At 50.4% G+C, this 40,805-nt stretch carries 60 protein-coding genes; 42 read left to right on the forward strand and 18 right to left on the reverse strand.

Annotated features, from left to right (window positions below; genetic code table 11):
* Positions 1 to 306: 306 nt before the first annotated feature.
* The 3 genes from ACS603_RS21960 to bfr all read left to right on the forward strand — a co-directional run bounded on the left by ACS603_RS21960 (position 307) and on the right by bfr (position 3,664).
* Entirely contained in the window at positions 307 to 2,730 is a 2,424-nt protein-coding gene (locus tag ACS603_RS21960) for a carbohydrate-binding protein (RefSeq protein ID WP_474944930.1), read from the forward strand.
* A gap of 190 nt (positions 2,731 to 2,920) precedes the next feature.
* Complete coding sequence (gene bfd, locus ACS603_RS21965; protein WP_182062763.1) at positions 2,921 to 3,115, forward strand: bacterioferritin-associated ferredoxin; 195 nt, start codon at positions 2,921 to 2,923, stop codon at positions 3,113 to 3,115.
* A 72-nt stretch (positions 3,116 to 3,187) separates the two neighbouring features.
* Positions 3,188 to 3,664: a bacterioferritin gene (bfr, locus tag ACS603_RS21970; RefSeq protein ID WP_182062762.1), complete on the forward strand. Its 477-nt coding sequence runs from the start codon at positions 3,188 to 3,190 to the stop codon at positions 3,662 to 3,664.
* Between the two features lie 2 nt (positions 3,665 to 3,666).
* On the opposite strand, the gene ACS603_RS21975 is transcribed toward bfr, so the two are convergent.
* The 12 genes from ACS603_RS21975 to gspC are packed head-to-tail and all read right to left on the reverse strand — an operon-like array spanning position 3,667 to position 14,242.
* Positions 3,667 to 4,446 carry a prepilin peptidase gene (locus tag ACS603_RS21975; protein WP_446491626.1) on the reverse strand — a complete coding sequence of 260 codons (780 nt, stop codon included), beginning with the start codon at positions 4,444 to 4,446 and terminating at the stop codon, positions 3,667 to 3,669.
* Positions 4,439 to 4,921 (reverse strand): type II secretion system protein GspM, encoded by a 483-nt coding sequence (gene gspM, locus ACS603_RS21980; protein ID WP_315687044.1) that lies wholly within the window; start codon positions 4,919 to 4,921, stop codon positions 4,439 to 4,441. Before gspM ends, ACS603_RS21975 begins: the two co-directional genes overlap by 8 nt.
* Positions 4,914 to 6,065 (reverse strand): type II secretion system protein GspL, encoded by a 1,152-nt coding sequence (gspL, locus tag ACS603_RS21985; protein WP_474944931.1) that lies wholly within the window; start codon positions 6,063 to 6,065, stop codon positions 4,914 to 4,916. The genes gspM and gspL overlap by 8 nt, the downstream gene beginning before the upstream one ends.
* Positions 6,055 to 7,014: a type II secretion system minor pseudopilin GspK gene (gene gspK, locus ACS603_RS21990; RefSeq protein ID WP_474944932.1), complete on the reverse strand. Its 960-nt coding sequence runs from the start codon at positions 7,012 to 7,014 to the stop codon at positions 6,055 to 6,057. Before gspK ends, gspL begins: the two co-directional genes overlap by 11 nt.
* Positions 7,011 to 7,589, reverse strand: coding sequence for a PulJ/GspJ family protein (locus ACS603_RS21995; protein ID WP_182062757.1), 579 nt, complete (start codon positions 7,587 to 7,589; stop codon positions 7,011 to 7,013). Before ACS603_RS21995 ends, gspK begins: the two co-directional genes overlap by 4 nt.
* Entirely contained in the window at positions 7,582 to 7,950 is a 369-nt protein-coding gene (gspI, locus tag ACS603_RS22000; protein WP_474944933.1) for a type II secretion system minor pseudopilin GspI, read from the reverse strand. The genes ACS603_RS21995 and gspI overlap by 8 nt, the downstream gene beginning before the upstream one ends.
* Positions 7,947 to 8,447 (reverse strand): GspH/FimT family protein, encoded by a 501-nt coding sequence (locus tag ACS603_RS22005; RefSeq protein WP_315687040.1) that lies wholly within the window; start codon positions 8,445 to 8,447, stop codon positions 7,947 to 7,949. Before ACS603_RS22005 ends, gspI begins: the two co-directional genes overlap by 4 nt.
* A gap of 2 nt (positions 8,448 to 8,449) precedes the next feature.
* On the reverse strand, positions 8,450 to 8,893 hold the full coding sequence (gene gspG / locus ACS603_RS22010) for a type II secretion system major pseudopilin GspG (RefSeq protein ID WP_182062754.1): 444 nt from the start codon (positions 8,891 to 8,893) through the stop codon (positions 8,450 to 8,452).
* A 9-nt stretch (positions 8,894 to 8,902) separates the two neighbouring features.
* The gene (gspF, locus tag ACS603_RS22015; protein WP_446491624.1) at positions 8,903 to 10,090 is read right to left on the reverse strand and encodes a type II secretion system inner membrane protein GspF; all 1,188 of its coding nucleotides are present in this window, start codon (positions 10,088 to 10,090) and stop codon (positions 8,903 to 8,905) included.
* Complete coding sequence (gene gspE, locus ACS603_RS22020) at positions 10,087 to 11,562, reverse strand: type II secretion system ATPase GspE (RefSeq protein ID WP_182062752.1); 1,476 nt, start codon at positions 11,560 to 11,562, stop codon at positions 10,087 to 10,089. Before gspE ends, gspF begins: the two co-directional genes overlap by 4 nt.
* The gene (gene gspD, locus ACS603_RS22025; RefSeq protein ID WP_182062751.1) at positions 11,559 to 13,547 is read right to left on the reverse strand and encodes a type II secretion system secretin GspD; all 1,989 of its coding nucleotides are present in this window, start codon (positions 13,545 to 13,547) and stop codon (positions 11,559 to 11,561) included. Before gspD ends, gspE begins: the two co-directional genes overlap by 4 nt.
* Complete coding sequence (gene gspC / locus ACS603_RS22030) at positions 13,544 to 14,242, reverse strand: type II secretion system protein GspC (protein ID WP_315687035.1); 699 nt, start codon at positions 14,240 to 14,242, stop codon at positions 13,544 to 13,546. Before gspC ends, gspD begins: the two co-directional genes overlap by 4 nt.
* A gap of 259 nt (positions 14,243 to 14,501) precedes the next feature.
* On the opposite strand from gspC, the gene ACS603_RS22035 reads away from it, so the two are divergent.
* From ACS603_RS22035 to ACS603_RS22195, 33 genes are all read left to right on the forward strand, one after another.
* Positions 14,502 to 15,968: a peptidoglycan-binding domain-containing protein gene (locus ACS603_RS22035; RefSeq protein ID WP_474944934.1), complete on the forward strand. Its 1,467-nt coding sequence runs from the start codon at positions 14,502 to 14,504 to the stop codon at positions 15,966 to 15,968.
* 201 nt (positions 15,969 to 16,169) lie between these two features.
* On the forward strand, positions 16,170 to 16,340 hold the full coding sequence (locus ACS603_RS22040) for a hypothetical protein (protein WP_474944935.1): 171 nt from the start codon (positions 16,170 to 16,172) through the stop codon (positions 16,338 to 16,340).
* A gap of 244 nt (positions 16,341 to 16,584) precedes the next feature.
* The gene (gene rpsJ / locus ACS603_RS22045) at positions 16,585 to 16,896 is read left to right on the forward strand and encodes a 30S ribosomal protein S10 (protein ID WP_001181005.1); all 312 of its coding nucleotides are present in this window, start codon (positions 16,585 to 16,587) and stop codon (positions 16,894 to 16,896) included.
* 32 nt (positions 16,897 to 16,928) lie between these two features.
* Positions 16,929 to 17,558 carry a 50S ribosomal protein L3 gene (gene rplC, locus ACS603_RS22050; protein ID WP_006178923.1) on the forward strand — a complete coding sequence of 210 codons (630 nt, stop codon included), beginning with the start codon at positions 16,929 to 16,931 and terminating at the stop codon, positions 17,556 to 17,558.
* A 10-nt stretch (positions 17,559 to 17,568) separates the two neighbouring features.
* On the forward strand, positions 17,569 to 18,174 hold the full coding sequence (gene rplD, locus ACS603_RS22055) for a 50S ribosomal protein L4 (protein WP_003031119.1): 606 nt from the start codon (positions 17,569 to 17,571) through the stop codon (positions 18,172 to 18,174).
* Complete coding sequence (rplW, locus tag ACS603_RS22060; RefSeq protein WP_180244417.1) at positions 18,171 to 18,473, forward strand: 50S ribosomal protein L23; 303 nt, start codon at positions 18,171 to 18,173, stop codon at positions 18,471 to 18,473. Before rplD ends, rplW begins: the two co-directional genes overlap by 4 nt.
* A gap of 17 nt (positions 18,474 to 18,490) precedes the next feature.
* Positions 18,491 to 19,312 carry a 50S ribosomal protein L2 gene (gene rplB, locus ACS603_RS22065; RefSeq protein WP_000301859.1) on the forward strand — a complete coding sequence of 274 codons (822 nt, stop codon included), beginning with the start codon at positions 18,491 to 18,493 and terminating at the stop codon, positions 19,310 to 19,312.
* 16 nt (positions 19,313 to 19,328) lie between these two features.
* Complete coding sequence (gene rpsS, locus ACS603_RS22070) at positions 19,329 to 19,607, forward strand: 30S ribosomal protein S19 (RefSeq protein WP_001138115.1); 279 nt, start codon at positions 19,329 to 19,331, stop codon at positions 19,605 to 19,607.
* Positions 19,608 to 19,621: 14 nt separating this feature from the next.
* Positions 19,622 to 19,954, forward strand: a complete 333-nt coding sequence (gene rplV, locus ACS603_RS22075; protein WP_002919773.1) for a 50S ribosomal protein L22 — start codon at positions 19,622 to 19,624, stop codon at positions 19,952 to 19,954.
* Between the two features lie 17 nt (positions 19,955 to 19,971).
* Positions 19,972 to 20,673 (forward strand): 30S ribosomal protein S3, encoded by a 702-nt coding sequence (gene rpsC, locus ACS603_RS22080; RefSeq protein WP_000529945.1) that lies wholly within the window; start codon positions 19,972 to 19,974, stop codon positions 20,671 to 20,673.
* A gap of 12 nt (positions 20,674 to 20,685) precedes the next feature.
* A complete protein-coding gene (gene rplP, locus ACS603_RS22085; RefSeq protein ID WP_002919759.1) occupies positions 20,686 to 21,096 on the forward strand; it encodes a 50S ribosomal protein L16 in 411 nt (136 codons plus the stop codon).
* Complete coding sequence (rpmC, locus tag ACS603_RS22090) at positions 21,096 to 21,287, forward strand: 50S ribosomal protein L29 (RefSeq protein ID WP_006817276.1); 192 nt, start codon at positions 21,096 to 21,098, stop codon at positions 21,285 to 21,287. The genes rplP and rpmC overlap by 1 nt, the downstream gene beginning before the upstream one ends.
* The gene (gene rpsQ / locus ACS603_RS22095) at positions 21,287 to 21,541 is read left to right on the forward strand and encodes a 30S ribosomal protein S17 (RefSeq protein ID WP_008503489.1); all 255 of its coding nucleotides are present in this window, start codon (positions 21,287 to 21,289) and stop codon (positions 21,539 to 21,541) included. The genes rpmC and rpsQ overlap by 1 nt, the downstream gene beginning before the upstream one ends.
* 166 nt (positions 21,542 to 21,707) lie before the next feature.
* The gene (gene rplN / locus ACS603_RS22100; protein ID WP_002919748.1) at positions 21,708 to 22,079 is read left to right on the forward strand and encodes a 50S ribosomal protein L14; all 372 of its coding nucleotides are present in this window, start codon (positions 21,708 to 21,710) and stop codon (positions 22,077 to 22,079) included.
* A gap of 10 nt (positions 22,080 to 22,089) precedes the next feature.
* A complete protein-coding gene (gene rplX, locus ACS603_RS22105; protein WP_003863287.1) occupies positions 22,090 to 22,404 on the forward strand; it encodes a 50S ribosomal protein L24 in 315 nt (104 codons plus the stop codon).
* 14 nt (positions 22,405 to 22,418) lie between these two features.
* Positions 22,419 to 22,958 (forward strand): 50S ribosomal protein L5, encoded by a 540-nt coding sequence (rplE, locus tag ACS603_RS22110; RefSeq protein WP_103780723.1) that lies wholly within the window; start codon positions 22,419 to 22,421, stop codon positions 22,956 to 22,958.
* A 14-nt stretch (positions 22,959 to 22,972) separates the two neighbouring features.
* Positions 22,973 to 23,278: a 30S ribosomal protein S14 gene (gene rpsN / locus ACS603_RS22115; RefSeq protein WP_003863291.1), complete on the forward strand. Its 306-nt coding sequence runs from the start codon at positions 22,973 to 22,975 to the stop codon at positions 23,276 to 23,278.
* A 30-nt stretch (positions 23,279 to 23,308) separates the two neighbouring features.
* Positions 23,309 to 23,701, forward strand: coding sequence for a 30S ribosomal protein S8 (rpsH, locus tag ACS603_RS22120; protein ID WP_006178918.1), 393 nt, complete (start codon positions 23,309 to 23,311; stop codon positions 23,699 to 23,701).
* Between the two features lie 12 nt (positions 23,702 to 23,713).
* Positions 23,714 to 24,247 (forward strand): 50S ribosomal protein L6, encoded by a 534-nt coding sequence (rplF, locus tag ACS603_RS22125; RefSeq protein ID WP_006178917.1) that lies wholly within the window; start codon positions 23,714 to 23,716, stop codon positions 24,245 to 24,247.
* Positions 24,248 to 24,256: 9 nt separating this feature from the next.
* Positions 24,257 to 24,610 (forward strand): 50S ribosomal protein L18, encoded by a 354-nt coding sequence (gene rplR / locus ACS603_RS22130; RefSeq protein WP_013099023.1) that lies wholly within the window; start codon positions 24,257 to 24,259, stop codon positions 24,608 to 24,610.
* A gap of 14 nt (positions 24,611 to 24,624) precedes the next feature.
* Positions 24,625 to 25,125 (forward strand): 30S ribosomal protein S5, encoded by a 501-nt coding sequence (gene rpsE, locus ACS603_RS22135; protein WP_002438697.1) that lies wholly within the window; start codon positions 24,625 to 24,627, stop codon positions 25,123 to 25,125.
* A 6-nt stretch (positions 25,126 to 25,131) separates the two neighbouring features.
* Positions 25,132 to 25,311 carry a 50S ribosomal protein L30 gene (gene rpmD / locus ACS603_RS22140; protein ID WP_003863301.1) on the forward strand — a complete coding sequence of 60 codons (180 nt, stop codon included), beginning with the start codon at positions 25,132 to 25,134 and terminating at the stop codon, positions 25,309 to 25,311.
* 3 nt (positions 25,312 to 25,314) lie between these two features.
* Positions 25,315 to 25,749 carry a 50S ribosomal protein L15 gene (rplO, locus tag ACS603_RS22145; RefSeq protein WP_003863304.1) on the forward strand — a complete coding sequence of 145 codons (435 nt, stop codon included), beginning with the start codon at positions 25,315 to 25,317 and terminating at the stop codon, positions 25,747 to 25,749.
* A gap of 7 nt (positions 25,750 to 25,756) precedes the next feature.
* Positions 25,757 to 27,088: a preprotein translocase subunit SecY gene (gene secY / locus ACS603_RS22150; RefSeq protein ID WP_061706985.1), complete on the forward strand. Its 1,332-nt coding sequence runs from the start codon at positions 25,757 to 25,759 to the stop codon at positions 27,086 to 27,088.
* A 31-nt stretch (positions 27,089 to 27,119) separates the two neighbouring features.
* A complete protein-coding gene (gene rpmJ, locus ACS603_RS22155) occupies positions 27,120 to 27,236 on the forward strand; it encodes a 50S ribosomal protein L36 (protein WP_000868187.1) in 117 nt (38 codons plus the stop codon).
* Positions 27,237 to 27,382: 146 nt separating this feature from the next.
* Positions 27,383 to 27,739: a 30S ribosomal protein S13 gene (gene rpsM, locus ACS603_RS22160; RefSeq protein WP_003031135.1), complete on the forward strand. Its 357-nt coding sequence runs from the start codon at positions 27,383 to 27,385 to the stop codon at positions 27,737 to 27,739.
* Positions 27,740 to 27,755: 16 nt separating this feature from the next.
* Positions 27,756 to 28,145 (forward strand): 30S ribosomal protein S11, encoded by a 390-nt coding sequence (gene rpsK / locus ACS603_RS22165; protein WP_003863312.1) that lies wholly within the window; start codon positions 27,756 to 27,758, stop codon positions 28,143 to 28,145.
* Positions 28,146 to 28,177: 32 nt separating this feature from the next.
* On the forward strand, positions 28,178 to 28,798 hold the full coding sequence (gene rpsD, locus ACS603_RS22170) for a 30S ribosomal protein S4 (RefSeq protein WP_004868345.1): 621 nt from the start codon (positions 28,178 to 28,180) through the stop codon (positions 28,796 to 28,798).
* A 25-nt stretch (positions 28,799 to 28,823) separates the two neighbouring features.
* Complete coding sequence (locus tag ACS603_RS22175; RefSeq protein ID WP_002919219.1) at positions 28,824 to 29,813, forward strand: DNA-directed RNA polymerase subunit alpha; 990 nt, start codon at positions 28,824 to 28,826, stop codon at positions 29,811 to 29,813.
* Between the two features lie 40 nt (positions 29,814 to 29,853).
* Positions 29,854 to 30,240, forward strand: coding sequence for a 50S ribosomal protein L17 (gene rplQ / locus ACS603_RS22180; RefSeq protein WP_001216372.1), 387 nt, complete (start codon positions 29,854 to 29,856; stop codon positions 30,238 to 30,240).
* A 107-nt stretch (positions 30,241 to 30,347) separates the two neighbouring features.
* Positions 30,348 to 30,716 (forward strand): DnaJ family domain-containing protein, encoded by a 369-nt coding sequence (locus ACS603_RS22185; RefSeq protein WP_182062747.1) that lies wholly within the window; start codon positions 30,348 to 30,350, stop codon positions 30,714 to 30,716.
* Positions 30,717 to 30,718: 2 nt separating this feature from the next.
* Positions 30,719 to 31,144: a Zn(2+)-responsive transcriptional regulator gene (zntR, locus tag ACS603_RS22190; protein ID WP_182062745.1), complete on the forward strand. Its 426-nt coding sequence runs from the start codon at positions 30,719 to 30,721 to the stop codon at positions 31,142 to 31,144.
* 57 nt (positions 31,145 to 31,201) lie between these two features.
* Positions 31,202 to 31,417 (forward strand): alternative ribosome-rescue factor A, encoded by a 216-nt coding sequence (locus ACS603_RS22195; RefSeq protein ID WP_182062744.1) that lies wholly within the window; start codon positions 31,202 to 31,204, stop codon positions 31,415 to 31,417.
* Here the strand turns inward: ACS603_RS22195 and mscL are convergent, their stop codons facing one another.
* From mscL to def, 5 genes are all read right to left on the reverse strand, one after another.
* Positions 31,418 to 31,828 (reverse strand): large-conductance mechanosensitive channel protein MscL, encoded by a 411-nt coding sequence (gene mscL / locus ACS603_RS22200; protein WP_014072054.1) that lies wholly within the window; start codon positions 31,826 to 31,828, stop codon positions 31,418 to 31,420.
* Between the two features lie 146 nt (positions 31,829 to 31,974).
* Positions 31,975 to 33,351 (reverse strand): Trk system potassium transporter TrkA, encoded by a 1,377-nt coding sequence (gene trkA / locus ACS603_RS22205; protein ID WP_013099016.1) that lies wholly within the window; start codon positions 33,349 to 33,351, stop codon positions 31,975 to 31,977.
* A gap of 21 nt (positions 33,352 to 33,372) precedes the next feature.
* The gene (gene rsmB, locus ACS603_RS22210) at positions 33,373 to 34,659 is read right to left on the reverse strand and encodes a 16S rRNA (cytosine(967)-C(5))-methyltransferase RsmB (protein WP_474944936.1); all 1,287 of its coding nucleotides are present in this window, start codon (positions 34,657 to 34,659) and stop codon (positions 33,373 to 33,375) included.
* Between the two features lie 52 nt (positions 34,660 to 34,711).
* On the reverse strand, positions 34,712 to 35,659 hold the full coding sequence (fmt, locus tag ACS603_RS22215) for a methionyl-tRNA formyltransferase (RefSeq protein ID WP_182062741.1): 948 nt from the start codon (positions 35,657 to 35,659) through the stop codon (positions 34,712 to 34,714).
* 23 nt (positions 35,660 to 35,682) lie between these two features.
* Positions 35,683 to 36,192 carry a peptide deformylase gene (def, locus tag ACS603_RS22220; protein WP_014072050.1) on the reverse strand — a complete coding sequence of 170 codons (510 nt, stop codon included), beginning with the start codon at positions 36,190 to 36,192 and terminating at the stop codon, positions 35,683 to 35,685.
* Between the two features lie 127 nt (positions 36,193 to 36,319).
* On the opposite strand from def, the gene dprA reads away from it, so the two are divergent.
* The 6 genes from dprA to ACS603_RS22250 are packed head-to-tail and all read left to right on the forward strand — an operon-like array spanning position 36,320 to position 40,104.
* The gene (gene dprA, locus ACS603_RS22225) at positions 36,320 to 37,444 is read left to right on the forward strand and encodes a DNA-protecting protein DprA (RefSeq protein ID WP_315687006.1); all 1,125 of its coding nucleotides are present in this window, start codon (positions 36,320 to 36,322) and stop codon (positions 37,442 to 37,444) included.
* A complete protein-coding gene (gene smg, locus ACS603_RS22230) occupies positions 37,416 to 37,889 on the forward strand; it encodes a DUF494 family protein Smg (protein ID WP_014072048.1) in 474 nt (157 codons plus the stop codon). Before dprA ends, smg begins: the two co-directional genes overlap by 29 nt.
* A 27-nt stretch (positions 37,890 to 37,916) precedes the next feature.
* Positions 37,917 to 38,471 (forward strand): DNA topoisomerase family protein, encoded by a 555-nt coding sequence (locus tag ACS603_RS22235; protein WP_182062738.1) that lies wholly within the window; start codon positions 37,917 to 37,919, stop codon positions 38,469 to 38,471.
* On the forward strand, positions 38,464 to 39,036 hold the full coding sequence (tsaC, locus tag ACS603_RS22240) for an L-threonylcarbamoyladenylate synthase type 1 TsaC (RefSeq protein ID WP_315687004.1): 573 nt from the start codon (positions 38,464 to 38,466) through the stop codon (positions 39,034 to 39,036). The genes ACS603_RS22235 and tsaC overlap by 8 nt, the downstream gene beginning before the upstream one ends.
* A 4-nt stretch (positions 39,037 to 39,040) precedes the next feature.
* Positions 39,041 to 39,859, forward strand: a complete 819-nt coding sequence (gene aroE, locus ACS603_RS22245; RefSeq protein WP_182063483.1) for a shikimate dehydrogenase — start codon at positions 39,041 to 39,043, stop codon at positions 39,857 to 39,859.
* The gene (locus ACS603_RS22250; protein ID WP_182062735.1) at positions 39,856 to 40,104 is read left to right on the forward strand and encodes a DUF1488 family protein; all 249 of its coding nucleotides are present in this window, start codon (positions 39,856 to 39,858) and stop codon (positions 40,102 to 40,104) included. Before aroE ends, ACS603_RS22250 begins: the two co-directional genes overlap by 4 nt.
* Here the strand turns inward: ACS603_RS22250 and ACS603_RS22255 are convergent.
* On the reverse strand, positions 40,080 to 40,634 hold the full coding sequence (locus ACS603_RS22255) for a gamma carbonic anhydrase family protein (protein WP_182062733.1): 555 nt from the start codon (positions 40,632 to 40,634) through the stop codon (positions 40,080 to 40,082). The two genes, ACS603_RS22250 and ACS603_RS22255, sit on opposite strands and share 25 nt — an antisense overlap.
* Between the last annotated feature and the right edge of the window lie 171 nt (positions 40,635 to 40,805).

Raw genomic sequence — 40,805 nt, forward strand, 5'->3', positions numbered from 1 at the left:
TACCGTTGGCGCGGGCGTTGTTGCTAAAGTTCTGGGCTAATTATACGTTTTAATTAACGTTTTAGTCTTAAAAACCCCGAATTTATTCGGGGTTTTTTTATTTTTACTTAATAATAAAATTAATATAAATAAAATAAGCCTGGATTAATTTGATATTAAGTTGACTGATCGGATGAGCTTTCTTATTTCTTAAAACAATTCAGGGTCAATGTTAATAATTGAACTCACTGTTTGTTGGTTCTATCTTACGGCTTATTACATGTCAATGTAATAACCTAATGAATTAACACAAAAGGATTGTTGATTATGAAATTGAATTTCGCGACAAAAACACTATTTTGCCTGGGGCTGACATGCACAGCCTTACCAGCATTTGCTCTGGAAGCCTGGAGCGGTCAGGAAGGTGGCAGTACGATTGAAGTTATTTTTGATGGTGGCGTTTATAATAATGCCTGGTGGGTTAGCGCTTCTGATTGCCCGGGCAATGCCGCTGACGATCAGGCGAGTAACCCATGGCGTTATGAGCGTGCTGCTACGGCAGCGGAAATGAGCCAGTATGGTAACCCTACTACCTGTGAAACCAGTGGCGGCACTGTAACCTATCCGGCATATGATAATAACGCTGAATATAAAGCAGGAGATATAGTCTCTTATAATAATGCGACCTATAAAACTGCCTCTTCACAGAGTGCCTATGGTTTTGTCCCAGGACAAGACAATCCGTGGGAAACATATTCCGCCGTTGCACAGTGGTCCTCTTCGACCACTTATAATAAAGGCGATAAAGTTCAGAAAAATGGTCAGGAATATGAAGCTCTGTTTTATACCCAGGGCGACGATCCTTCTATTGCAGCAAACCAAAACCCAACTGGCACGAATGGCCGTCCATGGAAACCGCTGGGTGCTGTAATCTCTTATACTCAGGACCAGCTTAATAAAGCTCCGCAGTACAGTGCTTCGACCGTGTACGAAAGCGGCACGCTGATTCGTTATAACGGTGGTAACTACGTCTCGCAGTCCAAAGTACAGAAAGTGTCTCCTTCAGATACTAACCCATGGCACGTATTTATCGACTGGACGGGCACCAAAGAAAAAGTTGGCACGCCGAAATCAGGCTGGCCTGCACATGTTTATGCCCCATATGTTGATTTTACCCTGAACTCACAGCCAGATCTGGCAAGCCTGGCGCAGAACCAGGGGGTAACCCATTTCACCATGGCGTTTGTGGTCAGCAAAGATGCCGAAACCTGTCTCCCGACCTGGGGGACGGCGTATAACATCAACGACTACGCGCAATACAGCAAAATCAAAGCACTGCGTGATGCTGGCGGCGACGTGATGGTGTCCATTGGTGGTGCGAATAACTCACCGCTGGCGGCATCCTGTAAGAATATCGACGATCTGAAACAGCATTACTACGATATTGTCGAGAACCTGAATCTGAACGTACTGGACTTCGATATCGAAGGCACCTGGGTTGCGGATCATGAATCCATCAACCGCCGTAACGAAGCGGTGAAAGCCGTTCAGGATACCTGGAAGTCAGAAGGCCGCAGCGTGGGTATCTGGTACACCCTGCCTATTCTGCCAACCGGTCTGACAGCTGAAGGTATTTACGTGCTGGAAGACGCGAAAGCTAAAGGTGTCGAGCTGGCGGGCGTGAACGTGATGGCAATGGACTACGGCAACAGTATCTGTCAGTCCGATGGTACTGAAGGCCAGAACATTCACGGTAAGTGCGCAACCTCTGCAATTGAAAACCTGTTCAGCCAGCTGAAGCAGATCTTTACCGATAAGACCGATGCTGAAATCAACGCGATGATGGGTACTACCCCGATGATCGGTTACAACGATGTTCAGGGTGAAGTGTTCTATCTGTCGGATGCAAATCTGGTGATGAAGGATGCCACCGATCGTGGTCTGGGTATGATTGGCGCCTGGTCTATGATGCGTGACCAGCCGGGTGTGGCTGGGCAGGTATCGCCAGAGCACAGCGGCTTAACCGCACAGCAGGCGCCGCAGTATGCGTTTAGTGAAGTATTTGCACCGTTTACAAAAGGCGATACTGGCGGAGATTTAGTTGGGGATGTGAAAGCCGTTTACTTAGATGTCCAGGACGGTCATCAATATGTGAACGTGAACTTTGATAGTAGCAAGTTAAGTGGTTCTAATAACTACCGCGTAGAAATTGACGGGAATTATAATTTCTCCACAGAGGGTCGTCAGAACTATTATAGCTTCCGCTGGGATTATGGCGAACAGTCAGCTTTACGCACCTACCCAGTGGACAATATCGTCCATGTTGGATCTGTTATTACGGTTAAACGGACAAACCCAAACCCTGAAGTATTGGCCACGCTGACCGTTACCGATGACATGTTGAAGGGTAGCAATCCGCTAGTAAGTAGTACCGATGTAACGTCTCTGGCGGTGAAAAAAGAAAATGGTAAGCCAATTACGTATGTCGGCTTTTTGGCAGATAAAGTTGCTGTAGGAACGAATAGCGCTTATGTCATTAAGGCGCAAGGTGGAGAAGTAAACGGCCGCTATCTGTTTAGCTGTGACAACGGATTATGCCACTATGCGTCATCATCGACGAAAGATGGAGTTACTACCGCAAGGCGCGAGGGGCCAACTCTTTCAGTGGGCGAAACGGTGATTGTACAGCGTATCACACCAAATCCTGCCACAATTGCGAAAATGCTTGTAACGGAAGATATGCTCAAGTAATACCAGAGCTAAGTTACTAATCTAAATAAGACCACCTACTATACTTGGATAGAGTAGGTGGTTTTTTTTAGATATAAAATAAAAAGTTATGCTTACACTACGTGCTTGAGCTTCGTCTTATTTATAGATTGAATTGTAATGATAACCATAATCATTTAATATCTAAGGTGTAAAGTATTCAGGAGCACTTATGTACATTTGTTTATGTAACGGTATCAGCGATAAAAAGATACGTCAGGCCGTACGCCAGTTTCATCCGCAGTCTTTTCAGCAATTGCGCAAGTTTATTCCCGTTGGAAATCAATGTGGTAAATGCACGCGTGCGGCACGAGAAGTTATGCAGGACGAGTTAATGCAAATGCCGGAATTTAAAGAAATCGCCTGAGTCACACTCTTTTTTTTGACATCCCTGTAGCCCGATCTACGCTTCAATGAGTGGAAGCGGAGGGACTATATAATGAAAGGTGATGTTAAGATCATAAATTATCTCAATAAATTATTGGGAAATGAGCTTGTCGCAATCAACCAGTATTTTCTCCATGCGAGAATGTTCAAAAACTGGGGCCTGAAACGCCTTAATGACGTTGAATATCATGAATCTATCGACGAGATGAAGCACGCTGATAAGTATATTGAGCGTATTCTCTTTCTCGAAGGTATCCCTAATCTTCAGGATCTTGGCAAACTTCGCATCGGCGAAGATGTTGAGGAAATGCTGCGTTCCGATCTGGCGCTTGAGTTAGAAGGGGCGAAAAACCTGCGTGAAGCTATCGCCTATGCCGACAGCGTCTTTGATTATGTTAGTCGTGACATGATGATTGAGATCCTGACAGATGAAGAGGGCCATATCGACTGGCTAGAGACCGAGCTGGATCTCATCGATAAACTCGGTATCCAGAACTATCTTCAGGCGCAGATCCGCGAAGAAGGATAGCCTTACAAAGTATGCCAGCAGAAGTAACCCCAGCCACATAATGCCAGCGCCGGACCGAAAGGTAGGGCGCCGGTGTAGCGCCCTTTCCGACGCCACAACAGTAGTCCATAGACAATCCCGACTAAGGATGCGGTGTAAAGTATTACCGGAAGACTTTGCCACCCGGTCCAGGCACCGGTTGCAGCAAGCAGTTTAAAATCCCCAAATCCCATCCCTTCTTTATGCCATATAAGCCAGATTATCCAGTAAATCATCCACAGCAGAAGATATCCGGCTACGGCTCCCAGGATGGCATCTTCGCAAGATACGATCCCCGACAAGACATTAAATAACAGCCCGAGCCAAAGCAAGGGCAGGGTCAGTAGGTCAGGCAGTAATAAATGCCGGAAATCAATGACACTAAGGGCCAGAGCGAACCAGAAATAGAGAAAGAGCCCCAGCGCCAACACCAGTGCGTCAGGGTGAAGGATGTAGCAAAGCACCGCCATGATTGCACTACTGATTTCGAGAACAGGATATCGCCACGAAACGTGCAGGCCGCAATAGCGACACTTCCCTTTCAGGCGCAACCAGCTAAACACAGGGATATTGTCATACCAGGCCAGCGGGGTTTTGCAGTGACAGCAGTGTGAAGGCGGTAGCCATAAATTACAGCGGAAGGACGTATCATCAGGCTGATATTGCTGTAAAACCATTAATGGGAGCCGCCAGGTGACCATTCCCATCGTACTTCCCGCCGCCAGACCGATGATGAGAAACAGTACGACTAATTCGTTATCCATTCTTTTTCACCCCAATAGTCAGGCGTGTCAGTGTGATAATCCCGGAGGATTGTTTGCTGGCATGAAACTCCACGGCTACAACGCGCAGCCCGTGTTTTAATTGCGCCTCTTCCAGCCACTGCATAAAGCGTTCTATGCTGACGTTGCTGGCGGTGATCTCCAGTTCACTGGCATTGACCTGCTGGATCGTTGCGAATACGCCGGCTTTTTTCAGGCTGCCCCTGATGAGCTCATCCGGTTTTCCCGACAGTTTTTTGTCGGGCAGGAGGCCCGCAGCACTAACCTGTTCGCTGAGCCACACCGTCTCTCTTTGTAATCTTTCACACCGGGTCTGAAGTGTCGCAATGGCCTGCCCGAGTGGATGGTAAAGACCAAACCAGAAAAAAAGGCTCAGGGTACATGCGCACAAGACGATGATGAATCGTTGCTCATGAAGGCTTTTTTGCCGGAATTTGTCCCGCGTGTGTTTAATCATTGCTGAGTGTCCACAGTCCCTGTTCGTGTTTGCCGATCTTCAATGAAAAGCCTGCTATGCCCTGTTTTATAAACTGCTGTACCTGGCTCTCATCGCTGGCATAGAGATACAGCTGTAATGATTTTTTCTGTGAGTTATAGCTCACCCCTTCCAGCGCCAGGCCTGGGAAAGAGGCAAGACCTGACTGTATTTGTAGCAGGAGAGCGAAAGGCGCCGGAGAGTGTTGTTGCAATTGCTTTGGCAGCCAGACGCGCACGTTACTGCTGTGTCGGTTTTCCGGAATATAGCGTTGCCATTGCTGTGCCAGAGTATTCCTGAGTTGTTTTTCCAGTCCAAGAAGTTGCCAGTAGCAGGCCCCCTGGATAAGTAGCGCGATACCTGCGGCCAGGGCAATACTGCAAAGTGAGACGGACTTTAGTCGCCCAGTCCACGGGGAAAGCTGTGCGGGAGGACAAATGCCATCGTGCAACAGATTGGGCAACTCTGTATCCGCAAAATGCGCCATGATGTGGCATTCTGATTTTACCAATGTGCCCTGGTGTGGTCCCGGCAGCGCGCCATAATGGGTTAACTGCTGGGGAGGGAAGTGCGTCAATAGGTGGAGAAGCCACGTTTCTGTCAGACGAGATACAACTCCCTCCTGTGTTCTGACAAGCCAGGCGTCATCGTCTTTCAACACTGTCCAACCGTTCTCTGATGCCGGTAAGCAGAGGGCGTCAATGGTCGCGTGTACAATGTTCAGGCCCGCTGAACTGAGCATCTTCAGCTCTGCATCTAGCCATGCCTTTTCTATGCCTGCGACAACGAGGCGTGTTCCCTGGCGAGACAGCAACGTCCAGTGAAGGGTGGGGGCATCCTCATCGAGTGTGTCATCGGCAAGCCAGTGCAACTTCTGATCGGTCAGTTCGTAGTTTTCATCAGGGATCACCAGGGTTCTGCACGTTGCTTTTTCAACCGGAACAAGGAGTTGGGTTTGCCGGGCTGCGGGCAGGGCAGCCAGTTCAGTGAGATTTTCACGTGGCAACCTTTGAACGTCTTTGCAGCAATCGTCTTGATATATGGCCCATTCCACAGGATCCTCTGTCTGTTTATGCAGGCGAACGATCAGTCTGGGCGCGGGCAGAGAGGTTGTTTTACTCTTCATGTTCGCCATCCGTGAGTTGGCGTAAATAGAGCCCAATTGTTTTCTTCTTGTCGTCATAATAGAAAAATGTTCGCATACCCGAAGTCAGCTCACCTTCATGAGCGGTGGATGTGACCAAAAAATAGTGGCTATTGGTCGTCAGATACTTTTTCAGCTGATCCACTCGTGGTTTAACCGCGCTGTAATCCTGCTGGGCCTGATAGAGAAAGGCATCGACTGTTTTCCACCCCTTTTCGGGGCGCTTTTTGAGCAATGCCCTGGCATCTGACGTACTGATATCGTTAAGAAAAATAGCGGCAAGAAGCGGTGCCTGCGCCGCGGTGAGACTATTGATATTGATGGATAAATCGTTGCTGAATGCGGTACAAATTAACGGGGCGAGTTTCTCGTAAATCGTGTGGGTCATGCCTTTTAATGTGCGGATCTCTGTGGGCAAAAAGAGCATCTGATTTGCGGTCAGATGCTGAATGCCGTCTCGTTGGTAATACTCATCTTCTGCCCCTTTGCTCCGTGGAGAGGTATCGATGTCTATGTCATCCGCCACAGACTGGATAATCTCTTCTGCGCGACCTTTATCGACACCGAGTTTATCGAGCAGAGCTGCAAATACGCTGATCTCATAGGGCATAGAGGCCAGAGGTGCGGCTGGCGTGTTTTCCAGCGCATTCAGATTAAAGCAGTTTTGCATATCGTCAGTGCGCCAGCGTACCCTTGTGTTGTCACCCAGTTCCGCCATCCCTGCCAGGCGTTCATCATCATGTTTTACTACGCCGGAGGTGGCTTCACTTTCGGCATACAGCAGGGCGTATTTTGCCTGCAATGTGTCGCTGGTACGTCTGCTGCGCTGGAGCTGAGTCTGAAAACTCAGGGTCATTTCGGCCGCCAGTGCAGCCATCAACGCCAGAATCATCAGCACGATAAGCAGCGCTGCCCCTCTCTGTGTTTTCATTTGCTGGCCCCATCAGTGCGGGGCGTTTGTTTCTCTGGGATCCACCCGGGCAGAATAAACAGACGATGAATGGTCTGCTGGTTTTCCTGCTCCAGGGTTATGGAAACGGTGGTGGATAGATTGTTGCCCTCTGCGAGCGCCAGTGCGGCATTAAAATGAGTAATGCCGGATAACAGCGGGCGTGGCGTCTTATCCTCCTTGTCATCTGGCGCGTATTTCACCGCGCGATAGAGCGTTCCGTCCTGAACATACCAGTGGACCGTTGCCAGTACCGTTGCGGTGTCGAAAGGCAGCGCGGCATCTCGTGTCTGGGTGGTGAAAACCACATCATCCGAACTGCTTGTAAATGTCTGGTTAGTCTGACGATTTTTTCTGGGAACGAATTGCGTCAGGTCATTTTCAAGCAGCAACAGGGAGTATTGTAAGGCATGGAAATCGTTGGCAATTTTTTGCGCGCGCTGGTGCTGTTCTGATGCCTGGGAAAAGACAATCGTCGCCATAAAACTGAGCGCTGAGAAAATCGCGACCGCCAGCATCACTTCAAGAAGGGTAAAACCGTGCTGCCTGTTAATCATGCTTTTCCCCTTGCTCCCCGGATACCGAAGCCCAGTCGTTGAGGATTAGTGAACGCCCTCCCGGGGATACTACGGTGATGCTGCTGCGCGTAAACAATCCCGGGGTTTGCGAGCGCCCGGAGAATTGCCAGGCAAAGGTCATGTTTAACTGTGATGACTGCCCGGTCTTCAATGCGTCCTGGCCACAATGCGCTTTAATCAGCTGATTATCCGCAACCCACCGTGCAAGCATCTCTTGTTTCAGGGTATCCAGCGCTGAGAGCTGCCATTGCATACTGCTGGCTAACCCCGTAACCGCCGTGGCAAAAATGGCCAGTGCCAGCAATACCTCCAACAGGAGCATTCCACTCTGATTTTTCATTGCGGCTCCTTTACTGGCCTAATGTCCAGCGGCAGCGAACCGGCGCTGTGTATAAGCAGGATTTTTTCGCCATCATCTTTCCTGAACAGCAGGGTGAATGGCGTCATCTGGCCATCAGGCATAATAATAATTTGCGGTGAAGTGCCTTTCGTTGATGGGGTAATGTCCGGTGACTTCGCTCTTTCCCATTCACCGTGAAGCGGTAAGTTGTCGTGATTTGTGGCGGCTACCCATTGCCAGCCGGTACGTGTATCTATCTGCGGAAGGTAGAGTGCCCAACCCTCTTCAGACAGCCGTAAGGCAACGGCATGTTTTTCCAGCAGCGCAAGATCCACTGCGTATTCAACTGATTGCCTGAATGCATCGGCGCGCTGGCGTAGCTTTCCGCTCGTGCTCAGCCGATCGCTTTGCATGGCGGTTACCCCCGCAACCGCAGCTGCGAGAATGACCACCACCAGAAGCACTTCCAGCAAAGTGAATCCTTTTTGATGTGCCATGATTAGCGAGCTTTTTTGTCGTTATCCCAGTTGTTTACGTCGTCCGTTGTCCCCGCTTCACCGTCGGGCCCGACTGAGCTTAAGTCGATAGCACTGTGTTCGCCTGGGCTTACCAGAATGTAGTCATTACCCCACGGATCCGCGGGCAGGCGACGGATATAGCCACCGGGATTATAATTTTCAGCCAGCGGTGACAGCACAGGAGCTTCAACGAGAGCCTCCATTCCCTGTTCGGTCGTGGGGTAGCGATGGTTATCCAGCTTGTACATATCGAGCGCGTTTTCGAGAGCGGTAATGTCGCTGATGGCTTTTTGTCGATCCGCACGATCTTTGTTACCCATCAGGTTGGGTACCACCAGGCTGGCAAGAATGCCCAGAATCACAATGACCACCATAAGCTCCATCAAGGTAAAACCACGCTGTGTTCTTAATGTCTGTCGTTCCATAACCTTTCCTTAGTTCATCAATGAGTTAAGTTGTAATATCGGTTGCATGACCGCCACGACAATAAACAGCACGATGGCGGCCATGAGGACAATCAGTGCAGGTTCAAATATCGCCAGCGCCATCGTGATACGGTTTTGCAAATGAATTTCCTGGTTATCCGTCGCGCGCTGCATGAGCTCCCCCAACTGGCCACTTTTTTCCCCGGAGGCGATCATGTACAGCATCATGGGCGGGAAAATATGCGTCTTCCCAAGTGACTGGCTGACACTATTTCCCTGACGTACGCTTTCCGCGGCGTTGCACAGACGCTGGCGTATCTCTTGGTTCATCACCCCTTCAGCCGAAAGAGCCATTGCCTGAAGTAGTGGTACGCCGCTCACGTTGAGAATGCTGAGGGCGCGTAAATAGCGAGCGCTGTCGATGGCGCAAACCAGCCGAAAGCGAGTCAACAGACGATGAAAACGAAGCCGGTTTCCTTCTCGCTTTAGCCAGCAGGAAAACAGGCCACCTAAGGTGATGAATAACAGCAACAGCCAGGGCCCCTGCGCTGACAGAAAGTGGCTAATGGCGAGCAGCAGGCGGGTTGTGAGCGGGAGCTCGTGCCGGAGATGAATAAACTGTGCGGCAACTTTTGGCACAACAGCGGTGAGCAGGATAACCACCACCAGAATGGCAACCGTGGTGAGCAGGGAGGGGTAAATTAACGCCTGCGTGAGTTTGCTGCGCATACGCTGCCGGGCTTCATTAAAGTCAGCCAGTCTTTCCAGAACCGCGCCAGCCTGACCTACGGTTTCTCCGGCCTTAACAAGCGTGCAATAGACGGTATCAAACAGTCGAGGATGCAGTTGCATCGCGGCGGAAAGGGATTGCCCTTCCAGCACTGCCTGACGAAGTGCTCCGATAATACTGACAAGATTTTTACTCTCTTTTTGCTGCTGGATAGCGGCGAGCGCCTCATCCAGCGGCAGTGCAGCAGCCATCAGGGTAGCGAGCTGGCGCGTAAAAAGCGTGAGTTCTGCATGACTGACCCGTGCAGAAAACCGCCATAGTGTTGTCCTGTGGCGCTGCTGCTTTATGGACTGCGGCAGCAGTGACTGGCTTCGCAGCCGGGCTACCATCTCCCGCTCGCTTTCGGCCTCGCTCACGCCAGTGTGACGGTCGCCGTTATCATCGGTCGCTACCCAGCGAAATTTCATCCTTTGTGCTCCGTTGAAGCGTGCCCTTCGGCAGTGACGCGCAGTACCTCTTCCAGTGAGGTCAACCCTTGTGCGGCTACGCGCAGGCCATTTGCCAGTAAGCTGAAGTGATTACGGCGCTGAAGCTGCTCAAGCTGTTGTTCATTGATCTCTGCGTGTACGGCTTCGCGTATCTCTGGTGTCATCACTAACAGCTCATGAATGGCCAGACGTCCCTGATAGCCACTTTGTCGACAGGCGCTACATCCGCTGGCCTGCCAAAGTTGCGAAGCATCAATTCCTTGCGCCAGCAATAACTGCTGCTGTTGAAGCGTAACGGGATGAGCGGATTTGCACTGGTTACAGAGGCGTCTTAGCAGACGCTGTGCGATCACCCCGACCAGCGATGATGAGAGCAGGAATGATTCCGTACCCATATCACGCAGGCGAGTCACTGCGCCGCTGGCGCTGTTTGTATGCAGGGTGGAGAGGACAAGATGCCCGGTTAATGAGGCCTGTACGGCAATCCGCGCAGTTTCAGCATCGCGTATTTCCCCTACCATCACCACATCAGGATCCTGACGCAAAATGGCGCGTAACCCGCGGGCAAAGGACATATCCACGCGGCTATTAACCTGCGTCTGGCCGATCCCCTCCAGCTCATATTCGATGGGGTCTTCAACCGTGAGGACATTACGTTCCGGGCTATTGAGCGCGGAAAGGAGTGCGTAAAGAGTGGTACTTTTCCCTGAGCCGGTGGGACCCGTGACCAGAATAATGCCGTGGGGTAGGGCGATAAGATGTTTCAGATTGCGGATGTCATCGGCTGACATATCCAGCCTGTCGAGCGACAGGCGCAGGCTGGTTTTATCCAGCAGGCGTAAAACAACCCGTTCTCCGTGCTGTGAGGGCAGCGTGGAGACGCGCACATCGACGTTTCGATTGCCTATCTTTAGGGTTATCCGCCCATCCTGCGGCAGCCTTTTCTCTGCAATATCCAGCCGGGCCATAATTTTGATGCGCGAGACGAGTAGCGCGGCCAGCTTTTTATTTGGCTGAACCACTGGTCGCAATACCCCATCCACACGAAAGCGGATGCTCATCGTCTTTTCAAACACCTCAATATGAATGTCCGAGGCGTGTTCCTTAAGCGCTTCACTGAGTACGGCATTTATGAGTCTGATCACCGGCGCGTCTGACTGCTCGTTGAGCAGATCTTCATTCACGGGGATCTCATCGGAAAGGACGCTGAGGTCGTCCGAGTTGTTAATATCTTCAGCAATGAGCTGGGCTGACTCGCTATTTTGCTGGTAGAGAATCTCAAGCTTTTCTGTAAATTGCGCAGGGGTAAGCCGCGTAAAGTGAGTGCAGTGGGGGGCAGCAGAGGCTACTTCAAGCAGATGCTCAAGCGTGGCATTTTCTGCATAGAACAACTCCTGCTGCTGGAAGGCAACACCGACACGCTGCGCTTTTTTCCAGGAATAGGGTGTCATTTTGCGCGGTTTTCCCTGAACGGATTTTTGGCAGCAGGCGCCGCAGGGGCGTTATCAAATGCGCGGTCATCCAGTTCATCAATGTTGTCGACATTAATGAGCTTGTCATGCTGCTTATCACTGCGCTCCCTTTGCATATCCTTGAAACTGGTATATTTTTCCCGTGAGAGCGAGTGATATACGTCGTCGTCCCGAATGATGGTTGGGCGGATAAAGACCATCAGGTTACGTTTACTCTTTTCATTCGAGGTGTAGCGGAACAGCTGTCCAATCAACGGGATATCACCTAACAGAGGAACTTTCGAGACTTCCTGCTTACTGGCATCATCCATCAATCCGCCAAGCACAACGGTTTCCCCACTTTTTACCAGCACCGCATTCTGGATGGTGCGGGTGTTGAATGTGGGTCCCAGCGTGGAGGACGTTGTCGAAGAGTCGACGCTGGAAACCTCTTGCTCTATCTCCATTAAAACGGAGTCGCCCTCGTTGATTTGAGGGGTGACTTTCAGCTTCGTGCCGACGGTTTTACGCTCGACAGTGCTGTAAATGTTATCGGCTGCGGTGGTTTGGGAACCTGAGAGCACGGGAACGTCCTGGCCAACGTTGAACGCGGCTTCTTTGTTATCCAGCGTCACAATACTGGGCGTGGAGAGGATATCGTTTTTATTGTCAGTATTGAGAGCGGTCAGCAGTACTCCCCAGTCACCGTTGAAGAAGCCCGCCGCAAGACCGGTATAGCCACTGAAGAGATCGTACGCCGGGTTGTCGCTGGTGATACCACCCTGAGACTTAAACTCATGGATGCCCTGCGCCGCATTAAAGATGGGTAAGCCGGTTCTGGTAAACTGTTGCACACCAACATTTTTGTTCGCCCACTGCACACCCAGGTTAAGACCTCTGCCATCCTGAACTTCCACAATGATTGCTTCGACCAGAACCTGAGCCCGACGAATATCCAGCTTTGAGATAACATCGCTCAGTTGTTGCAGAATGCCCTGGTCCGCGGTAACCACCAGTGAGTTGGTCTGTTCATCGGCCGTTATTGAGATATCGTTACCGTTGCTATTGTTGGTGGTTTTGGATGATCCCGCTTTTTCATCTTTTAATTTTTGTGTGACGCCCGTCAGCACCTCAACGAGTTTGTCCGCTTTGGCATATTTCAAATACCAGACGCGGGTATTGCCTTGGCCCTGGTCTTGCGTATCGAGCCGCGCGATGAGCTGTAAAACGCGCGCGCGCGCGCGATCGGAACCGCTGACGATCAGCGAATTCGTTCTTTTGTCGGCAACGATGCGCGTCTGGAGCGTTGCCGGTTTCGCTTCTTTTCCGCTTTCCCGCGACAGGTCGGTGAGTACATCGGCCAGATCGCTGGCAGAGGCGTATTTCAGTGGGATGATTTGCTCTTTCTCATCACCCATTACATCGACGCGTTTTACAACCTCCAGAAGACGATTTACGGATGACGCTTTCCCGGTGATGATCAGCGCGTTTGAGGGTTCATAGTGCACAACGTTGCCCACGCTACTGCCGTCTAACATTTGCCGCAGCAGAGGAGAGAGCGCACGTGCGGGGACATTTTCCAGTGAGACAATACGTGTGACCAGCTCATCCCCTTTACCGGGCTGTGCGCCGCTGGTAATCCGACCAGGCAGGGTCTTTGCTTTTTCGGAGCGCACGACTTTCAGCAATCCGTTATCAAGACTGATGAGTGAAAAACCGTAAAGATCCAGTACGCTCAGGAAAAATTGATAATATTCTTCCTCGGTAAAGGTGTCTGAACTTCTTACAGAAATAGACGCCGTTACGTCAGGATCTATCAGAATGGTTTTCCCTATGTTCTGGCCCACAATACTGACAAATGTTTGAATGTCCGCGCCATTAAAGTTAGCGGTGTAATCTGCTGAAAATGCGGGTTTACCGGAAGTGACAAGTAACAATGCCAGCGAAAGGGCTTTCATTCGCTGGCCTGGAGAGGTCCCTTTCATCTGGTTTTATTTCCTTCCTGGAATTGTTCAACGGAAACAGTAATCCGTTGTGGTGATGCATTTCGCAATAAGGTGAATTGCACCCTTTGTAGCGTTTCAAGTGACGCCTGTGCTTTCTTGATATTAACTGGCTGTTTTAAGGACAGGTTATTGAGCATGATGGCGATATCACCCGGCTCAAGACCAGCATGAGAAAACAACGCTGCATTATCCCGCGGAAGCAGGCGTAAACCCTGTAGAGTAGTTTTAGTGAACACGGGGCTGGCAGCAATAAAGTCTGACAATATCGCCTGAGACCGCGAAGCGGCCTTATCGACGCCTGCTGAAGATGCGGGGAGTTCTTCTAACAGATTGAGATGTTGGGTATGTCCTTCGGTGGAAAAAAATACCTGATTCGTTGTGATGTCGGAGACACGTGTAATCTTTGAGGAGTTCAGACGATCGCCGATAGCATAGGCAGTCTGTTCACCTCCTTCCAGCAGGATGGTACGGGAATGTAATTTATTGGTGCTGTAAATAATTCCACTCAACTGAATACCGGACAATGTGTCAGTTTCTTTTATGGTTAAGGTTGTCATTGCTGGGTTTTCTGTTGCCGAGCTTGATAGGTTCCATTTATATTTTTTGCTCGTTTTATTTATTTCATAAATGTTGTTGTGGTTTTTATTCGATGAACTGTATTTAGATATCTTCATAAATCCATTGTTTATTGAAATGAATATAGTTATAAAGCTTGTCAATATAATTAGCGCGTACAGCGTACGGGAAGAAAATGCGCTTCTTAGCGTGAGGGGTACAGTTATCATAAATTTATTATTAAGAATCTCTAAAGAGTAAATCTATTTCTTGTTAATGGTCGCGATAATATAATTGCTATCTGGTAAGCAGCAAGAAGTTTACAAGCAGGATGCTTATTTTAGGAAAAGAATAAATTTTGAGGCTAATACACTATTCATGGATGAACACATTCATTTCTATACTGCCCTGCGTCGCAGGATGCTGGACAGTCTGAGCACCACGCTGGCTCATGAACACTGGGTGGTGATGCAGGGTGTAACAGGCAGTGGCAAAAGCACACTGGCGCGTGGCGCTATCACCCACTGGCCTAATCGTGCTCTAACGATGAGCCCCACTAACAGTAAGGGCTATCAGTGGGAATGGACTGTGATTGCTGACACTGAAGTTTCGGGCAATTTAACCGGGAGGGCGTTTTCCAGCAATTCGCTCTGGCGTGAATTGTTGTGCGCTACCGACGCGATGCCAGACCACCCGCTTTTGCTGGTTCTTGAAGACAGCCATCGGGTACCAAAAGGCATTGTGGCCATAGTCGAGATGTTCATCGCACTTATGCCGCAAGCCCATCTTTTGATAACCGGCAATTTTTCCAATCGCCAACAACGTCAACTGCGTATAAACCATCCGGTATGGTTTCAGCTTCCTGGCGTGAAAGTAGATGACTACCGACAGGTATTCGCTTTTTATGCCGGTATTGAGCCAGGGGAGGGGAGGGCGTTTCCTGACAAATTCATCCGCGACATGATGAAACGCAGCCAGGGGAATCTGCATTTAGCCGCCCGGGCAGGCAGACGCTACCACGGGAGTGCACCATCGGGTGATGGTGCACATGATACTCTGCCGCTATCCAAGCAAGCCGATACCCTACGTTGTCTGCCAGCACCCCGGCGGGGAGGACGACTGTGGCTGGCATTGTTCCTGGTGGCGATCGTGTCGGGCAGCGCGGGTGGGTATTTTGCGCAACCACTTTCACGCGGGTTTCCTTCTCCTGCAAGGTGGATTACTGCGACAAAGAGTCCGGTGAAACCGCCGGCGCTGACATCCGGGATTTTGTCTGCCAGGGGATCACTCGCATTACTCTATAGCGTCTGGGGTTATGAAGTGGATCAAGGAGAAGCCTGGTGCGATCAGGCATTCCGGGCAGGAATGGCGTGTGTGTCCGGAACCGATACGTTGGCATCGTTGATGGCTCAGGGGCTGCCCTGGATCGCCGCACTGGAGATAGATAATACGCACATCCCGGTTGTTATCATCGGGGGAGGGGGCGATTCGCTCGTTGCGTTGTCGGGGGAAAAAACCTGGGTTCTGAATAAAGCATGGTTCAGCAGCGTCTGGAAGGGGAGCTATACCCTGATGTGGAAGCCATCTCCTGACGGCAATGGGAGCATTTCAAAGAAGAGCAGCGCCGATGATATTGTGTGGCTAGATACGATGCTTAGCCGCGTGCTTAACGTTGATGCCGAAGAGAGCGGCGAGTGGAGTCCAGTGCTGATTGAAAAAATTCGCCAGTTTCAAAGGCAAAACAAAATTAAGGCTGATGGCGTGATGGGGCGAATTTCGCTTATCAGGCTGTGGCAGGCACTGGGAGAAAGCCCGAAAATAACCTCTGATGGAGGAAAAGCATGAGTACGAAACGGGGTGACACCCCGAACGTAAACGAAGGCTTTATCAGACCTGATATGCCGGTTACACCTGGGCGGTGTTTACTGCATTTGTTGTGTTGGCTGGTGTATATCATGGGATGCACCCTGGCGGGCTGCTTTATCTATCTCTGGATTTCTCAAACCACGGGGTCTGAACCAGCGCCCCTGAACTATCGCCTGTCAGATGAACACTATATATAAGAAGAAACCTTTACCGCTGCCACAAGAGAGCGTAACAGAAGAGACTGTCTGGGAGGGTGATAGTGGAGAGCAACCAGCGCCAGAAAATTTCACTGAACAGGCCGAACTCAAAGCGCGGGTGAAGCAGGCTATGGCCGATATCGAACAGCAATGAGTACACCTTAATAAAGGTTGGTTATTATCGACACAGTTGACTTGCATTAAGTCTGTAAATACGTATAATGCGCGGGCTTGTCGTAATTGACGGCTGGTTCAATCTGAACCGGAGTAACTAATTTTGTTACTCAACAATGCTCCCAATCGGGGAGCTACGTAAGAACGGTTACACTCTCCCATCAATCGTAATGGGTTTGAGGAGTAATCATTTTCGTTTATAAAATAATTGGAGCTCTGGTCTCATGCAGAACCAAAGAATCCGTATCCGCCTTAAAGCGTTTGATCATCGTCTGATCGATCAATCAACCGCGGAAATCGTCGAGACTGCTAAGCGCACTGGTGCGCAAGTCCGTGGTCCGATCCCGCTGCCGACCCGCAAAGAGCGCTTCACCGTTCTGATCTCCCCGCACGTCAACAAAGACGCGCGTGATCAGTACGAAATCCGCACTCACAAGCGTCTGGTTGACATCGTTGAGCCAACTGAGAAAACCGTTGATGCTCTGATGCGTCTGGATCTGGCTGCCGGTGTAGACGTGCAGATCAGCCTGGGTTAATCAGGTCATCGAGCGATTGAGAGGTTGATACAATGATTGGTTTAGTCGGTAAAAAAGTGGGTATGACCCGCATCTTCACTGAAGATGGCGTTTCAATCCCAGTAACCGTAATCGAAGTTGAAGCAAACCGCGTTACTCAGGTTAAAGATCTGGCTAACGATGGCTACCGCGCTGTTCAGGTTACCACTGGTGCTAAAAAAGCTAACCGTGTAACCAAACCAGAAGCGGGTCACTTCGCTAAAGCTGGCGTTGAAGCTGGCCGTGGTCTGTGGGAATTCCGTCTTGCTGAAGGCGAAGAGTTCACCGTAGGTCAGGACATTAGCGTTGAGCTGTTTGCTGACGTTAAAAAAGTTGACGTAACCGGTACCTCTAAAGGTAAAGGTTTTGCTGGTACCGTTAAGCGCTGGAACTTCCGTACCCAGGACGCTACTCACGGTAACTCCTTGTCTCACCGCGTTCCGGGTTCTATCGGTCAGAACCAGACTCCGGGCAAAGTGTTCAAAGGCAAGAAAATGGCAGGTCAGCTGGGTAACGAACGTGTAACCGTTCAGAGCCTGGACGTAGTACGTGTTGACGCTGAGCGCAACCTGCTGCTGGTTAAAGGTGCAGTTCCGGGTGCAACCGGTAGCGACCTGATCGTTAAACCAGCTGTGAAGGCGTAAGGGGATAGCAATGGAATTAGTATTGAAAGACGCGCAGAGCGCGCTGACTGTTTCCGAAACTACCTTCGGTCGTGATTTCAACGAAGCGCTGGTTCACCAGGTTGTTGTTGCTTATGCAGCTGGTGCTCGTCAGGGTACTCGTGCTCAGAAGACTCGTGCTGAAGTAACTGGTTCTGGCAAAAAGCCATGGCGCCAGAAAGGTACCGGCCGTGCGCGTTCAGGTTCTATCAAGAGCCCGATCTGGCGTTCAGGTGGCGTGACCTTCGCTGCGCGTCCACAGGACCACAGTCAAAAAGTTAACAAAAAGATGTACCGCGGCGCGCTGAAAAGCATCCTGTCCGAACTGGTACGTCAGGATCGTCTGATCGTTGTCGAATCATTCTCTGTTGAAGCGCCTAAAACTAAGCTGCTGGCACAGAAACTGAAAGACATGGCTCTGGAAGATGTGCTGATCATCACCGGTGAGCTGGACGAGAACCTGTTCCTTGCTGCGCGTAACCTGCACAAGGTTGACGTACGTGATGCAACTGGTATCGACCCGGTTAGCCTGATCGCCTTCGACAAAGTCGTAATGACTGCTGATGCTGTTAAGCAAGTTGAGGAGATGCTGGCATGATTCGTGAAGAACGTCTGCTGAAGGTGCTGCGTGCACCGCACGTTTCTGAAAAAGCGTCTACTGCGATGGAAAAAACAAACACCATCGTTCTCAAAGTTGCTAAAGACGCGACCAAAGCAGAGATCAAAGCTGCTGTGCAGAAACTGTTTGAAGTCGAAGTCGAAGTCGTTAACACCCTGGTAGTTAAAGGGAAAGTTAAACGTCAAGGACAGCGTATCGGTCGTCGTAGCGACTGGAAAAAAGCTTACGTCACCCTGAAAGAAGGCCAGAATCTGGACTTCGTTGGCGGCGCTGAGTAAGTCGGAGGAGTAATACAATGGCAGTTGTTAAATGTAAACCGACATCTCCGGGTCGTCGCCACGTAGTTAAAGTGGTTAACCCTGAGCTGCACAAGGGCAAACCTTTTGCTCCGTTGCTGGAAAAAAACAGCAAATCCGGTGGTCGTAACAACAATGGCCGTATCACCACTCGTCACATCGGTGGTGGCCACAAGCAGGCTTATCGTATTGTTGACTTCAAACGCAACAAAGACGGTATCCCAGCAGTTGTTGAACGTCTTGAGTACGATCCGAACCGTTCCGCGAACATCGCGCTGGTTCTGTACAAAGACGGCGAGCGCCGTTACATCCTGGCCCCTAAAGGCCTGAAAGCTGGCGACCAGATTCAGTCTGGCGTTGATGCTGCAATCAAAGCAGGCAACACCCTGCCGATGCGCAATATCCCGGTTGGTTCTACCGTTCATAACGTAGAAATGAAACCAGGTAAAGGCGGTCAGCTGGCACGTTCCGCTGGTACTTACGTTCAGATCGTTGCTCGTGACGGTGCTTATGTCACCCTGCGTCTGCGTTCTGGTGAAATGCGTAAAGTCGAAGCAGACTGCCGCGCTACTCTGGGCGAAGTTGGCAATGCTGAGCATATGCTGCGCGTTCTGGGTAAAGCAGGTGCTGCACGCTGGCGTGGTGTTCGTCCTACCGTTCGCGGTACTGCGATGAACCCAGTAGACCACCCACATGGTGGTGGTGAAGGTCGTAACTTTGGTAAGCACCCGGTAACTCCGTGGGGCGTTCAGACCAAAGGTAAGAAGACCCGCAGCAACAAGCGTACTGATAAATTTATCGTACGTCGCCGTAGCAAATAATTTTAGAGGATAAGCCATGCCACGTTCTCTCAAGAAAGGTCCTTTTATTGACCTGCACTTGCTGAAGAAGGTAGAGAAAGCGGTGGAAAGCGGAGACAAGAAGCCCCTGCGCACTTGGTCCCGTCGTTCAACGATCTTTCCTAACATGATCGGTTTGACCATCGCTGTCCATAATGGTCGTCAGCACGTTCCAGTCTTTGTTTCCGACGAAATGGTTGGTCACAAACTGGGTGAATTCGCACCGACTCGTACTTATCGCGGCCACGCTGCTGATAAAAAAGCGAAGAAGAAATAAGGTAGGAGGAAGAGATGGAAACTTTAGCTCAACATCGCCATGCTCGTTCTTCTGCTCAGAAGGTTCGCCTTGTTGCTGACCTGATTCGCGGTAAGAAAGTGTCGCAGGCCCTGGACATCCTGACCTATACCAACAAGAAAGCTGCGGTATTGGTTAAGAAAGTACTGGAATCTGCCATTGCTAACGCTGAACACAACGATGGCGCTGACATTGACGATCTGAAAGTTGCGAAAATTTTCGTAGACGAAGGCCCAAGCATGAAGCGCATTATGCCGCGTGCGAAAGGTCGTGCAGATCGCATCCTGAAGCGCACCAGCCACATTACTGTGGTTGTGTCCGATCGCTGAGACTCTGGAGACTAGCAATGGGTCAGAAAGTACATCCTAATGGTATTCGCCTGGGTATTGTAAAACCATGGAACTCTACTTGGTTTGCGAACACCAAAGAATTCGCTGACAACCTGGACAGCGATTTTAAAGTACGTCAGTACCTGACTAAGGAACTGGCTAAAGCGTCTGTATCTCGTATCGTTATCGAGCGTCCGGCTAAGAGCATCCGTGTAACCATTCACACTGCTCGTCCTGGCATCGTTATCGGTAAGAAAGGCGAAGACGTAGAAAAACTGCGCAAGGTCGTAGCGGATATCGCTGGCGTTCCTGCACAGATCAATATCGCTGAAGTTCGTAAGCCTGAACTGGACGCTAAATTGGTTGCTGACAGCATCACTTCTCAGCTGGAACGTCGTGTTATGTTCCGTCGTGCTATGAAGCGTGCTGTACAGAACGCAATGCGTCTGGGCGCTAAAGGTATCAAAGTTGAAGTTAGCGGCCGTCTGGGCGGCGCGGAAATCGCACGTACCGAATGGTACCGTGAAGGTCGCGTACCGCTGCACACTCTGCGTGCTGACATCGACTACAACACCTCTGAAGCGCACACCACTTACGGTGTAATCGGCGTTAAGGTATGGATCTTCAAAGGTGAGATCCTGGGTGGTATGGCTGCTGTTGAACAACCGGAAAAACCGGCTGCTCAACCTAAAAAGCAGCAGCGTAAAGGCCGTAAATAAGGAGCGTCGCTGATGTTACAACCAAAGCGTACAAAATTCCGTAAAGTGCACAAAGGCCGCAACCGTGGTCTGGCGCAGGGTACGGATGTTAGCTTCGGCACTTTCGGTCTGAAAGCTGTTGGCCGTGGTCGTCTGACTGCACGTCAGATCGAAGCAGCACGTCGTGCAATGACCCGTGCAGTTAAGCGTCAAGGTAAGATTTGGATCCGTGTATTCCCGGACAAACCAATCACCGAGAAGCCGCTGGAAGTTCGTATGGGTAAAGGTAAAGGTAACGTGGAGTACTGGGTTGCCTTGATCCAACCGGGCAAAGTCCTGTATGAAATGGACGGTGTTCCGGAAGAGCTGGCCCGTGAAGCCTTCGGCCTGGCAGCAGCGAAACTGCCTATCAAAACCACCTTTGTAACTAAGACGGTGATGTAATGAAAGCAAATGAGCTGCGTGAAAAAAGCGTTGAAGAACTGAACGCCGAGCTGCTGAATCTGCTGCGTGAGCAGTTTAACCTGCGTATGCAGGCTGCAAGTGGCCAGCTGCAACAGACTCACCTGCTGAAGCAAGTGCGTCGCAATGTTGCACGCGTTAAGACTTTACTGACTCAGAAGGCGGGTGCGTAATGACCGATAAAATCCGTACTCTGCAAGGTCGTGTTGTTAGCGACAAAATGGAGAAATCCATTGTTGTTGCTATCGAACGTATTGTGAAACACCCGATCTACGGTAAATTCATCAAGCGTACGACCAAACTGCACGTACATGACGAGAACAACGAATGTGGTATCGGCGACAAGGTTGAAATCCGTGAATGCCGTCCACTGTCCAAGACTAAGTCCTGGACGCTGGTTCGCGTTGTAGAGAAAGCGGTTCTGTAATAAAGTAAGCCTTCTCGATACGAATAAACGGCTCAGCGATGAGCCGTTTATTTTTTCTACCCATATTGCAGAAGCGGTGTTATAATGCCGCGCCCTCGATATGGGGCTTTTTAACGGCTCTGATTTTAGAGTCTCAGGTAGTAGTTGACATTAGCGGAGCACTAAAATGATCCAAGAACAGACTATGCTGAACGTCGCCGACAACTCCGGTGCACGTCGCGTAATGTGTATCAAGGTTCTGGGTGGCTCGCACCGTCGCTACGCAGGCGTAGGCGACATCATCAAGATCACCATCAAGGAAGCAATTCCACGTGGTAAGGTCAAAAAAGGTGATGTGCTGAAAGCGGTAGTGGTGCGCACCAAGAAGGGTGTTCGTCGCCCTGACGGTTCTGTCATTCGCTTCGATGGTAATGCATGCGTTATTTTGAACAATAACAGCGAGCAGCCTATCGGCACGCGTATCTTTGGGCCGGTAACTCGTGAACTTCGTACTGAGAAGTTCATGAAAATTATCTCTCTGGCACCAGAAGTACTCTAAGGAGCGAATCATGGCAGCGAAAATCCGTCGTGATGACGAAGTTATCGTGTTAACCGGTAAAGATAAAGGTAAACGCGGTAAAGTAAAAAATGTTCTGTCTTCCGGCAAACTCGTCGTTGAAGGTATCAACCTGGTTAAGAAACATCAGAAGCCGGTTCCGGCCCTGAACCAACCAGGTGGCATCGTTGAAAAAGAAGCTGCTATTCAGGTTTCTAACGTTGCAATCTTCAATGCGGCTACCGGCAAGGCTGACCGTGTAGGCTTTAGATTCGAAGACGGCAAAAAAGTCCGTTTCTTCAAGTCTAACAGCGAAACTATCAAGTAATTTGGAGTAGTACGATGGCGAAACTGCATGATTACTACAAAGACGAAGTAGTTAGCAAACTCATGACTGAGTTTAACTACAATTCTGTCATGCAAGTCCCTCGGGTCGAGAAGATCACCCTGAACATGGGTGTTGGTGAAGCGATCGCTGACAAGAAACTGCTGGATAACGCAGCAGCTGATCTGACAGCAATCTCCGGTCAAAAGCCGTTGATCACCAAAGCACGCAAATCAGTTGCAGGCTTCAAAATCCGTCAGGGCTATCCGATCGGCTGTAAAGTAACTCTGCGTGGCGAACGCATGTGGGAGTTCTTTGAGCGCCTGATCACTATTGCTGTTCCACGTATCCGTGACTTCCGTGGCTTGTCCGCTAAGTCTTTCGACGGTCGTGGTAACTACAGCATGGGTGTCCGTGAGCAGATCATCTTCCCAGAAATCGACTACGATAAAGTCGACCGCGTGCGTGGTTTGGATATTACCATTACCACTACTGCGAAATCTGACGAAGAAGGCCGTGCTCTGCTGGCTGCCTTTGACTTCCCGTTCCGCAAGTAAGGTAGGGTTACTGAATGGCTAAGCAATCAATGAAAGCACGCGAAGTAAAGCGCGTAGCTTTAGCTGATAAATTCTTCGCTAAACGCGCTGAACTGAAAGCGATCATTTCTGATGTGAACGCTTCCGACGAAGATCGTTGGAATGCGGTTCTCAAGCTGCAGTCTCTGCCGCGTGATTCCAGCCCGTCTCGTCAGCGTAACCGCTGTCGTCAAACAGGTCGTCCACATGGTTATGTGGGCAAGTTTGGGTTGAGCCGTATCAAACTGCGTGAAGCCGCTATGCGCGGTGAAGTGCCAGGCTTGAAAAAGGCTAGCTGGTAATTACCAATTGAATCACGGGAGTAAAGACAGATGAGCATGCAAGATCCGATCGCGGATATGCTGACCCGTATCCGTAACGGTCAGGCCGCGAACAAAGTTGCGGTCACCATGCCTTCCGCCAAGCTGAAAGTGGCAATTGCCAACGTGCTGAAGGAAGAAGGTTTTATCGAAGATTTTAAAGTTGAAGGCGACACCAAGCCGGAACTGGAACTTACTCTCAAGTATTTCCAGGGTAAAGCTGTTGTAGAAAGCATTCAGCGTGTCAGCCGCCCAGGCCTGCGCATCTATAAGAAAAAAGATGAGCTGCCAAAAGTTATGGCTGGTCTTGGTATCGCAGTTGTTTCTACCTCTAAAGGTGTTATGACTGATCGTGCAGCGCGCCAAGCTGGTCTTGGTGGCGAAATTATCTGCTACGTAGCCTAATCGGAGGAAAGAATGTCTCGTGTTGCTAAAGCACCGGTCGTCATTCCTGCCGGCGTTGATGTAAAAATCGACGGTCAGGTTATTACGATCAAAGGTAAAAACGGCGAGCTGACTCGTACCCTCAACAATGCTGTTGAAGTTAAACATGCAGACAACGCTCTGACCTTCGGTCCACGTGATGGTTTCGTGGATGGATGGGCTCAGGCTGGTACCGCGCGTGCCCTGCTGAACTCAATGGTTGTTGGTGTTACCGAAGGCTTCACTAAAAAGCTTCAGCTGGTTGGTGTAGGTTATCGTGCAGCTATCAAAGGGAATGCAGTAGGCCTGTCTCTGGGCTTCTCACACCCTGTTGAGCATCCGCTGCCGGCCGGTATCACTGCAGAATGCCCGACTCAGACTGAAATCGTGCTGAAAGGCGCTGATAAACAGCTGATCGGTCAGGTTGCAGCAGATCTGCGCGCCTACCGTCGTCCTGAGCCTTACAAAGGCAAGGGTGTTCGTTACGCCGACGAAGTCGTGCGTACCAAAGAGGCTAAGAAGAAGTAAGGTAACACTATGGATAAGAAATCTGCTCGTATCCGTCGTGCGACCCGCGCACGCCGCAAGCTCAAAGAGCTGGGTGCAACTCGCCTGGTGGTACATCGTACCCCGCGTCATATTTACGCACAGGTAATTGCACCGAACGGTTCTGAAGTTCTGGTAGCTGCTTCTACTGTAGAAAAAGCTATTGCAGAACAATTGAAGTACACCGGTAACAAAGACGCCGCTGCAGCTGTAGGTAAAGCTGTTGCAGAACGCGCTCTGGAAAAAGGCATCAGCAATGTTTCCTTTGACCGTTCCGGGTTCCAATATCATGGTCGTGTCCAGGCACTGGCAGATGCTGCCCGTGAAGCTGGCCTTCAGTTCTAAGGTAGAGGTGTAAGATGGCTCACATCGAAAAACAGGCTGGCGAACTGCAGGAAAAGCTGATCGCGGTTAACCGCGTATCTAAAACCGTTAAAGGTGGTCGTATTTTCTCCTTCACAGCTCTGACTGTAGTTGGTGATGGTAACGGTCGCGTTGGTTTTGGTTACGGTAAAGCGCGTGAAGTTCCAGCAGCGATCCAGAAAGCGATGGAAAAAGCCCGTCGCAATATGATTAACGTCGCGCTGAACCACGGCACCCTGCAACACCCTGTTAAAGGTGTTCACACGGGTTCTCGTGTATTCATGCAGCCAGCTTCCGAAGGTACCGGTATCATCGCCGGTGGTGCAATGCGCGCCGTTCTGGAAGTTGCTGGGGTTCATAACGTTCTGGCTAAAGCATATGGTTCCACCAACCCGATTAACGTGGTTCGTGCAACTATTGATGGCCTGGAAAATATGAATTCTCCAGAAATGGTCGCTGCCAAGCGTGGTAAATCCGTTGAAGAAATTCTGGGGTAATTGACCATGGCAAAGACTATTAAAATCACTCAAACCCGCAGTGCAATCGGTCGTCTGCCGAAACATAAGGCAACGCTGCTTGGCCTGGGTCTGCGTCGTATTGGTCATACTGTTGAGCGCGAGGATACTCCTGCTGTTCGCGGTATGGTCAACGCGGTTTACTTCATGGTTAAAGTTGAGGAGTAAGAGATGCGTTTAAATACTCTGTCTCCGGCCGAAGGCTCTAAAAAGGCGGGTAAACGCCTGGGTCGTGGTATCGGTTCTGGCCTCGGTAAAACCGGTGGTCGTGGTCACAAAGGTCAGAACTCTCGTTCTGGCGGTGGCGTACGTCGCGGTTTCGAGGGTGGTCAGATGCCACTGTACCGTCGTCTGCCGAAGTTCGGCTTCACCTCTCGCAAAGCAGCGATCACAGCGGAAATCCGTCTGTCTGACCTGGCGAAAGTTGAAGGCGGCGTTGTGGACCTGAACACGCTGAAAGCAGCTAACATTATCGGTATCCAGATCGAGTTCGCGAAAGTGATCCTGGCTGGTGAAGTTTCTACTCCGGTAACTGTTCGTGGCCTGCGTGTGACTAAAGGTGCTCGTGCTGCTATCGAAGCTGCTGGCGGTAAAATTGAGGAATAAGTAGCAGATGGCTAAGCAACCGGGATTAGATTTTCAAAGTGCCAAAGGTGGTTTTGGCGAGCTGAAACGCAGACTGCTGTTTGTTATCGGCGCGCTGATTGTTTTCCGTATTGGCTCTTTTATTCCGATCCCTGGTATCGATGCCGCTGTACTTGCCAAACTGCTTGAGCAACAGCGAGGCACCATCATTGAAATGTTCAACATGTTCTCTGGTGGTGCTCTCAGCCGTGCTTCTATCTTTGCTCTGGGTATTATGCCGTACATTTCGGCATCCATTATTATCCAGCTGCTGACGGTTGTTCATCCAGCCCTGGCAGAGTTGAAGAAAGAAGGGGAGTCCGGACGTCGTAAGATCAGTCAGTACACCCGTTACGGCACTCTGGTGCTGGCTATATTCCAGTCTATCGGTATTGCTACCGGTTTGCCGAATATGCCTGGTATGCAGGGCCTGGTGATTAATCCAGGCTTTGCATTCTACTTCACCGCTGTTGTAAGTCTGGTCACAGGAACCATGTTCCTGATGTGGCTCGGCGAACAGATTACTGAACGTGGTATCGGTAACGGTATCTCAATCATTATCTTCGCCGGCATTGTTGCGGGACTCCCGCCAGCCATTGCCCACACTATCGAGCAAGCGCGTCAAGGCGACCTGCACTTCCTCCTGTTGCTGTTGGTTGCAGTATTAGTATTTGCAGTGACGTTCTTTGTTGTCTTCGTTGAACGTGGTCAACGCCGCATTGTGGTGAACTACGCTAAACGTCAACAGGGTCGTCGTGTCTATGCTGCACAGAGCACACATTTACCGCTGAAAGTGAATATGGCAGGGGTAATCCCGGCAATCTTCGCTTCCAGTATTATTCTGTTCCCGGCGACCATCGCGTCATGGTTCGGGGGCGGGACTGGTTGGAACTGGCTGACAACAATTTCGCTGTATTTGCAGCCTGGGCAACCACTTTATGTGTTACTCTATGCGTCTGCGATCATCTTCTTCTGTTTCTTCTACACGGCGTTGGTCTTCAACCCGCGTGAAACAGCAGATAACCTGAAGAAGTCCGGTGCATTTGTACCAGGAATTCGTCCGGGAGAGCAAACGGCGAAGTATATCGATAAAGTAATGACTCGCCTGACTTTGGTTGGTGCGCTTTATATTACTTTTATCTGCCTGATCCCGGAGTTCATGCGTGATGCAATGAAAGTACCGTTCTACTTCGGTGGGACTTCACTGCTTATCGTTGTTGTCGTGATTATGGACTTTATGGCTCAAGTGCAAACTCTGATGATGTCCAGTCAGTATGAGTCTGCATTGAAGAAGGCGAACCTGAAAGGCTACGGCCGCTAATTGGTCGCCTGAGAAGTTACGGAGAGTAAAAATGAAAGTTCGTGCTTCCGTCAAGAAATTATGCCGTAACTGCAAAATCGTTAAGCGTGATGGCGTCATCCGCGTGATTTGCAGTGCCGAGCCGAAGCATAAACAGCGCCAAGGCTGATTATTTCGCATATTTTTCTTGCAAAGTTGGGTTGAGCTGGCTAGATTAGCCAGCCAATCTTTTGTATGTCTGTACGTATCCATTTGAGTATCCTGAAAACGGGCTTTTCAGCATGGTGCGTACATATTAAATAGTAGGAGTGCATAGTGGCCCGTATAGCAGGCATTAACATTCCTGATCAGAAACATGCTGTGATCGCATTAACTTCGATCTACGGCGTCGGCAAGACCCGTTCTAAAGCCATTCTGGCTGCAGCGGGTATCGCTGAAGATGTTAAGATCAGTGAGCTGTCTGAAGAACAAATCGACACGCTGCGTGACGAAGTTGCCAAATTTGTCGTTGAAGGTGATCTGCGCCGTGAAGTTAGCATGAGCATCAAGCGCCTTATGGATCTTGGTTGCTATCGCGGTTTGCGTCATCGTCGTGGTCTGCCAGTGCGCGGTCAGCGTACTAAGACCAACGCACGTACCCGTAAGGGTCCGCGCAAACCGATCAAGAAATAATCGGGGTGATTGAATAATGGCAAAGGCACCAGTTCGTGCACGTAAGCGTGTAAGAAAACAAGTCTCTGACGGCGTGGCTCATATCCATGCTTCTTTCAACAACACCATCGTTACTATTACTGATCGTCAGGGTAACGCATTGGGTTGGGCAACAGCCGGTGGTTCCGGTTTCCGTGGTTCACGCAAATCCACTCCGTTCGCAGCTCAGGTTGCAGCAGAGCGTTGCGCTGAAGCCGTAAAAGAATACGGCATCAAGAATCTGGAAGTTATGGTTAAAGGTCCGGGTCCGGGTCGTGAATCTACCGTTCGCGCTCTGAACGCCGCTGGTTTCCGCATCACTAATATTACTGATGTGACTCCGATCCCTCATAACGGTTGTCGTCCGCCGAAAAAACGTCGCGTATAACGCTCGTTTTTTAGGTTAGTTGGAGATAGAAAATGGCAAGATATTTGGGTCCTAAGCTCAAGCTGAGCCGTCGTGAGGGCACCGACTTATTCCTTAAGTCTGGCGTTCGCGCGATCGATACCAAGTGTAAAATTGAACAAGCTCCTGGCCAGCACGGTGCGCGTAAACCGCGTCTGTCTGACTATGGTGTGCAGTTGCGTGAAAAGCAAAAAGTTCGCCGTATGTACGGTGTGCTGGAGCGTCAGTTCCGTAACTATTATAAAGAAGCAGCACGTCTGAAAGGCAACACAGGTGAAAACCTGCTGGCTCTGCTGGAAGGTCGTCTGGACAACGTTGTATACCGTATGGGCTTCGGCGCTACTCGTGCTGAATCACGTCAGCTGGTTAGCCACAAAGCAATCATGGTAAACGGTCGTGTTGTTAACATCGCTTCTTATCAGGTTAAAGCGAATGACGTTGTTAGCATTCGTGAGAAAGCGAAAAAGCAATCTCGCGTGAAGGCCGCTCTGGAGCTGGCTGAGCAGCGTGAAAAGCCAACCTGGCTGGAAGTTGATGCTGGCAAGATGGAAGGTACGTTCAAGCGTCAGCCAGAACGTTCTGATCTGTCTGCGGACATTAACGAACACCTGATCGTCGAGCTTTACTCCAAGTAAAGCTTAGTACCAAAGAGAGGACACAATGCAGGGTTCTGTGACAGAGTTTCTAAAACCGCGCCTGGTAGATATCGAGCAAGTGAGTTCGACGCACGCCAAGGTGACCCTTGAGCCTTTAGAGCGTGGCTTTGGCCATACTCTGGGTAACGCACTGCGCCGTATTCTGCTCTCATCGATGCCGGGTTGCGCGGTGACCGAGGTTGAGATTGATGGTGTACTTCATGAGTACAGCACCAAAGAAGGCGTTCAGGAAGATATCCTTGAAATCCTGCTCAACCTGAAAGGGCTGGCGGTGAGAGTTCAGGGTAAAGATGAAGTTATTCTTACTCTGAATAAATCTGGCATTGGCCCTGTGACTGCAGCCGACATCACCCACGACGGTGATGTTGAAATCGTCAAGCCGCAGCACGTGATCTGCCACCTGACCGATGAGAACGCAGCTATTAGCATGCGTATCAAAGTTCAGCGCGGTCGTGGTTATGTGCCGGCTTCTGCCCGAATTCATTCGGAAGAAGATGAGCGCCCAATCGGCCGTCTGCTGGTCGACGCATGTTACAGCCCTGTAGAGCGTATTGCCTACAATGTTGAAGCAGCGCGTGTAGAACAGCGTACCGACCTGGACAAGCTGGTCATCGAAATGGAAACCAACGGCACAATCGATCCTGAAGAGGCGATTCGTCGTGCGGCAACCATCCTGGCAGAACAACTTGAAGCTTTCGTTGACTTACGTGATGTTCGTCAGCCGGAAGTTAAAGAAGAGAAACCAGAATTCGATCCGATCCTGCTGCGCCCTGTTGACGATCTCGAATTGACTGTCCGCTCTGCTAACTGCCTTAAGGCAGAAGCTATCCACTATATCGGTGATCTGGTACAGCGTACCGAGGTTGAGTTGCTGAAAACGCCGAACCTGGGTAAAAAATCTCTTACTGAGATTAAAGACGTGCTGGCTTCACGTGGTCTGTCTCTGGGCATGCGCCTGGAAAACTGGCCACCGGCAAGCATTGCTGACGAGTAACCGGATCACAGGTTAAGGTTTTACTGAGAAGGATAAGGTCATGCGCCATCGTAAGAGTGGTCGTCAACTGAACCGCAACAGCAGCCATCGCCAGGCTATGTTCCGCAACATGGCAGGTTCACTGGTTCGTCATGAGATCATCAAGACGACCCTGCCTAAAGCGAAAGAGCTGCGTCGCGTAGTTGAGCCGCTGATTACTCTTGCCAAGACTGACAGCGTTGCTAATCGTCGTCTGGCATTCGCCCGTACTCGTGATAACGAGATCGTGGCAAAACTGTTTAACGAACTGGGCCCGCGTTTCGCGAGCCGTGCAGGTGGTTACACTCGTATTCTGAAGTGTGGCTTCCGTGCAGGCGACAACGCTCCGATGGCTTACATCGAGCTGGTTGATCGTTCTGAATCGAAAGCAGAAGCTGCTGCAGAGTAATCTGTAGTAACGTAAAAAGACCCGCTTCGGCGGGTTTTTTTATATCCGCAGAATCCCCACTTCTCTACAATAACTGTATCTTTTCTGTTCATCCCCTGGAGTCCGTTATGTGGTTGCTCGACCAGTGGGCAGAACGCCATATTTGCGATGCCCTAAGAAAAGGTGAGTTCGACAATCTCCCCGGTGCCGGTGCTCCGATAGCGCTGGATGACGATTCTCATGTCGCGCCTGAGTTACGTTCTGGCTATCGCTTACTGAAAAATGCCGGTTGCTTACCCCCGGAGCTTGAGCAGCGTAAAGAGGCTGTAGAACTTGTTGATCTGTTGAAAGGCATTCGCAAGGACGATCCCCGGCATCCAGAAATTAGCCGTCGTCTGGCATTGATCGAATTGAAACTGCGCCAGGCTGGAATGAATACAGATTTTCTGCATGGCGAGTATTGTGAACGGCTGATGCACAAAATGAAGGAGGAGTAGTTATGTATCGTATTGGTGAACTCGCAAAGCTTGCAAACGTAACACCCGACACCATTCGTTATTACGAAAAGCAGCAGATGATTGACCATGAGGTGCGCACGGAAGGTGGGTTTCGTCTTTATACCGATAATGATCTACAGCGCCTCCGGTTTATACGTTACGCACGCCAGCTTGGCTTTACCCTTGACTCCATCCGTGAGCTTTTATCGATCCGCATAGATCCGGCACATCATACTTGCCAGGAGTCGAAGAGCATTGTTCAGGCCAGACTGGATGAAGTAGAAGCGCGGATCCAGGAGCTTCAGACGATGCAGCGGTCACTACAGCGCCTGAATGATGCCTGCTGTGGTACAGCCCATAGCAGCGTCTATTGCTCGATCCTTGAAGCACTCGAGCAGGGAGCAAGTGGAGAAACACAGGGGTGTTGATTTTTAGTACGTCCAGGTCTAGACTCCGGTCGACTTAAACCATACTCAGGAGAAATTATGAGTCGCTATCAGCATACGAAGGGGCAAATTAAAGACAATGCCATCGAAGCCCTGCTCCATGATCCACTTTTCCGGCAGCGGGTAGAGAAGAATAAAAAGGGGAAAGGAAGTTATCTGCGTAAGGGCAAACATGGCAATCGGGGTAACTGGGAGGCCAGTGGCAAGAGAGCAAATTGCTTTTTTACCACTGGCCTTCCTGTTTTTTGCTTCTGATTAAGAACGGTTATTTTGTTCTTTTAACAGGTCGCGGATTTCGGTCAACAGTACTTCTTCTTTGGTTGGTGCAGGTGCTGCTGCCGGCTCTTCTTTTTTGCGGTTAAGCTTGTTGATAAGCTTGATCGCCATAAAAATAGCAAACGCGACAATCACAAAATCGAAGATGTTCTGGATGAACACACCGTAGTGCATCACAACCGCAGGGACATCACCTTGTGCATCCCGCAGCGTAACCGCGAACTGTTTAAAATCAATGCCCCCGATTAACAACCCTAAAGGTGGCATAATAATGTCGGCTACCAGTGATGAAACGATCTTACCGAACGCCGCACCAATAATGACACCCACAGCCAAATCCACCACATTCCCGCGCATCGCAAATTCGCGAAACTCTTTAATAAAACTCATTATGTTCTCCTTGAGCCAGCTGACGATTATAAGTTTAACAAATGATTAGCTAATTTCCATTGGTGATAAATAATCGTTATGAAAAATTAATGGCATATTAATGAGAGGGTTAATTTTGGGGTGCCCTTTTAAGAGCACCCCAATCATTACAGGAAGAATGGACTTGGCTGGAATAAACGTTCGACGTCGGTAATAAATTTTTTATCGGTAAGGAACATAATGACATGGTCACCTTGCTCGATACGCAAATTATCATTGGCGATCATGACATCATTACCACGCACCACCGCCCCAATTATGGTGCCTGGCGGTAGTTTAATTTCATCAATCGCCCTGCCTACCACGCGGGAGGTTGTTTCATCACCGTGTGCAACGGCTTCGATAGCCTCAGCGACACCGCGACGAAGAGACGAAACACCAACGATGTCGGCCTTACGAACGTGGCTTAGCAGTGCAGAAATAGTGGCCTGTTGCGGCGAAATCGCAATATCAATGACACTACCCTGGACCAGGTCTACGTAGGCGCGGCGCTGAATAAGCACCATCACCTTTTTGGCTCCCATCCGTTTTGCGAGCATCGCCGACATGATATTCGCTTCATCATCGTTGGTGACGGCAATAAACAGATCGACTTGATCAATATGTTCTTCGGCCAGCAACTCTTGATCCGACGCATCACCATAAAACACGATCGTGTTCTGTAATTTTTCAGCGAGCTCAGACGCACGTTGTTGATCGCGCTCGATCAACTTCACGCTATAGTCTTTTTCCAGCCGACGCGCCAGGCCCGCGCCGATATTACCACCGCCGACCAGCATAATGCGTTTGTACGGCTTTTCGAGACGCTGAAGCTCACTCATTACCGCACGGATATGCTGAGAAGCGGCAATAAAGAAGACCTCGTCACCGGCTTCGACAATAGTCGAGCCTTGCGGACGAATAGGCCTGTCGTGACGGAAAATGGCTGCGACACGGGTATCGATATGCGGCATATGTTCGCGCATGGTCGACAGGGCGTTACCAATCAGTGGACCACCGTAATAAGCTTTAACTACGGCCAGGCTCACTTTTCCTTCGGCGAAGTTCACGACCTGGAGTGCGCCCGGGTATTCGATCAGACGGTAAATGTTGTCGATAACCAATTGTTCTGGCGCAATAAGATGGTCAATCGGAACCGCTTCAGAATTAAACAGCTTTTCAGCGTCACGGACATAATCCGGGGAACGGATGCGAGCAATCCTGTTTGGCGTGTTGAAAAGTGAGTAAGCAACCTGGCACGCAACCATATTGGTTTCGTCAGAACTGGTCACCGCGACCAGCATATCGGCATCGTCTGCACCGGCTTCGCGAAGTACTCGTGGGTGTGAACCGTGGCCTTGTACAACCCGAAGGTCAAACTTATCCTGCAAAACGCGCAGTCGATCGCCATTGGTATCGACAATAGTGATATCGTTGTTCTCACCAACAAGGTTTTCGGCCAGTGTTCCACCGACCTGTCCTGCACCCAGAATGATTATCTTCATATCTTGCGGCCTGTTCTCACATCACTCTTTGATTAGCTTAGCGTAAAAGAAACCATCGCCTTCTTCAGCACCTGGCAGGTTTTGCAAACCAGGGCGCTCTGGTGTACCTGTTCCATGCAGTGAAGCAGTTGGGGTACGTTTCAGGAATGCCGCGATCTGCTGACAGTTTTCTTCTGGAAGAACTGAACAGGTTGCATACACCAGTGTCCCCCCAGATTTAAGATGTGGCCAAACTGCATCGAGAATTTCGGCTTGCAGTTGAGCAAGTTCGTTGATATCACGATCGCGACGCAGCCACTTGATGTCCGGGTGGCGGCGGATCACGCCGGTAGCTGAACAAGGTGCATCCAGCAAGATACGGTCGAATTGTGTATCACCACACCATTCAGCAGGCTTACGTCCGTCACCCTGTTTGACCTGCGCCTTTAACCCTAAACGTTTCAGGTTGTCATAGACGCGAGAAAGACGCTGCTCGTCGACATCAACAGCCATTACGCTGGCTTGCGGGGCAACTTCGAGAATATGTGTCGTTTTACCCCCGGGGGCCGCACAAAGATCGAGGATCTGCTCGCCATTTTTGGGTTCAAGCCATGTCATGCAGCCCTGAGCTGAGGCATCCTGAACTGTCACCCATCCCTCTTCAAAACCCGGTAATGCATGTACTGGTGCCGGGGTTGCTAAACGTACAGCATCAGGATAGGCATCATGCGTAAATCCGTTCATACCAGATTCTTCCAGCAGGGCAAGCCACGCGTCGCGGGTATGATGAATACGGTTGACGCGTAACCACATCGGAGGACGTTGGTTATTGGCGCCGGCGATGTCCTGCCACTGCTGCGGATACGCTTTTTTAAGACGATTAAGCAGCCATGATGGGTGAAGGAACTGATTCTCGGTCTTGGCAAATTCAGCCAGCAACGCTTCTTGCTGGCGCTGGAACTGGCGTAGCACCCCGTTGATCAATCCTTTCAGCTGCGGGCGTTTAATGGCAACGGCGCCTTCTACCGTTTCTGCCAGCGCAGCATGAGGGGGAATTCGGGTATGAAGCAGCTGGTAGAATCCAACCATAATCAGGTAATGCACGGTGCGCTGCTTTCCTGTCATCGGGCGTGACATCAGCTTGTTAATCAGCCACTCGAGCTGGGAAAGGGTGCGCAGGACACCAAAGCACAGCTCCTGAAGTAGCGCTTTGTCTTTATCCGATACCTTTTGTTGAAGCGGTGGCAGTACATTGCTCAGCGACTGCCCTTGCTCAACCACTTGTTCGACGGCCTGCGCCGCCATACTGCGTAGATTTTGTTTTTTCATAGCCGTAAAAATAAAAATGCCCGGAAACACCGGGCCTTAAGGATAAATTTTCTCAGGCAAGACGTTTGCCGGGGATAAACCATTCGCGACGGGAATTTAACAGATCCTGGGCACTCATCGCTTTCTTACCCGCAGGCTGGAGCGACTCAAGGTTCAAAATACCTTCTGCCGTTGCAACCTGGATCCCCTGTTTGTTCGCATCGAGGATCGTACCGGGCTCTGCGGTTGAGTGCCCCTCAATGACGGAAGCTTTCCAGACTTTTACTGGCTGATCATCGATCATTACCCAACTCATCGGCCAAGGGTTAAATGCACGAATGCAGCGTTCAAGCTGAGCTGCCGACAATGACCAGTCGATCTGAGCTTCTTCTTTGCTCAACTTTTCGGCATAGGTAACCAGCGCTTCATCCTGAACTTCAGGCTGCGCCGTATTATCCGCAAGCTGTTGCAGGGTCTCGATGAGACCCTGAGGGCCAAGATCCGCCAGCTTGTCGTAAAGTGTTGCGCTGGTGTCTTCTGCGGTAATCGGGCAGGCGAGTTTATACAACATGTCGCCGGTGTCTAAACCCACGTCCATCTTCATGATAGTGACGCCAGTTTCTGCATCTCCTGCCCACAAAGAACGTTGGATAGGTGCAGCGCCGCGCCAGCGAGGCAGCAGAGAGCCGTGCACATTGACACAGCCCAGGCGAGGCATTTCAAGAACAGCTTTTGGCAGAATTAAACCGTAAGCCACCACCACCATGACGTCAGCATTCAGCTCGGCAACAAGTTGCTGATTTTCCTGAGGACGTAAGGATACGGGCTGGAATACAGGTAGTCCGTGTTCTTCTGCCAGTACTTTTACCGGGCTCGGCATCAGCTTTTTGCCGCGGCCAGCCGGACGATCCGGTTGAGTAAATACACCCACAACCTGGTGGCCAGAAGATAACAGCGCGTCGAGATGGCGCGCTGCAAAATCAGGAGTTCCTGCGAAGATAATACGTAGCGATTTAGACACGTTATTCCTTGTATCCCGGGATGTTATGCACGAGAGCGCATACGATCCAGTTTCTCTACTTTCTGGCGAATACGCTGTTGTTTCAGTGGCGAGAGATAATCGATAAACAGTTTACCGACCAGATGATCCATCTCATGTTGAATACAAATCGCCAGCAGTTCGTCAGCTTCCAGCTCGAACGGATTACCGTCACGATCCAAAGCGCGAATTTTCACTTTTTCGGCACGTGGTACTAAAGCACGCTGTTCTGGAATGGACAGACAGCCTTCCTCGATACCTGTTTCTCCGCTCTTTTCGAGCAGCTCAGGGTTGATCAGCACCAGACGGCCATCGCGATTTTCAGAGACGTCAATCACGATGATACGCTTGTGAATGTCAACCTGCGTAGCCGCCAGGCCAATGCCTTCTTCGGCGTACATGGTATCGAACATATCATCGACGATACGCTGAATTTCTGCATTCACTTCTTTTACCGGTTCAGCGACGATGCGAAGGCGCTCGTCCGGTATATGTAACACTTGCAAAACTGCCATAAATTTCCAGAGTCGTATTCAGGAGTTGATAAGAATATTACCTCTATTCTAGACAAATCCCCCATCGATTGACAGCATCAGTGACCAATCGCAATGATTGCGGAGGCTGCTTATGGCAGGGAAAAGGATGACGTCCACAGAGATATGGTTACGACTGATAAACACGGCAACACTGTGCGGTGATACGATGCTGGAAGCAGCCGTATACCTGTTGCGCCAGACGAATATTGATAATGTTTCTATCAAAGATGCAGGGCTGTCGGTTAAGCAAGCTGAACGCTTTTTTGCACTCGGTGAGGCTGAGCTTGAGCGGAGCCTGATTTGGCTCGAACAGCCAGGTCATTTTCTGCTGTCCGCGAATGACCCACGATATCCACCATTACTTCGAATGATACCGGATTACCCTGGCGCCATATTCGTTAAAGGGCATGTTGAAGTACTCAATAGTATTCAACTGGGGGTTGTGGGGAGCCGTTCGCCGTCCTGGTATGGTCAGCGCTGGGGAAAGCTCCTGTGCGAGCAGCTGGCGCAATGTGGATTCACGATAACCAGCGGGCTGGCCTGTGGGATTGATGGTGTTGCTCATCGAGCGGCACTGGCGGCTAAAGGAAGCAGCGTTGCGGTGTTAGGCAATGGCCTTTTCAGTATTTATCCGCGCAGGCATCTTTCCCTTTCCGATCAACTGATTGAGGGCGGTGGGGCCGTTATTTCTGAGTTCTCCTTATCAACATCTGCCTGGCCCGGTAATTTTCCTCGTCGTAATCGCATCATAAGCGGGTTGAGCCTGGGGGTGTTTGTAGTTGAGGCGGCCTTACGTAGCGGTTCGCTTGTTACCGCCAGATGTGCGCTGGAGCAAGGTCGTGAGGTTTTTGCGTTGCCGGGGCCAGTTGGGAATCCTGGATGCGAAGGACCGCACTGGCTGATAAAGCAGGGCGCAACGCCTGTCACAAGTACAGAAGACATTCTGGAAAATTTGCGATACGGGCTGCACTGGCTTCAGGGGGAAGCCGAAAAGCGACAATATTCATCAGATCAGGAGGAGGTGGCATTGCCATTTCCCAAGCTCCTGGCTAACGTAGGAGATGAGGTAACACCTGTTGACGTTGTCGCTGAACGTGCCGGCCAACCTGTGCCAGTAACGGTAGCACAGCTACTCGAACTGGAGTTAGCAGGGTGGATCGCAGCTGTACCCGGCGGCTATGTCCGATTAAGGAGGGCAAGCCATGTTCGACGTACTGATGTATTTGTTTGAGACTTACATCCATAACGAAGCAGAAATGCGAGTGGATCAGGACAAATTGACACGGGATCTTACCGATGCGGGATTCGAGCGGGAAGATATTTATAATGCGTTGATGTGGTTAGAGAAACTGGCTGATTATCAGGAAGGCCTTGCCGAACCGATGCAGCTTGCTTCCGATCCGCTGTCTGTTCGCATCTATACAGCTGAAGAGTGTGAAAGGCTGGATGCCAGCTGCCGGGGATTCATTTTATTCCTTGAGCAGATTCAGGTGCTAAACCTCGAAACGCGAGAAATGGTGATAGAGCGCGTTATGGCGCTGGATACAGCAGAATTCGAACTGGAAGACCTCAAGTGGGTGATTCTGATGGTTCTGTTTAATATCCCGGGCTGTGAAAATGCCTATCAACAAATGGAAGAATTACTCTTTGAAGTGAATGAAGGTATGCTGCACTGATTCAAATGTGCAGCACCAAGAGTTGTTATGGCCAAATCAGCACTATTCACGGTGCATAAAAATGAGCCCTGCCCGCAGTGCGGGGCTGAACTTGTCATTCGGTCCGGGAAACACGGTCCGTTTCTCGGTTGTTCACACTATCCGGAATGTGATTATGTCCGTCCCCTGAAAAGCCAGGCGGATGGTCATATCGTTAAGATTCTGGAGGGGCAGTTATGCCCTGTCTGTGGTGGTGAGTTAGCTTTGCGACAAGGCCGCTTCGGCATGTTTATCGGATGCAGTCACTATCCCGAATGTGGACATACAGAACAAATTGATAAACCAGATGAAACGGCAATCGCGTGCCCACAATGCCAGCATGGGCAGTTGGTTCAGCGTCGTTCTCGTTTTGGTAAGACCTTCCATTCTTGCGATCGCTATCCTGAATGCCAGTTCGTTATCAATTTCAAACCGGTAGCGGGAGTCTGCCCTCATTGCGACTACCCGTTACTAATAGAGAAGAAAACTGCGCAAGGCATAAAACGTTTCTGCGCCAGTAAACAATGTGGAAAGCCGGTTGCGGCGGATCAAACCAGTGAATAATAACCTGCCATCAGGCTCCATTGCGTATGCGGTGGACGTACTGAAAAAAGAAGAAGTCATCGCTTATCCAACAGAGGCTGTATTTGGGGTCGGTTGCGATCCTGACAGCGAAATGGCTGTGGGCCGTCTGCTTGAGCTGAAACAACGGCCTGTCGAGAAAGGGCTGATACTGATTGCAGCAAATTACGAGCAACTCAAACCTTACATTGATGACTCCATGCTGACGTCGGCGCAGCGGGAAACAATCTTCTCCGCCTGGCCTGGCCCTGTGACCTTTGTTTTCCCGGCGCAGCCGACAACGCCGCGCTGGCTAACCGGGCGCTTTGATTCCCTCGCCGTTCGCGTAACAGATCATCCGCTGGTGGTTGAGCTATGTCTGGCGTTCGGTAAACCTTTGGTGTCGACCAGCGCTAACCTGACCGGGTTGCCACCTTGCCGGACTTCTGAAGAAGTGCTGGCGCAATTCGGGGATGATTTCCCGGTGGCTGTTGGTGAAACGGGCGGGCGCCTGAATCCCTCTGAAATCCGCGATGCTTTAACCGGCGAACGTTTTCGCCAGGGGTAATATGATGGAAACTTATGCCGTTTTTGGAAATCCGATTGCGCACAGTAAATCACCGCTGATTCATCAGCAGTTTGCTGAACAATTGCAGATAGACCATCCCTATGGCCGGGTGCTGGCCCCAGTTGATGCGTTTGTTGCGACCCTGAATGCCTTTTTTGATGCGGGTGGTAAAGGGGCGAATGTCACCGTCCCTTTTAAAGAAGAGGCTTTCGAGCGAGCGGATGAACTTACTGAGCGAGCTTCTCTTGCTGGCGCAGTGAATACGCTTAAACGGCTTGAGGATGGACGCCTGCTGGGTGATAACACCGACGGGATTGGGCTGTTGAGCGATCTGGAAAGGTTGTCATTTATAAAGCCAGGCTTCCGGATATTGCTGATTGGTGCAGGCGGCGCATCACGTGGCGTGTTGCTGCCTCTGCTATCACTGGACTGTTCCGTTACCATTACTAACCGTACTTTTTCCCGGGCAGAAGAGTTAGCCGCATTGTTTGCACATACAGGCAGCGTGAGTGCTGTCGCGCTGGATGATTTGGCGGGGCATGAGTTCGATCTGGTGATTAACGCAACATCGAGCGGTATTGGCGGAGAAGTCCCGGCTATCCCTGCTTCGCTGGTGAATGCGCATCTCTTTTTCTATGACATGTTCTACCAGAATGGGAAAACACCTTTCCTTAACTGGTGCGAACAGCATGGAGCGAAACATCTGGCTGACGGTCTGGGAATGCTGGTGGGGCAAGCTGCACATGCCGTGTTGCTTTGGCATGGTGTGTTACCTGCGGTCGAGCCTGTGATTGAGAAGCTGAAACAGGAACTGTCCGCGTGAATCAGGCCATTCACTTTCCCGACCGAGAAATCTGGGACGAAGAAAAACAAGCCGTTTGTTTCCCGGTGCTGGTACATGGGATGCAGTTAACCTGCGCAATCAGTAAGGATGTGTTGCTAGAACGCTTTGGCGGCACTCAGGCAATCGACGTATTTTGCGAAAATCGCTGGGACCTTGAAGAGGAAGCCAGCGATTTAATCCGCGATCAGCAGGAAGATGATCAAGGCTGGGTCTGGATATCCTGATCTAAATAGTCATTCTTCCATTTTACGTAGTTGTTCGCAGAGTATTTTAATCCTTCAATTTCCGCCTCTGTTAAGGGGCGGATCTGTTTTACCGGGCTGCCTAAATAGAGATAACCGCTTTCGAGCCGTTTATTTTGCGGGACCAGGCTGCCAGCGCCAATCATCACATCATCTTCTACAACAACACCATCCAGCAGAATTGAACCCATACCGACCAGAACCCGGTTGCCTATCGTGCAGCCGTGGAGCATCACCTTATGGCCAACGGTAACCTCTTCTCCGACGATAAGAGGATTGCCTTGCGGGTTATACGAAGATTTGTGGGTTACATGCAGAACGCTGCCGTCCTGAATATTGGTGCGAGCACCAATCGCAACATAGTTGACGTCTCCCCTGATCGCAACGAGCGGCCAGATACTGACATCATCCGCCATTCGCACATCGCCGATGACAACACTGCTGGCATCGATCATCACGCGATCGCCTTTCTGGGGGAACAGATCTTTATAAGGACGCAGTACAGCTGACATATCTACCTCTGTTAATAAACGCTACACAGAAGACTTTGATCGCATTTATGGATCGAGGCAAGGCCAAAATGCGTCAATATTTAAGCAAATCGGGTGGGATTTCAGCGAAAAGAGTGGAAAAGCAGCAGTCAGAAAAAAAGATCTAAAAAACGCTTGTGCTAAAAACTGGGA

It is taken from the genome of Enterobacter sp. Li2LvB3, assembly GCF_056156645.1.

Excerpts from the sequence above, each read along its gene's own strand:
- zntR (WP_182062745.1), top strand. The coding sequence starts at position 30,719 with ATGTATCGTATTGGTGAACTCGCAAAGCTTGCAAACGTAACACCCGAC.
- ACS603_RS22185 (WP_182062747.1), top strand. The coding sequence starts at position 30,348 with ATGTGGTTGCTCGACCAGTGGGCAGAACGCCATATTTGCGATGCCCTA.
- rplD (WP_003031119.1), top strand. The coding sequence starts at position 17,569 with ATGGAATTAGTATTGAAAGACGCGCAGAGCGCGCTGACTGTTTCCGAA.
- ACS603_RS22255 (WP_182062733.1), bottom strand. The coding sequence starts at position 40,634 with ATGTCAGCTGTACTGCGTCCTTATAAAGATCTGTTCCCCCAGAAAGGC.
- rpsE (WP_002438697.1), top strand. The coding sequence starts at position 24,625 with ATGGCTCACATCGAAAAACAGGCTGGCGAACTGCAGGAAAAGCTGATC.
- ACS603_RS21975 (WP_446491626.1), bottom strand. The coding sequence starts at position 4,446 with ATGGATAACGAATTAGTCGTACTGTTTCTCATCATCGGTCTGGCGGCG.
- ACS603_RS22175 (WP_002919219.1), top strand. The coding sequence starts at position 28,824 with ATGCAGGGTTCTGTGACAGAGTTTCTAAAACCGCGCCTGGTAGATATC.
- rplR (WP_013099023.1), top strand. The coding sequence starts at position 24,257 with ATGGATAAGAAATCTGCTCGTATCCGTCGTGCGACCCGCGCACGCCGC.
- rpsN (WP_003863291.1), top strand. The coding sequence starts at position 22,973 with ATGGCTAAGCAATCAATGAAAGCACGCGAAGTAAAGCGCGTAGCTTTA.
- ACS603_RS22040 (WP_474944935.1), top strand. The coding sequence starts at position 16,170 with ATGAACACTATATATAAGAAGAAACCTTTACCGCTGCCACAAGAGAGC.
- rplV (WP_002919773.1), top strand. The coding sequence starts at position 19,622 with ATGGAAACTTTAGCTCAACATCGCCATGCTCGTTCTTCTGCTCAGAAG.
- rpsJ (WP_001181005.1), top strand. The coding sequence starts at position 16,585 with ATGCAGAACCAAAGAATCCGTATCCGCCTTAAAGCGTTTGATCATCGT.
- rsmB (WP_474944936.1), bottom strand. The coding sequence starts at position 34,659 with ATGAAAAAACAAAATCTACGCAGTATGGCGGCGCAGGCCGTCGAACAA.
- bfd (WP_182062763.1), top strand. The coding sequence starts at position 2,921 with ATGTACATTTGTTTATGTAACGGTATCAGCGATAAAAAGATACGTCAG.
- gspI (WP_474944933.1), bottom strand. The coding sequence starts at position 7,950 with ATGAAAAATCAGAGTGGAATGCTCCTGTTGGAGGTATTGCTGGCACTG.
- smg (WP_014072048.1), top strand. The coding sequence starts at position 37,416 with ATGTTCGACGTACTGATGTATTTGTTTGAGACTTACATCCATAACGAA.
- gspG (WP_182062754.1), bottom strand. The coding sequence starts at position 8,893 with ATGGAACGACAGACATTAAGAACACAGCGTGGTTTTACCTTGATGGAG.
- rpsH (WP_006178918.1), top strand. The coding sequence starts at position 23,309 with ATGAGCATGCAAGATCCGATCGCGGATATGCTGACCCGTATCCGTAAC.
- rpsS (WP_001138115.1), top strand. The coding sequence starts at position 19,329 with ATGCCACGTTCTCTCAAGAAAGGTCCTTTTATTGACCTGCACTTGCTG.
- rplE (WP_103780723.1), top strand. The coding sequence starts at position 22,419 with ATGGCGAAACTGCATGATTACTACAAAGACGAAGTAGTTAGCAAACTC.
- rpsC (WP_000529945.1), top strand. The coding sequence starts at position 19,972 with ATGGGTCAGAAAGTACATCCTAATGGTATTCGCCTGGGTATTGTAAAA.
- ACS603_RS22035 (WP_474944934.1), top strand. The coding sequence starts at position 14,502 with ATGGATGAACACATTCATTTCTATACTGCCCTGCGTCGCAGGATGCTG.
- gspL (WP_474944931.1), bottom strand. The coding sequence starts at position 6,065 with ATGAAGAGTAAAACAACCTCTCTGCCCGCGCCCAGACTGATCGTTCGC.
- rplW (WP_180244417.1), top strand. The coding sequence starts at position 18,171 with ATGATTCGTGAAGAACGTCTGCTGAAGGTGCTGCGTGCACCGCACGTT.
- aroE (WP_182063483.1), top strand. The coding sequence starts at position 39,041 with ATGGAAACTTATGCCGTTTTTGGAAATCCGATTGCGCACAGTAAATCA.
- rplC (WP_006178923.1), top strand. The coding sequence starts at position 16,929 with ATGATTGGTTTAGTCGGTAAAAAAGTGGGTATGACCCGCATCTTCACT.
- rplQ (WP_001216372.1), top strand. The coding sequence starts at position 29,854 with ATGCGCCATCGTAAGAGTGGTCGTCAACTGAACCGCAACAGCAGCCAT.
- gspC (WP_315687035.1), bottom strand. The coding sequence starts at position 14,242 with ATGAAGATATCTAAATACAGTTCATCGAATAAAAACCACAACAACATT.
- ACS603_RS22235 (WP_182062738.1), top strand. The coding sequence starts at position 37,917 with ATGGCCAAATCAGCACTATTCACGGTGCATAAAAATGAGCCCTGCCCG.
- rpsD (WP_004868345.1), top strand. The coding sequence starts at position 28,178 with ATGGCAAGATATTTGGGTCCTAAGCTCAAGCTGAGCCGTCGTGAGGGC.
- dprA (WP_315687006.1), top strand. The coding sequence starts at position 36,320 with ATGACGTCCACAGAGATATGGTTACGACTGATAAACACGGCAACACTG.
- gspK (WP_474944932.1), bottom strand. The coding sequence starts at position 7,014 with ATGAAAACACAGAGAGGGGCAGCGCTGCTTATCGTGCTGATGATTCTG.
- mscL (WP_014072054.1), bottom strand. The coding sequence starts at position 31,828 with ATGAGTTTTATTAAAGAGTTTCGCGAATTTGCGATGCGCGGGAATGTG.
- ACS603_RS22005 (WP_315687040.1), bottom strand. The coding sequence starts at position 8,447 with ATGGCACATCAAAAAGGATTCACTTTGCTGGAAGTGCTTCTGGTGGTG.
- gspE (WP_182062752.1), bottom strand. The coding sequence starts at position 11,562 with ATGACACCCTATTCCTGGAAAAAAGCGCAGCGTGTCGGTGTTGCCTTC.
- ACS603_RS21960 (WP_474944930.1), top strand. The coding sequence starts at position 307 with ATGAAATTGAATTTCGCGACAAAAACACTATTTTGCCTGGGGCTGACA.
- ACS603_RS22195 (WP_182062744.1), top strand. The coding sequence starts at position 31,202 with ATGAGTCGCTATCAGCATACGAAGGGGCAAATTAAAGACAATGCCATC.
- rpmC (WP_006817276.1), top strand. The coding sequence starts at position 21,096 with ATGAAAGCAAATGAGCTGCGTGAAAAAAGCGTTGAAGAACTGAACGCC.
- ACS603_RS21995 (WP_182062757.1), bottom strand. The coding sequence starts at position 7,589 with ATGATTAACAGGCAGCACGGTTTTACCCTTCTTGAAGTGATGCTGGCG.
- bfr (WP_182062762.1), top strand. The coding sequence starts at position 3,188 with ATGAAAGGTGATGTTAAGATCATAAATTATCTCAATAAATTATTGGGA.
- secY (WP_061706985.1), top strand. The coding sequence starts at position 25,757 with ATGGCTAAGCAACCGGGATTAGATTTTCAAAGTGCCAAAGGTGGTTTT.
- rplP (WP_002919759.1), top strand. The coding sequence starts at position 20,686 with ATGTTACAACCAAAGCGTACAAAATTCCGTAAAGTGCACAAAGGCCGC.
- rpmD (WP_003863301.1), top strand. The coding sequence starts at position 25,132 with ATGGCAAAGACTATTAAAATCACTCAAACCCGCAGTGCAATCGGTCGT.
- rplF (WP_006178917.1), top strand. The coding sequence starts at position 23,714 with ATGTCTCGTGTTGCTAAAGCACCGGTCGTCATTCCTGCCGGCGTTGAT.
- gspD (WP_182062751.1), bottom strand. The coding sequence starts at position 13,547 with ATGAAAGGGACCTCTCCAGGCCAGCGAATGAAAGCCCTTTCGCTGGCA.
- rpmJ (WP_000868187.1), top strand. The coding sequence starts at position 27,120 with ATGAAAGTTCGTGCTTCCGTCAAGAAATTATGCCGTAACTGCAAAATC.
- gspF (WP_446491624.1), bottom strand. The coding sequence starts at position 10,090 with ATGAAATTTCGCTGGGTAGCGACCGATGATAACGGCGACCGTCACACT.
- rplN (WP_002919748.1), top strand. The coding sequence starts at position 21,708 with ATGATCCAAGAACAGACTATGCTGAACGTCGCCGACAACTCCGGTGCA.
- rplX (WP_003863287.1), top strand. The coding sequence starts at position 22,090 with ATGGCAGCGAAAATCCGTCGTGATGACGAAGTTATCGTGTTAACCGGT.
- gspM (WP_315687044.1), bottom strand. The coding sequence starts at position 4,921 with ATGATTAAACACACGCGGGACAAATTCCGGCAAAAAAGCCTTCATGAG.
- rpsK (WP_003863312.1), top strand. The coding sequence starts at position 27,756 with ATGGCAAAGGCACCAGTTCGTGCACGTAAGCGTGTAAGAAAACAAGTC.
- rpsQ (WP_008503489.1), top strand. The coding sequence starts at position 21,287 with ATGACCGATAAAATCCGTACTCTGCAAGGTCGTGTTGTTAGCGACAAA.
- rplB (WP_000301859.1), top strand. The coding sequence starts at position 18,491 with ATGGCAGTTGTTAAATGTAAACCGACATCTCCGGGTCGTCGCCACGTA.
- rplO (WP_003863304.1), top strand. The coding sequence starts at position 25,315 with ATGCGTTTAAATACTCTGTCTCCGGCCGAAGGCTCTAAAAAGGCGGGT.
- trkA (WP_013099016.1), bottom strand. The coding sequence starts at position 33,351 with ATGAAGATAATCATTCTGGGTGCAGGACAGGTCGGTGGAACACTGGCC.
- def (WP_014072050.1), bottom strand. The coding sequence starts at position 36,192 with ATGGCAGTTTTGCAAGTGTTACATATACCGGACGAGCGCCTTCGCATC.